We start from the raw sequence: 57,671 nt of genomic DNA, 5'->3' as shown, positions 1-57,671 counted from the left end.
GAGGCGTTCGACGCGGTGTGCGCGCACGTGGGCGCGGAGCTGAAGGATGTTGTCTTCGGTGAGGACGTGGAGCGTCTGGGGCGTACGGAGTGGACGCAGCCGGCGCTGTTCGCGGTCGAGGTGGCGCTGTTCCGGCTGCTGGAGTCGTGGGGTGTTCACCCGGACTTCGTCGGTGGGCATTCGGTCGGGGAGATCGCGGCCGCGCATGTGGCCGGAGTGCTGTCCCTGGAGGACGCCTGCACGCTGGTGACCGCGCGGGGCCGTCTGATGCAGGCCCTCCCGGACGGCGGGGCGATGGTCGCGGTGGAGGCCGCTGAGGACGAGATCCTGCCCCTGCTCGACGGCCGCGCCCAGGAGGTGTCGATAGCCGCGGTCAACGGCCCGAAGGCCGTCGTCCTCGCCGGCACCGAAACGGCCGTAACCGAGATCGCCGAGGAACTGGCCGCGCAAGGCCGCCGCACCTCCCGCCTCCGCGTCTCCCACGCCTTCCACTCCCCGCTGATGGAGCCGATGCTGGCGGACTTCCGTCAGGTCGCCGAAGGCCTGACCTACGCCGCCCCCGTCATCCCGCTCGTCTCCAACGTCACCGGACGCCTCGCCGCCGACGGCGAGCTGACCACCCCCGATTACTGGGTCCGCCACGTCCGCGAGGCCGTCCGCTTCGCCGACGGAGTGACCGCCCTCGCGGCGGAAGGCGTCACCCGGTTCGTCGAACTCGGCCCCGACACCACCCTCACCGCCCTCGCCCAGAACTGCCTTCCCGACGCGAACGGTTCACTGTTCGTCTCCACCCTCCGCAAGGACAAGCCGGAGCACTTCGCCGTCCTGCGAGCGGCGGCCCGCCTTCACGTCGACGGCTGTGAGGTCGACTGGACCGCCGTACTGGGCGGGGGCGACGGGACGCCCGCAGTGGATCTGCCCACCTACCCCTTCCAGCGCAGCCGTTACTGGCTGGGGCCGAACGAATCGGCCGAACACACCCCGACCGGTCCCACTCGCGTCTCCACCGTCGTCGACGACGCGTTCTGGTCCGCCGTCGAACGGCAGGACGTCACGCGCCTCGCCGCCGACCTCGACCTCCCCCCGGACGCCCTCGGCACGGTGGTGCCCGCACTGTCCGACTGGTACCGCCGCCGACAGGAGCAGGCGGAACTGGAGGCCCTCTGCCACGAGGTCACCTGGCGTCCCTTGACGGGCGACGACCTGCTGCCGCCCTCGGCCGGGACCTCACCGGCGGACCACTGGACGGTCCTCGTCCCCGAGGACCCGGACGCCACGGTGCAGGCGCTGGCCGACGACCTCGCGGACGGACTGCGCGCCCAGGGACTCACGGTGCGGCTTTGCCACGTCGACGCCGCCGATCCCGCTGCCTGCGCGGCAGCCGTCCGTACCGCCGGTGAGGCAGCCGGGGCCCCGCACGGCGTCCTGTCCCTGCTGGGCTTCTCCACGCGGACCGACGCCGTCGTCGCGACGCTCACCGCCGTGCAGGCGCTGGCCCGGGAGGTTCCCGGAGCGAGGCTGTGGGCGATCACCCAGGGCGCTGTCGCGGTCGGTGCCCCGGACCGCATCACCCGCGTCTCGCACAGTGCCGTCTGGGGACTCGGCCGGGTCGCCGCCCTCGAACACCCGGACATGTGGGGCGGTTTGATCGACCTCCCCGCGCAGACGGATCACCGTGTCTGGACGCGTCTGGTCCCGGCGCTGACGCGCCTGAAGCAGGGCGAGGACCAGATCGCCCTGCGTCCCCACGGCATCTTCGGACGCCGTCTGAAGCCGGCCGCGCCGCTTGCCCCACGCACCGCCGCCCCGGCGACCGTACCGAGCGACTGGACCCCGGGCGACGGCGCCGTACTCGTCACCGGCGGCACGGGCGCCCTGGGCGCTCACGTGGCACGCTGGGCCGTCCGGCGGGGCGCCCGCCACCTTCTCCTCGTCAGCCGCCGGGGCGAACAATCCCCCGGTGCCGCGGAACTCCGTACCGAACTCGAGCAGTCGGGCGCGCGAGTGACGATGGCGGCCCTGGACGTCTCCGTCCGCGAGGACCTGGCCGCGCTCCTCGCCGAACACCCCGTGGACGCGGTGTTCCACGCGGCCGGAGTGCTGGACGACGGGACCCTCCTCACCACCGATTCCGACCGGGTGCGGCGCGTGATGGGCCCCAAGGCCGAGGCGGCGCTGCTGCTGGACGAACTGACCAGGGACGCCGATCTCAGCGCGTTCGTCCTGTTCTCTTCCCTGGCCGGAGCTGTCGGCAGCCCGGGGCAGGGCGTGTACGCGGCCGCCAACGCCGTACTGGACGCGCTGGCCGAGCGACGGCGGGCCGAGGGCCTGCCCGCCACATCCATCGCCTGGGGCCCCTGGGCGGGTGCCGGCATGGCCGCGGCCGCCGGTGACCGACGTCGCGGACAGGGAGCGGTGACCCCGCTCGCTCCCGAGACCGCGCTGTCGGCGCTGGGAGCGCTGCTCGACGCGGGCACCGTCACCCGGCTGGTCGTCGTGGCCGACTGGAGCCGCTTCGTGCCCGCGTTCACGGCAGCCCGCCCGAGCGCACTCCTCACACCGCTGTGCCCGGCCCCGACCGCTCCGAACCCGGCAGCCTCCACCCGCGAGGCCGACACGGCCACGGGCGGCCTGCGCGTCCGCGTCGCCTCCCTGCCCCGTGAGGCCGGACTGCGCCTGGTCCTCGACGAGGTGCGCTCCCGCGCCGCCGCCGTACTCGGTCACGCCGGACCCGAGCAGGTGGGCCCGGAACGGGCATTCCGTGACCTCGGTGTCGACTCGCTGATCGCGGTGGAACTGCGCAACGTCCTGGCGGCGGGCTGCGGCGTCCCCCTGCCGGCCACGGCCGTCTTCGACCACCCGACACCGCAGGCCCTCGCCACGCACATCTACGGCACACTGCGCGAGGGAACCAGGTCCGAGGACGCCCAGTCCGGGGAGGCGGCCGTCGCCCCGGTCACGGCGGCGGCGGACGAGCCGGTGGCGATCGTCGGGATGGCCTGCCGATTCCCCGGCGGCGTCGACTCCCCGGAGAGCCTGTGGGCCCTGCTGGAGGAAGGCCGCGACGGCATCACCGACTTCCCCGCCGACCGCGGCTGGACCGGCCTGGACCCTCTCTACGAGCGCTACGTCCGCACGGAGGATGGTACGGCGGCTCTCGACCACGTGCGTGTCGGCGGCTTCCTGGACGATGTCGCGGGTTTTGACGCGGAGTTCTTCGGGGTGTCGCCGCGTGAGGCGTTGGCGATGGATCCGCAGCAAAGGCTTCTGCTGGAGTCGTCGTGGGAGGCGGTGGAGCGGGCGGGGATCGATCCGCGGTCGCTGCGTGGCGCGCGGGTGGGTGTGTTCGCGGGTACCAACGGGCAGGATTATCCGGCGCTGTTGGGCATGTCGGAGGGTGACTTCGGCGGCTACGTGGGCACGGGCAGCGCGGCGAGCGTGCTGTCGGGTCGGCTGGCGTATGTCCTGGGGCTGGAGGGTCCGGCGGTCACGGTGGACACCGCCTGCTCGTCGTCCCTGGTCGCGCTGCACCTCGCCGTGCAGTCCCTGAGGTCGGGAGAGTGTGACCTGGCGCTGGCCGGTGGTGTGACGGTGATGTCGACGCCGGGCGCGTTCGTGGAGTTCAGCCGTCAGGGAGGTCTGGCGGGGGACGGCCGGTGCAAGGCGTTCGCGGAGGACGCGGACGGTACCGGCTGGGGCGAGGGTGTCGGGGTGCTCCTGGTGGAGCGGCTTTCGGACGCTCGGGCGCGGGGCCACCGGGTGCTGGCGGTGGTGAAGGGCAGCGCGGTCAACCAGGACGGCGCGTCCAACGGACTGACGGCGCCCAACGGCCCGTCGCAGCAGCGGGTGATCCGCGCGGCTCTGGCGGACGCCGGGCTTGCCGCATCCGACGTGGACGCCGTGGAGGCGCACGGGACGGGCACACGTTTGGGTGACCCGATCGAGGCGCAGGCGCTGCTGGCCACCTACGGCCAGGACCGGCCCGACGAGCGGCCCCTGTACCTGGGTTCGGTGAAGTCGAACTTCGGTCACACGCAGGCGGCCGCTGGTGTGGCCGGTGTGATCAAGATGGTGGAGGCGTTGCGGCACGGGGTCGTGCCGGCGACGTTGCATGTGGACGAGCCGTCCTCCCGAGTGGACTGGTCGACGGGCGCAGTACGGCTGGCGACGGAACGTCAGTCGTGGCCGTCGGTCGACCGACCCCGCCGTGCAGGCATCTCCTCCTTCGGACTCAGCGGCACCAACGCCCACCTCATCCTCGAACAAGCCCCACAGCAAGAGACCGAGTACACGCGCGATGACGACGGTGTGATGGTGCCGTGGCTCGTGAGCGGCCGTAGTGAGATGGCTCTGCGTGCCCAGGCCGGTCGTCTCCTCGCGACTCTGGACGAGCTGCCCGAGCGAGGCGTCGTGGACGTCGCCGGCGCCCTCGCGAACTCCCGCTCGTCGTTCGAGCACCGTGCTGTGGTGATCGCCGCTCACCGGGACGAGTTCGTCGAAGACCTGCGCGCCCTGTCCCAGGGCGAACCCGGCCCGCACACAGTCACCGGCGTCACACACCACGGCCGTACGGCCTTCCTCTTCTCCGGCCAGGGCGCGCAGCGTCCAGGCATGGGGCGTGAGCTGTACGAGGCCTTCCCGGTGTTCGCGGAAGCCTTCGACGCGGTGTGCGCACACGTGGGCGCGGAGCTCAAGGACGTCGTCTTCGGTGAGGACGCGGAGCGGCTGAGCCGTACGGAGTGGACGCAGCCGGCGCTGTTCGCGGTCGAGGTGGCGTTGTTCCGGCTGCTGGAGTCGTGGGGCGTGCGCCCCGACTTCGTGGGCGGGCACTCGATCGGCGAGATCACTGCCGCGCACATAGCTGGCGTGCTGTCCCTGGAGGACGCCTGCACCCTCGTGACCGCGCGGGGGCGCCTCATGCAGGCCCTCCCGGACGGCGGGGCGATGATTGCGGTCGAAGCGGCCGAGGACGAAGTCCTGCCGCTCCTCGACGGCCGCGAGTCCGAGGTGTCGCTCGCGGCGGTCAACGGCCCGAAGGCCGTCGTCCTCGCCGGCACCGAGGCGGCCGTGACCGAGATCGCCGAGGCTCTGGCGGCGCAGGGCAGCCGCACCTCCCGCCTCCGCGTCTCCCACGCCTTCCACTCACCCCTGATGGAGCCGATGCTGGCGGACTTCCGCCAGATCGCCGACACCCTCGCCTACAACGCCCCCGCCCTCCCCATCCTCTCCAACGTCACCGGACGCCTCGCCGCCGACGGCGAGCTGACCACCCCCGACTACTGGGTCCGCCACGTCCGCGACGCAGTCCGTTTCGCCGACGGAGTGACCGCCCTCGCGGCGGAAGGCGTCACCCGCTTCGTCGAACTCGGCCCCGACGCCACCCTCACCCCCCTCACCCGCGCCACCCTCGACGACACCACCCCCGACACCCCCCTCTGCGTGCCGTTGCTCCGCCGCGACACCGGCGAGAACCTGGCCCTTCTGCGCGGACTGGCCGCCTTCCACGTGAGCGGCGGAACCGTCGACTGGACGGCGCTGCCAGCCCTCGGTACGTACGCCCAGGTGGACCTGCCCACGTACGCCTTCCAGCGCACCCGCTACTGGCCCGCCGTCGACCCCCAGGCCGCCGCAACCGCCGCCTCGGCGTCCCGCACGTCCTCCGCGGACGACGCCTTCTGGTCGATCGTCGAGAAGGAGAGCCCTCAGGAGCTGGCCGGCCGCCTCGGGGTGCCGGAAGAGGCCCTCGACGCGGTCCTCCCCGCGCTGACGACGCTGCGCCATGAGCACGCCGAACGGGAAGAGGTCGACGCCTGGCGGTACCGCGTCGACTGGCAGCCGGTCGACGTCGAAGCCGTCGGACAGCCGCTGCCGGGCCGCTGGCTTCTGCTGCAGACGCCCGGCGACGTGGCCCTCGAAGGGCTGGAGGAGTTCGTTCCGGGCCTGGAACGCGTGGACTGCGACGTACGAGACCGCAAGGGGTTGACCCTCCTGCTCGAAACGGCCGTGGGGAACGAGACGCCGGCCGGCGTGCTCTCCTGCCTGTCGCACACCACGCCCGGTCCCGACGACGCCACCCCTGCCGTAGTCACCTCGGTCGCCGACACCCTGGCCCTGGTGCAAGCCCTCGGTGACGCCTCCGTGAACGCGCCGCTGTGGGTGATCACGCACGCCGGTCACACGCCGGACGGTGCACCCGCCGATCCCGCACAGGCCGCGGTCTGGGGCCTGGGACGGGTGGCGGCCCTGGAGCACCCCGACCGATGGGGCGGGCTGATCGACGTGCCGCACCGGGCGACCCGGCCGCAGCTCGGTCTCCTCGCCTCGCTGCTGACACGCGCGGACGAGGACCAGGTGTCCCTGCACGGCACGGCGGCCTACGCGCGACGGCTGCACCCGGCCCCGCCGGCAGCCGGTGCCGTGCCGACGCACGGCGCCTGGACGTCTCCTGCCCGCATGCTGGTCACCGGCGGCACCGGCGCGCTCGGCGCACGGGTGGCCCACTGGCTGGTCGAACACGGCGCCAGGGAACTCGTTTTGACGAGCCGGGGCGGGCCGTCCGCAGCGGGCGCCGCCGACCTGACGGCGAGCCTGCGCGCGGCCGGAGCGGAGCGCGTCGAGGTCGTGGCGTGCGACGTGGCGGAACGCGACGAGGTGGCCGCCCTGCTCGCCGCCCACCGGGTCGACGGCATCGTCCACGCTGCCGGTGTCCTGGACGACGACCTCATCGACTCGATGACTCCCGAACGCCTGGAACGCACCCTGCGGGCCAAAGCCCTGGGCGCCGTACATCTCGACGCACTGACGCGCGCATGGGCTCTGGAAGCCTTCGTCGTCTTCTCGTCGATCGCGGGTGTGTGGGGGAGCGGAGGCCAGGGCGTGTACGCGGCGGCCAACGCCTGCGCCGACGCAGTGACGCAGGCCCGTCGCGGCCGCGGCGAGCCGGGGTTGTCGGTCGCGTGGGGCCCGTGGTCGGGTGGAGGCATGGTGTCGGACGCGGGCGCCACGGAGCTGGAGCGTCGCGGCCTGCGCATCATGGAGCCGGGCCGTGCCCTCCTGGGGCTGGAGCGCGCGCTGGAGGCCGGGGACGGCGCCGTGGTGGTCGCGGACGTGGAGTGGGACCGGTTCGTTCCCGCGTTCACCAGCCGCAGGACCAGCCCCCTGCTCACCACCCTCCCGCAGGCAGCCGCGCTGACCGGCCGTCAGGTTCCCGTCGAACCGCACGGCCCGGGCGCGGCGCGCCCGGCTCTGGTCGAACGGCTGACGGCCCTGCCGGCCGCGGACCGGGCGGCCGCCCTCCAGCAGCACGTGCGGCAGGCCGCGGCCACGGTGCTCGGCCACGCCGACCCGGCCGCCGTTCCCGCGGAACGGGCCTTCCGCGACCTGGGGTTCGACTCCCTCACCGCCGTCGAACTGCGCGACCGGCTCACGAAGGACACGGGACTGCGCCTGCCGACGACGCTCGTCTTCGACCACCCGACACCGGAGGCCCTCGCCCGGCACCTGGACGCCGAACTGACCGGTGAGGGCGGGACGGTGGCGGGCATGCTCGCCGAACTCGAAACCGGCATCGCACGCATCATGCGGGCGGAGCCGGACCGGGACGCGCGGAGCCTGCTCGGCACACGGCTCAGGGCGTTGCTGGCCGAGGTCGAGGGCGGCACGGCCGAAGACACCGGCCCGGGCGCGGGACTGGACGACGCGTCGCTCGGCGACCGCCTGGAGGACGCGAGCGACGACGAACTGTTCGACCTCATCAGCCGCACTCTCGAGCAGTAGGGGGACGGGGCCCGCGGCGGCGGACGACCGCCGCGGGCACACGAGCAGGCGGCCGTACCAATAGGGGTGGTACGGCCGCCATGTGCCGGGCGAGAGCCGGAGTCCGGCAGAACCGGTGCCGGTCCGCGGTGTCGCACGACACCATCGGACCCGGTCGGAACTACCCGACGGACAAACTCACTTGATGAACTCGGGCAGGACGCGAGGCGGCCACTGGCCGACCGTCAGCATGCCCATGGAGTGGGCGCGCGCCACCAGCGCGGCCCGGTTGGGAGCCTTGAGCTTGCGCAGCATGAGACCGACGTGGTACTCGACCCCCTGCCGGCTGAGGTACAGCCGGGCGGCGAGCTGCACGGTCGACGCGCCCGCGGCGATCCCTTCCAGGACCTGCGCGTCCAGCTTGCTGAGCAGCCGCTCCCGCGGCGGGCCGATCACGTCCTTGCCCTCCGCGGCGTCCGCCTCCGTGTCCGGTCGTACCTGCACGACGATGCCGGCCAGGCGCCCGGTGGTGTTCTGCACGGCGATGCCGGTCAGTTCGCCGGAGAAGACCCGGCCGGCGTTCCCCAGACCGACCATGCGCTCGGCGAAGCGGGCGGAGCGGCCCTCGGAGAGCCGGGTGAAGTGTCGGTTCAGCACCGAGGGAGCGGAAGGGTGGAGCAACTCGTACAGACTGCGGCCACAGGTGTCGGCCGAGGTGCGGCCGAACTGGCGGGAGAAGTCGGGTTCCGCGGCCACGATCTGTATGTCGGGGTCTATGTGGGCCGTGTAAAGGCGGCGATTGCCCGGCGCGGGAGTTCGCGACTCCGGGGCATTCCGGTGAGCGGCGGCGTGAAGCGATGGGGAAACCCTGTCCCTGTTGTGCGGAGCACCTGTCACGTGCGTGGTCACTGCGACGCACCGTCTTTCTGCGTTCAGATGTGGGGGATTGCGCACACCACCTGACAACGCATTTGATCACAGGTGGTGCGAGCCCGACGGGGTCCCGGTCGTGGATCCCGCCGAACGGATCTCTGATCAACTGCGGCTGAGCCTAGGAATCCACCTACAGAACGGTCAAGCTTGCCTTTGGCCGGGCGCAAAACACTGTGGTTCGGTGGTTCGGTGGTTCGGTCCCGCAACGCCCTGCGAAGCGCACGGGGGAGTGAGTCACCCTGCCTGAGCAGCCCGAGCGTCGTCGGCAGCGCGGCCCCCCGCCGCGGTCCGAGGCTGTTCGGACGGTGTTCGCGCCCGGCCCGCCGACGGGCGCCGTCGAGGGATCGGTCGGCCCCGATGACCGTTTGCTGCCCGGCAGTTGCCCGTTTGCTGCCCGAACTCGGCCCGCACCCGGCCCGCACTCGCCCAGGGTGGCAAGGCGGTCGTGGACCGGTGAACGTCAGGCGTCCGGCGTTTCGTCCGGCGCCTCCAGGGCCCGGGCCAGGTCCGGGCGCCCCGAAATACCGAGTTTGCGGTACGAATTGGTCAAATGCTTTTCCACCATGCGCGACGACGTGCCCAGTTTGGCCGCTATCTCGGCATTGCTGAGACCGGTGGCCGCCAGGCGCGCCACTTTCTGTTCGGACGGCGTCAGCCGGCCGTTCGGAGTGGAAGTCGCACGAGTTCCCTCGGATTTCTTCCGCGCGATTTTCTCCGCGAAAGAAGAGGCTCCTTGGCCGACGGCCATCATATATGCCCGTTCGAGTACGGCGGCGCGCCGTCTGGGGTCCGTTTCACCGTGGGTGCCGAGGGCGTACAGCGCCTGGCACAACTCGTGCTCGTTGGGCCCCTTCTCCAGCACCTCGACGGCTTCCTCGAGGACGGCCACGCCCTCCCGCCCCCCGGAGACCTTGCCCAGGGCCACCAGGGCGTTTCCCAGCCGGACGGGAGCGCCCCAGGCGCGGGAGCGCTCCACCTCCGACAGCGCCGCGGCCACCGCTTCCTCGTGCTCGCCGAGACGGTGGTGCATGAGGGCGGCACTGGACGACCAGGGGACCGTCACCGGGTTGTGCCAGCCGATGCGCTCCGCGCGCCGGCCCGCCGTCTGGAAGTGGACGAGCGCCGTGCGGGTCTCGCCGCGCCTGGCCGCGAGCATCCCGCGGGCCAGGTGCAGCAGCGCCGCCAGGTGCTCGTTCTCGGCGTGCAGCCGGTGCTGGACGAGGATCTGCTCAGCGAGGTGGGGCTCCTCGGTGTGGAGGGCGACGATCGCCAGGACGGCGGCGCAGATGGTCGGCAGGCCCCCGGTGTCGGGCCCGGCCAGGGCGTCGGCCTGGACCACCTTCTGCCGGGCGTAGGCCAGTTGCCCGTCGGCGAGGGCGACCAGCGCCTGCTCCGCGCGGATCACGGCCTGTTCCACGTCACCGCCCCGGCGCTGGGCGAGCAGGTGCGCCTCGCGCAGCCAGCCGCCGGCGCCCTCCGTCCGGCCGGCGCCGGCGAGGATGTTGACGACCAGCGGCGCCGTGCTGTGGACGTGCTCGGGGGCGGGCGTCTCCTGCTCGAGGAGCCGGGTGGACAGCAGCGTCAGCTCCTCGGCGGAGGCGGCGTTGGCGACGAACGCGATGTGCATCAGGGACGTCACCAGCTCGCGTTCCCCGGTGGTGCGCAGGGAGGGCGAGGGGCCCAGCGCCCGGAACCGCCGCAGCGCCCGTCGCGCGTGCGCGGGGTCCTGCGCCGCCAGCACGTTCTCCCGGGCCTCCAGACGCAGGGCGAGTTCCCGCTCGATGTAGTCGTGGGGCGCGGCGCGCCCCAGCTCCTCGGCCACGGCACGCCGTACGGAGTCGATGCGGAACGCGGCCGGGTCCATCAGCAGCGGACCCAGGCGGGTCACGGCGTCGGCCCGCTCCCGTACCGACTCCAACAGCGGTACGGCCTCCGCGACATGGCGCAGCGAGGCGGCCGACGCGAAGCTGCGCTCGGCCATCGCCAGGTCGATCAGCAGCCGGGCCCGGTCACGGCCCGTGGCGGAGGTGTCGAGCAGCGCGCGCCGCAGATAGCGGGCGGCGTCCCGCGGCGAACCGCGGCGCAGGGCGCTGTCCGCGGCGGTCCGCAGGATCTCCACTGCGCCGGAGCCGCACAGGACGGCCACCGACATGAGCTGTTCGGCGGCCAGTTCGGCCGGATGGCCGGTCCGGTGCAGCAGCTCGGCCGCCACCCCGCGCATGGCGGTGAGCTCGGCCGCCGGCATGCTCTCCTCCAGCAGGTCCCGCAGCAGCGTTCCCGGGATGAGGGAGTCCGAGTGCTCCGCCACCAGCCCGGTGAGGCGCAGGACGTCCATCGCCTCGGTCCGCCGCTGTTCGTCGATCTCGGCCAGATGCGTCACCAGCTGCCGGTCGGCGGCATCGCCGAGCACCGCCAACGCGTAGGCGACGCGCCGGACATGGTCCGGCTGCGCGCGCAGGAAGACGGCCAGGCGCTGGCGGGCCCGCTCCGGCCGCAGCCCGGCCGCCGCCGCGCAGTTGGCCTCGACGGGTGCGAGCGCCTGGTAGCGGACCTCGTCCACCAGCGCCTTCACCAGCAGGGGATTGCCGCCGGAGCGCTGGCGCAGGACGTCGACGAACGCGCCGTGGACCGGTGCGCCGCAGGCCTCCTCCAGCAGCAGACGCACACTGTCGCGGCCCAGCGTGGACAGCTCCACCGTGTGGTCGGCGGCATCCAGCAGCTGTCTGACGTACTCCCTGGCGCCGCGCACGTCGCCCGGCAGGACGGACAGGACGAACAGGACCCGGTTCCGTCTTCGCCCGGCGAGACAGGGCAGCAGCGCCAGCAGGGACTCGCCGTCCGACCACTGGACGTCGTCCACCATCACCACGATCGGCCGGTCCGACGCCACCGCCTTGAGAAGGGAGTTCAGCCGGCGCGGCGCCTGCTGGGAGATGAGCCCGGACCACGGGGGGAGCGGACCGACGGCGGACGGCACCCCCGTGTCCGCCGCGTCCTGAGGCGTGCCTCCCGCCGTGTACTCCGCGTGCGGCCCGCGCCCGTCCTCGTCGGCCGGTGCGGTCGCGGGCGCCGAGTCCGTCAGCTGCCGCACCACACCGAGCGTGAAGTTCTCCTCGGCGGCGGCAGCCTGCGCCCGGAGCGCCAGGAACCCCTCGCCGTGCGCGATCCCCGCCACCGCTTCGAGGAAGGTGGACCTGCCGACTCCCAGCGGACCCCGGACGACCAGGAGGCCGCCCTCTCCCCCCGCGGCGCGGCGCAACGCCGACGCCGCCCGCGCCAGTTCGGACTCGCGCTCCAGCATCAAGGTGATGGCCCTCCCTCGGTGGCACGGGCCGCCGGCCACCGCCCGGGGTGGCCGGACGGGACTCCGTGAGCGTCACGCGGCGGGCGGGCGGTGGCGCGACCGGCCACGACGGGTAAGCCGGTGCCGTGCGCGCGCGAGAGCCCGAGCGGCTCCACCCTGGTGCTCGTCCATTGCCGCTTGAAAGCTTAGGGGGGAGCAGATCACAGCGAGGCGTCGGTCATCAAGAGTTCATGGAGAGGAAAGGCCCGGCAACCGCCGTGCGGAAAGCGGATGTTCGCCGCATGCGGACTGCCGTACGCGTAAGCGGAACGCTCGGTGGAGGCGGTGTCCGGCCGCAGGACGAGGAGGCCGGGATGATCGATGGGAGTTCGACAAGCACCGTCCTGACGTGGGGTTTCCTCCTTCCCTGACACCCGAGTGGGCGCCGCCGGGTGAGCGTGAGGGCGGAGCGTCGTCGACGGAAGCGGAAGGCCCGGCCGGGGGAGTGGAGGAGAGGTGGGATATACCCGGGAGTAATAAGGGGAAAGCGGTTCCAGCATCCGATGGATGTATAGGACCGGCGGTTCCCTTTACACCATGATTTCGTTCTCTACGCGCGTCCCTCGGGCATCGACAGCAGAATGACAGGAACTTCCCCGCCCCCGACAGGTGTTCACCGCGCGTGCCCGGAGACCGCGTGCGGGTGCAGCTTCTCCTGCCAGCGGGGAGTACGGGCCAGATCCGCGTGCGACTCGGACAGACACAGGTACACGTCCCGGCCCCCGTCCTCCTCGGGCGTCGGCGCGATGTGCACCGTGGGCGCCGGCAGATCGGGGAACTCGTACCAGAACGGGCGTCCGGCGCCGAGGTCGATCCGGTACAGCGGGAAGCGCGACCAGTTGTTGACCGACAGGGACGCCTCGGACGCGTCGAGGCCCCGCGCCGACATCACATGACGGTGCACGCCGCGCCGGCGGTGGGAGCCGAGAAAGGCGATCTCGTCGCGGATCTTGTCCTCGGTGTTGCTCCGCAGACTCCGCCGCACCTCGTCCGCCACCGCTCCCAGGGACCGGCCGCGCAACTCCCCGGCGGGCAGCGACGTCCAGCTCTTGGTGACGCAGTTCCCCCAGTACGACGACGGCAGCGCGTCGCCCAGCCCGGACCGTGCCCCGGCGACCAGGCCCAGCCACTCCTCCGCCTCGTCCGCCTGACCGCGCAACTCGCCCATCACGCGCCACAGATGGGCCGTCAGCACGTCGTTGGTGGACACCCAGGCGCCCGGCTCCGTCAAAGCGCCCAGCGCCTCGTTCTTCATCGCCGCCAGCTCGTCCGCCTCGAACCGGGTGGTGACGGTGGCGCGTCTGCGCAGCCCGGGGCGCAGGCTGGTCGCCAGATGCCGCATCCGGCCCACGCCGGCGAACACCCGGCCGTCCCGCGTCGCCGGGTCCTGCGACAGCCGGCCCAGCGCCTCCAGCGCCCCCCGGTCGTGACTGGGCGCCTCCCAGGGCAGCCCCAGGTGCTCCCGCGACCAGCTCTCCAGGAGGGCGAGCGCGCTGCCGCCGTCCGCCAGCGTGTGGTTGATCAGCACGCCGAGCACCGAACCGCCCCCGCGCATCTGCGTGAGCCGGATCTTCAGCAGCGGAGTGTCCCGGGACACCACGCCGAACGGGCTCACCTCACGCACCACGTCCCCGATGACCGGCTGCGCGCGCAGCCGGTGACCGTACTCGCGCATCGGGTCGGGACTGGACGCCTCGGTGAAGCGCACGCCCGCGTCGTTGCACAGCACGCTCAGCCCGCCGTCGGCGTCCCGCTCCAGCCGCCCCGCCAGCGGCGGGTAACGCAGCAGCGTACGGGCCAGCGAGTCGCGCAGCGCCGCCCCGTCCAGGGTCCCGCGGTAGAAGAAGGTCAGCGGCACGTACCAGGGACCGATCAGCAGGTCGTACGCGGTGAGCCGGACCCGGCCGCCGTCGGCCGTCCCCGCCCGGACCGTGTGCACGGTCTGCGTCCGGCTGTCGACGACCGTACGGAACGGCGGGGTCTGTCCCTTCGCCACGGCCGCCTCAGTCCCAGCCCACGAGCAGCCGGTCCACGCCGTAGTGCACGGCACGGTCCCGCAGCGGCACCTCCTCGGCCGGCTCGGCCAGCCGCAGCGTCGGGAACCGCTCGAACAGCTTGCTCAGCCCGATCCGCATGCTCGCGCGGGCCACGTGCTGGCCCAGGCACTGGTGCGCACCGAAGCCGAGCGCCAGGTGCTTGCGCGGCACCCGGGTGACGTCGAGCCGGTCGGGATCCTCGAACACCTCGGGGTCGCGGTTGGCGGCCGGCAGCGCCAGCACCACCGTCTGGCCCGCCTTGATCGTGGTCCCGCCGATCTCCACGTCCTCCAGCGCGCACCGGCTGGACCCCATGTGCGAGATCGTCAGGTAGCGCAGCAGCTCGTCCACCGCCCCCTGCGCGTACAGCTCGGGCCGGCTGCGCAGCAGCGCCAGCTGATCGGGGTGCTCCAGCAGGGCGAACGTGGCCAGCGCCAGCATGTTGGGGGTGGTGTCCAGCGAACCGGCCAGGGTGAGCACGGCCATGTTGACCAGCTCCTCCTCGGTCAGCTCGCCGGTCGCCGCCAGCCTGCCGAAGAAGTCCTCCCCGCACTCGGCCATCCGCTCGCGGATCATCGGACGGATGAGGGCGTCCATCGCCTCCACGTGGTGGATGAACTCCTCCAGCGTGTAGGTGAGCGCCATCAGCACCGAGAAGTGCTCCTGGATGCCGTTCATCAGCTCCGCCGGCACGTCCATCAGCGAACACGTCGAGCGCAGTGCGACCTTGTCCGCGAAGCCGGTCACCAGATCCGCCGGAGAGCCCTCGGCCGCCAGCTCCTCCAGCGCCTCGTCGACGATGCGGTGCAGCTCCGGCTCGTGCCGCTGCACGTTGCGCAGCGTGAAGTGGCCCGCCATCAGCCGCCGGTACTTGGTGTGCTCGGGCGCGTCCGTCTTGGCGAAGGAGCCGGGCGGCGAGGGCTGCGGCGCGTACTCGGTCATCGGGAACGGCGGGGCGACGACGTGCGCGAGAAGTTCGTTGCGGTGGCTGAAACGCTCGTCGGCGAGGATGGCGCGGACCAGGTCGTGCCGCGTCACCAGCCAGCCGGAGGGGTCCTTCGGCGCCACCTGGAAGGTGATCGGGCTGACCGGTTCCTCGGCGCGCAGCCGGGCGTACTCGGCGGGCGGGTCGAAGGGGCACTTACCGCGGTCCGAGGGGATGACCGGAGGGCCGGGGCGGGTCTTCATGGGATCTCACTCCGTCGTGGGGCGGGGATGGCGTGCGGGCCGGGGCGGGTGACGTGCAGGCCGGGCGGGTGGCGTGCGCGCCGGGCTGAAGGTGCGCGGGCCGGGGCTGGTGGCGTGCGGGCCTGGGCCAGAGGCACGCGGGCCGGGACGAGAGGCCCGCGCGCCGGGGCGGAAGGCGCACGGGACGCGTCAGGCGCGCTCCACGCACAGCGGCAGATGCCGGGCGCCGAACACGTTGGTGCCGTGCCAGGAGAGCCGGACCGAGGGATCGACACGCACCGAGGTGTAGCGGTCCAGCAGGGCGTTCAGGGCGATCCGGCCCTCCAGGCGTGCCAGCGGGGCCCCGATGCAGTAGTGGATGCCGTGGCCGAACGCCGCCTGCCGGGAGTTGGCGCGGTCCGGGCGGAACGCGTCCGGGTCCTCGAAGACCCGCTCGTCACGGTTGGCGGACAGCAGCCACAGGTGCACCAGCGTGTTCGGCGCCACCTCCATGCCCGCGACGGTCGTGGCGGTGGTGGTGACCCGCTCGATCCGGGTGAACGGAGGCCGCAGCCGCAGCGTCTCCTCGATGACCGCCGGGATCAGCGAACGGTCCGCGCGCACCTTGGCCAGCAGCTCCGGGTCGGCGTCCAGACAGATCAGCGCGTTGCCGACGAGCACGGACGTGGTGATGTGCCCGGCGAGCAGCAGCAGGGTGGCGAAGCTGGCGATGTCCTCGTCCTCCAGGCGCTCCCCGTCGAGCTCGGCGCTCACCAGGGTCCCCAGCAGGTCCCCCTGCGGAGTCTTGCGCCGGTCCTCGATGAAACCCTGGAGGTAGGCGGTGATGGTGACCGCGGTCTCCTCCATGCTGCGCACGCTCTCCGGGTCGTCCGGATCGGTGGACAGCAGCTGATCGGCCCAGCCCTGGAACAGGTCGCGGTCCTCCGTCGGCACGCCCAGCATGCGGGCGATGACCGTCACCGGCAGCGGGTTGGCCAGCGCGTCCACCAGGTCGAAGCGGTCCCCGGTGACGGCGTCCAGGAGTTCGCCGGTCAGCTCGGTGATCCACGGCTCGAGACCGGCGATCAGGTTCGGGGTGAACGCCTTGCTCACCAGCCGGCGCATCTTGCCGTGCAGCGGCGGGTCCAGCAGCAGAAGGGTGCCGCGCGGCGCCTGCCTCTTGCCGCCCGAGAGCCGGCCCACCGTGTCCGAGGAGAACGTGGCGGGATCGGACAGCACCTGCTGCACGTCGGCGTGACGGAAGACGTGCACATTGCCCGTCCCGTCCCGCCAGGCGGGCTGGTCCTGCCGCATCCGCGCCGCCCACTCCAGCAGGGTGACGCCGCCGTCCGGCTCCACGGTCGGCGCACGGCCGGTCCGGGAGGCCGCCTCCGGCGTAGGGTCGAGCACGTCCGAAGTGCCTTGCTGCGCCACCCGGGTTCCCCTTTCACGAAAGTCGTCGTACGGCCGCCCGCCCTCCCGGGCCCCGCGCGGCCGCCGCCGGGCCGGCCGCGGATCGGGCGTGCCGCGACGGCCGGCCCGAAGGCGGGCACGGCCGACGTCAGGCCGGATCCGCGGGCTGCCGTTGCCGCCGGTCACTCCAGCACGGCCGGCGCCGGCCGGGCCAGCGGCTGCGGCGCGGTCTAGGGATTTTCCGAGTACCGGCCGCGCCCGCCCCGCCCGCCGACCGCACGCGCCGCGCGAAATGTCTGGGCGAAACCCCAGACAGCGCCGCGTCACGGCCGCGACCCCGCCCGTGCGCCCCCAAGATGAGCAGGACCCGGCACGCGTAGGAGTCCCGGACCCGGACCGGCGAACAGGAAACGGCATGGACATCACCATCGACCACGACCGGTGCATCGGCGCCGGCCAGTGCGCGCTCGTCGCGCCCGGCGTCTTCGACCAGCGGGACGAGGACGGACTGGCCGTCCTCCTGGTCGACCGGCCCGCCGGCGAACAGCGCGCCGCGGCGCGCGAGGCCGCCGAGTCCTGCCCGCTCAGTGCCATATCCGTACGGGAGGACCGGCAGCCGGCGGCCTGACGCCCGCCACGCACCGCCCCTGAGGCCCCCGCGGCCCCGACGAGGAGAGAAACCCATGCGCGTCCTGTTCGCCGGCCTGCCGGAGAAGTCGCACGTCTACACGATGGTGCCGCTGGCCTGGGCCCTCATGGCCGCCGGGCACGAGGTGCTGATGGCCAACGCCCCCTCCCTGACCCGGGAGATCACCGGCGCCGGTCTGATCGCCGCGCCCGTGGGCAGCGACCACGACCTCCACAGCGAGATGGTCATCGCGCGCGACTCCCAGGACGCGGACGTCGCCAACTGGAGCCGCCTGGGCTACGGCGACGTCGACCACGCCGCCCTGGTCGCCCGGTACGAGATCAGCGTCCCCTACGGCTTCGCCCGCTACAACGACCCCGTCCTCGACGACCTCGTCGCCCTCGCCCGCCACTGGAAGCCCGACCTCGTCGTACGCGACCCCATCGCCTACGCGGGCGCCGTCGCGGCCCGCGCCTGCGGCGCCGCCCACGCCCGCCTGCTGTGGTGCGCCGACGTCTACGGCCGCGCCCGCGCCACCTTCGTCGAACTCGCCCAGGACATGCCCGAGGAGGAGCGCACGGACCCCCTCGCCGACTGGATCGACGAACGGGGCCGCCCCTACGGCGTGCGCTGCGACGAGGAACTCCTCAACGGGCAGTTCACCATCGACACCCTGCCGCCCAGCCTGCGCCCGTCCGGCGACCTGCACACCGTCTCCATGCGCTACGTCCCCTACAACGGGCGCGCCGTACAGGAGAACTGGCTGCGCGAGGAGCCGAAGCGCCCCCGCATCTGCGTCACCCTGGGACGCACCAACACCGAGGCGTACGGCGGCGACTACGTGGACGTGGCCGGCATCCTGCGGTCCCTGTCCCGGCTCGACGCGGAGATCGTCGCCGCGCTGCTGCCCGAACAGACCGAAGGCCTCGGCGAACTGCCCGACAACGTACGGGCCGTCAGCGGCGTCGCCCTCAACACGCTGCTGCCCGGCTGCTCGGCCATCGTCCACCACGGCGGCTGGGGCACCTTCTCCACCGCCCTGGTGAACGCCGTGCCGCAACTGGCGGTCTCCACCCTCGTCGCCGACCAGGAGCTGCGCGGCCGCTCCCTGGAGGAGGCCGGCGCCGGGTTCTTCCTGCACCACTCCGAGGGCGACCCCGACCGGGTGGCGGACCTCACCCGCCGCCTCCTGGAGGACCCCTCCCACGCCGCCGCCGCACGCCGGCTGCGCGACGAGTCCACCGCCATGCCCAGCCCTCACGACATCGTGCCGGAACTGGCCGCCCTGGCCACGCGCGGCTGACACCCCGCGCCGGATCCGCCTCCCGCCGGCCGCCCACCACCGCACCACTCGAACAGGAAGGAGGACGGCGCACCCTCGGCACGCCCCGTGACGCGCCGCATCCCCATGAGTCACACGCGCATCCTGGTGACCGGCGGCGCCGGCTTCATCGGTTCCCACTACGTCCGCACCCTGCTCGGACCCGACGGCCCCGACGACGTCACCGTCACCGTCCTCGACTCCTTCACCTACGCCGCCAACCCCGCCAACCTCGACCCCGTCTGCGACTCGCCCCGCTACCGCCTCCACGCCGGCGACATCTGCGACCCCGCCGTGGTCGACGGCCTGATGGCCGAACACGACCAGGTGGTGCACTTCGCCGCCGAGTCCCACGTCGACCGGTCCCTGCACAGCGCCACCGAGTTCGTCCGCACCAACGTGCTGGGCACCCAGGTCCTGCTGGACTCCGCGCTGCGCCACGGCGTCGACCGGTTCGTGCACATCTCCACCGACGAGGTGTACGGCTCGGTCCCCGAGGGCTCCACCTCCGAGGAGCACCCGCTGCACCCCAACTCCCCGTACGCCGCGTCCAAGGCGGCCTCGGACCTGGTGGCCCTCTCCTACCACCGCTCGCACGGACTCGACGTGCGCGTCACCCGCTGCTCCAACAACTACGGGCACCACCAGTTCCCCGAGAAGATCATCCCGCTGTTCGTCACCCGCCTGCTGACCGGCGCCAAGGTGCCGCTCTACGGCGACGGGCTGAACGTGCGCGACTGGCTGCACATCGACGACCACGTCCGCGCCGTCGAACTCGTGCGCACCCGCGGCCGGGCCGGCGAGGTCTACAACATCGGCGGCGGCACCGAGCTCGACAACCGCGGGCTCACCGAACTGCTCCTCCAGGCGTGTGGCGCCGGCTGGGACAGCGTCGAGTACGTCGCCGACCGCAAGGGCCACGACCGCCGCTACTCCGTGGACTGGACCAAGGCGCACGTCGAACTCGGCTACAAGCCGCAGAAGGACTTCACCGAGGGCCTCGCCGAGACCGTCGCCTGGTACCGCGACCACCCCGAGGTGTGGAAGGAGGCCGCCCGCCGCGCCGTCCTCCCCGGAGGGCGCCAGTGAGCCGCGCCGTGCTGAGGTGGGGTGCCCTCGGCCCGCTGCGGGCCGTCCGCGACGGCCGGGACACCACCCCGACGGCGCCGAAGGTCCGCCAGGTCCTGGCCCTCCTGCTGGCCCGCCGCAACACCGTCGTACCCCTGACCGTCATCACCGAGGAACTGTGGTCAGGGCGGGCGCCGCGCAGCGCGCTCACCACCGTGCAGACGTACGCCTACCAGCTGCGCAGAGCGCTCCAGGGCGGTGAGGAACCGGCGGGCCCCGCCGACGGCCCGCTGGTCACCCACCCGCACGGCTACCTGCTGCGGGTGGAGCCAGACGAGTACGACGCGGAGGAGTTCACCACGCTGACCGGCGCCGCACGCACCGCGCTGGCCTGCGACGACCTCACCGCCGCCGAGACGTTGACCGGTCGTGCGCTGGACCTGTGGGAGGGACCGCTCTTCGCGGACGTGGCGCACGGCCCCCTGCTGCGCGGATACGCCCTGCGCATGGGGGAACTGCACCTCCAGGCACAGGAGATGCGCATCACCGCGGGCCTGCGGCTGGGCCGGCACCGCGAACTCGTGGGCGACCTCAAGGAACTGGCGTGCGCGCACCCGCTGCACGAGTGGTTCCAGGGCACCCTCATCATCGCCCTCCAGCGGTGCGGCCGGCGCAGCGAGGCTCTGGAGGTCTACCAGCGACTGCGTGTCGCCCTGCGCGACGAGCTCGGCCTGGACCCCTCACCCGGACTCCAGCGGCTGCGCCAGCACGTCCTCACCGACAACGTCAGCACCGCGGACCTCGACCTGCTCCCGGGCTGACGCCCGCCCGCCCGCCGCCGCCGCCCGGAGCCCGCCCGCCTGCCCGGTCACTCCCGGCCCGCCGCGGCCCGCCACAGGTCACCCACCATGTCCCGGGGCGTGCGCACCGGCTCCCAGCCGAGCACCGCGCGCGCCGCCGACACGTCCACCCCCGTCCAGTCGTTGTCCCCGGCCGGACGCAGCCCCGCCGCGCCCCGCTCCACCAGCGTGGCGGGCCGGCCGCTGATCGCCAGCAGCAGATCGACCATGTCCCGGACGTGCTGCGAGACGCCGCTGGCGATGTTCAGCACCCGCCCGGAGGCGCCGGGGACCCGCAGTGCCGCGACCACCGCACGGGAGACGTCCCGCGCGTCGACGAAGTCACGGCTGCTGCGCAGCGGCGCGACCCGTACCTGCGCCGGCGCCCCGTCCCCGCCCCCGGCGAGCAGCTGCGCGGCCACCTGGCCCAGCAGGCTGGCCGTGGGCGTGCCGGCGCCGATGACGTTCGACAACCGCAGCACCACCGCGTCCGCCTCCCCGGCCCGCACGGCGCGCAGGACCGCCCGGCTGCCCCGGAGCTTGGTCCGGCCGTAGTCGGAGACCGGCTCCTCCGGCGAGGACTCCGTCAGCAGCACCCCCCGCGGCTGCGGCGCGTACTCGTGCACCGACCCGAGCTGGATCAGCCGCGGCCGTGCCCCGGACGCGGCGACCGCGGCAAGCAGCCGGTCCACCAGCAGCTCGTTGTTGCGGCGCATCCCCTCCGCGTCGGGAGACCACACCTCGCCGGCGGCGTTCACGATCGCCACCGGCCGTTCCGTCTCGATCAGCGAGGTCAGGGCCTCCGGACCGCCGTGCACCAGATCCATCGGCCGGAACCGCCAGGACGCCGGAGTCTTGAGCGGGCGGCGCGCGACGGCCAGGACCTCGTACCCGGCCGCCTCCAGTGCCGCTCCCACGTGCCCGCCGACGAAACCGGTCGCTCCCAGGACGACGACACGGCCGGACCCCGTGTCCGGCCCGTCCGGTCGCCCCGGCACACCGACCTGCGTCATGCGGCTCTCCTCCCGGGCTCGCCGACGCGTGCCCGTTCGCCTCCTGCCGGCCCTCGCGAGCGGACGCGCGGGGCACTCGCCAGACACCTTGGCACCCGCCGGTCCAGAATCCCTCCGGGCCTCCTCCAGGATCGTTCGAGGCTCCGTCCACCCGATCCGTCCCCGACCGGTCCTGGACCGGTCCTGGACGGCTCCTCCAACGGCGTTACCTACCGTGGTGCCACCATGAAGGTTCGAGAGATGGCCGTGCCGGACGCGTTCCACATCACCCCGCGCCACCTGCGCGACGCGCGCGGCACCTTCTACGAGTCGTTCCGGCACGACCGGCTGGCCGAGGAGATCGGCCGTCCCGTGACCGTCGCGCAGGTGAACTACTCGGTCTCGCGCCGCCACACCCTGCGCGGACTGCACGGGACGCTGCTCCCGCCGGGCCAGGCCAAGGTCGTGTGCGTGGTGCGGGGCGCGGTCCTCGACATCGTCGTCGACCTGCGGGTCGGCTCGCCCACCTGGGGCGTGCACGAGGTGAACGAACTGTCCGCCGACTCCGGCGAGACCCTGTTCGTCGCCGAGGGCCTGGTCCACGGCTTCCTCGCACTCACCGACGACACCTGCGTGTCGTACCTGTGCTCCACCGAGTTCGTGCCCGGCACCCAGGTCGACATCGACCCCTTCGACCCCGAACTCGCCCTGCCCTGGGGCCTGTCGGAGGCGCCGCTGATGTCGGCCAAGGACTCCTCGGCCATCTCCGTCGCCCAGGCCCGGGACAGCGGGATCCTCGCCGGGTACCAGGAGTGCCTGGCGCACTACGCGGCGCTCCGCGAGACCGCCCGCTGACGTTCCACCGCCGGCCGGCGCCGCCGCCCGGCCGACCCCCAGGAGAGCCGATGCCGTCCGGCACCCCCGCGCCCGCCCTGCACTACGCCCTGCTGCTCTTCGCCGACTTCGGCCACATCGCCCCCACGCTCGGCGTGACCCGCGAACTGCTCAGGCGCGGACACCGCGTCACCTACGTCGTCGACGAGCGGTTCGCCGCCGTCGTCGAGGAGACCGGGGCCCGCGCCGTCACCTACACGTCCGCCCGCGGCGACTTCTACCGCTCCGCCGACCCCACCGCGGACCAGCTCGCCGAGGACGGCTACCGCCTCCTCGTCGACACGGTGCACACCGTCTTCCCCACGGCCATGGAGGCGTTCGCCGCCGACCGCCCCGACGTCGTCCTGTACGACTTCGAGACGGTCGCCGCGGGCCGGGTGGCCGCCCGGCTGCTGGACGCGGTACCGGTGCAGGTGTGCCCGAGCCACGCCGCCAACGAGTCGTTCTCGATGCGGGCCCAGATGTGGGACGCCGACCACCCGGTGATGGCCGAGGGCGCCAAGGTGATGATCGGCTTCATGGGCGAGCACGGCATCGGCCTCGAGGAGATGGCCCGCTACGGCGCCGAGTGGGACCGGCACAACCTGGTGTTCCTGCCCCGCGCCTTCCAGATCGAGGGCGACAGCTTCGACGACCGGTTCGCCTTCGTCGGCCCCACCTTCTCCGAGCCGCCGGCGGACTCCGTCCGCTGGACGCCGCCCGGCGACGGCCGGCGGGTGGCGCTGGTGTCCCTGGGAACCGAGGCGGGGGACCGGGCCGGCTTCTTCCGGCTGTGCGCGCAGGCCTTCGATCCGGCAGGGTGGCACGTCGTGATGACCCTCGGACGCGACAGCGACCCGGCGCACCTCGGGCCGCTGCCCGAGCACGTCGAGGCCCACTCCTGGCTGCCGCACCCGCTGGTCCTGCCGCACGCCGACGTCTTCGTCTGCCACGCCGGCATGGGCAGCCTCATGGAGGCCCTCCACTACGGCACACCCGTGGTGGCGCTGCCCCGCGCCCACGAACTCGCCCTCAGCGCGCAGCAGCTGGAGCGGTGCGGGGTGGGCAGGGCCCTGGCCAAGACCGGGCTGACCGCGCCCGCCCTCGCGGCGACGGTGGCCGGCCTGCTCGCCGACCCCGGAACGCCCGCGGCGCTCGCCCGCATGCGGGAGGCGGTCCGCACGGCCGGCGGCGCCGCCCGCGCCGCCGATCTGCTGGAGACCTGGGCGGCCGACCGCCACACGGTCCCGGCCGCGAACTGACCCGCCGCGCACACGCGGTGGTCCCCGGCACCCTCGTCGGTGCCGGGGACCACCGCGTACGCGCGGGCCCTACAGCGTCAGTGCGGCAGCGTCACGTACTCGCTCACCGTGGCGATGCTGTGGTCGAGCATCTCGTCGGTCAGCCCCGGATACACCCCGATCCAGAACGTCCGCTCGGTGGTGATGTCACTGTTCGTCAGGGGCCCGCTGACCCGGAACTCCCGTCCCTCGTACGCGGGATGACGGGTGAGGTTGCCCGCGAAGAAGCGCCGGGTGGCGACCTTGCTCGACTCCAGGTGGTCGATCAGCGCGCCCGGCGCGAACGGCGCGTCGGGGTGCACGGTGATGGCGAACCCGAACCAGCTCGGGTCGCTGCCCTTCGTCGCCTCCGGCAGGACCAGGTGCGGCAGCCCGTCGAGCCCCTCGCGCAGCCTGGCCCAGTTGCGCCGGCGCGCGGCGCCGAACTCGTCGATCCGGCCCAGCTGCTGAAGACCGAGGGCGGCCGCCACATCGGTCGACTTCAGGTTGTAACCGACGTGGGAGAAGATGTACTTGTGGTCGTACCCCTCGGGCAGCGACCCCATCCGGTGCTCGAACCGCTTGAAGCACCGGTTGTCCTCACCCGGTTCGCACCAGCAGTCCCGGCCCCAGTCGCGCATCGACTCCACGATCCGGGCCAGCACCAGGTTGTCGGTCAGCACACAGCCGCCCTCGCCCATCGTGATGTGGTGCGCCGGGTAGAAGCTCTCCGTCGCCAGGTCACCGAAGGTGCCGGTGAGCTGCCCTTCGTAGGTGCTGCCCAGGGCGTCGCAGTTGTCCTCGATGAGGAACAGACCGCGCTCCTCCGCCAGCTGGGCGATCTCCCGCACCTGGAACGGGTTGCCCAGCGCGTGCGCCATCATGATGGCCTTCGTCCGCGGGCCGATCGCCTGCTCCACCCGTTCCGGCGAGGCGTTGTACGTGCCCAGCTCGATGTCGGTGAAGACCGGCACCAGCCCGTTCTGCAGGATCGGATTGACCGTCGTGGGAAAACCGGCGGCCACCGTGACCACCTCGTCGCCGGGCCGCAGGCGGTGCTCCTCCAGCTGCGGCGAGGTCAGCGCGCTGAGTGCCAGCAGGTTCGCCGAGGAACCCGAGTTGGTCAGATGCGCCTTGCGCAGGCCGAAGTACTTCGCCAGCGACCGCTCCAGCCGGCGGGAACTGACGCCCGCGGCGATCCGCATGTCGAGCGCCGCCTCCACCAGGGCGACCCGGTCGTCCTCGGTGAGCACGGCGCCGGAGGCCTGCACCGGGGTGACACCCGGCACGAACCCCGACGAGACGGCGGAGCGGTGGTATTCGCGTACCAGATCGAGGATTTCGGTCTTGTCGTGCCCCATCGGCTGCTGGCCTCCTGTGTGTGCCGGTGGGGACGAGACGTACGGCGGCGCGCGGTCGAAGCGGGTCCCCACGCCCGTGTCGATCGGGCACTCCAGACCAGCACGCGGGCACACCCGGGGGCCAGCGCCGCCGCGCAACTCTAGGGATAGACCAAAACCACGGCCCGCCGTCGCCGGGCGGCGGGGACGGCGAAACGGCGCGACGCGTAACGGCGTGACGGCGTGACGACCACAGGCTCTAGGGATTTCCTCGCCCCGCACAGGTCACCCTGGAGCGTCCGGTCATCGAACTCTTCACCCCGACCACCCTGGAGACGTTCATGAAAAGCGGGTCCGCGGCAGGCGACGCCGGCCGTACCGTGCTCGTGCGCAGCGGAGAGGCGAGCGGCGAACGCGTCCGGCTGAGCGTCTACGACCTGGTGAACGGCACCTTCGGCAGCTCCCGCACCTTCTACTACCGGCAGCGCCTGGACACCGAGGCGCTGCGGGAGTCCCTGCGCCGGACCCTCGTCCACTACCCGCTGCTCGCCGGACGTCTCGTACGGGACCCGGACCGCGGCCTGAGCGTCGTCTGCAACGACGCCGGCGCCGTGTTCGCCGAGACCTTCTCCGACCGGCCCATGCCCGACTACGGCCCCGACCTCCGCGCCGGGGACGACCTGCGCCGCTACATCCACCCCGTCAACGCCTTCCGGGTCGTCGGACACGACACCCCGCTGCTGACGGTCAAGGTCACGCACATGCGTGGCGGCGGCTCCGTCCTCGGCGTCTCGGTCAACCACAGCGTGGTGGACGGCAGCGGCTGCCTCGACTTCCTCCTGCACTGGTCGCGCACCCACCGAGGACTCGAGCACCGGGCGCCGTCCCACGACCGGGCCCTCCTGGACGGTCTCGCCGCCGGCGTCCCGCCCGCGCCGGACGACTCGCAGTACGCGGTGGTCACCGGCCGGGCCAAGTTCGGCTTCATCTGGCGGGTCAACGCGCGCGCCCGCCGGGTGAAGACCTTCACGGTCCGGTTCCCCTCGGCGGAGGTCCTCGCGTTGCGCGAGACCGCACGCGCCGGCGGCGACGGCGCACGGGCGACCAGCGGCGACGCCCTGAGCGCCCATGTGTGGCGGGTGCTGAGCGCGCTCCGTGACCGGGACCCGGCGGCCACGGAACGGCTGGGCATCGTCGTCGGCCTGCGCGCCCCGCTCGCGGAGCACCTGCCGCACGGCTACGGGGGCAACGCCGTCTCCAACACCACGGCCGCACTGCCGGCCCGCGCGCTGCGGGAGGAGCCCCTGGCCCACACCGCGTCGGCGGTCCGCGAGGCCCTCGACCGGGTCACCCCGCAGCGCATCCGCGAGGAGGCCGCGTTCCTGGAGGCGCAGCGTCGCGCGGGCCGGGTCAACCGGGTGCTCAGCCGCATGGCCCTGGACTCCTTCGTCGACACCGTCTCCCTGAACAACGTCAGCCGGCTGCCGGTCTACGCCATCGAGTTCGGCGCCGGCCGGCCGTTCTGGTTCGAGTACCCCGCGACCCCCGTGCCGTGGACCGTCCTCATCACCCCGACCCCGGACGACGACCACAGCCGCGACGTCCACCTCAGCGTGCCCCGCGAGGCGGCCGAGGCGCTGCGCACCCCCGAGTGGTCCCGGCGTCTGCATCTGCGGGAGAGCACACCGGACCGTTCCTGAGCGAGGCGGACGATCCGGCTCCGTGAACGGAGCCGGCGTGAAGGCGGACGCGACCCGCCGTGCACGCATCGAGGAGCGATGGTGCACATCCATGCAGCAGACACACTGACGATGGCATAGTTGAATCGTGTTCATGGTCGATCACATCGGCGCCGTCTTCTTCTCCCTGGACTGCGTCCTGATGCAGGGAAGGAACCTTTCCCGTCACGTCGAGGAGCGCCTCGGCCTGCGCGCGGACGACGCGGACCCGGCCCCCTGGGCCGGCGTGTCCGAGAAGGCGCTGCGCGCCGAGCTGGAGGACCTCGCGCTGCTCCCGGGCGTGCAGGAGACCACCGACTGGTGCTGGAGCAGCGGACTGGTGCCGGTCGCCTCCTCCCTCGGCTGGGCGCCGATAGCGGCCCACCTGGCCGAACGATTCGGCTTCCACTCGTACGCGGGCCGGCCCCTGGAGACACGTGCCGGCCGTTTCACCGGCCGCGCCGGCGCTCCGGCGAAGGACCTGGACCAACGGGCGTTCGCCGCCCGGCGCGCCGACGAACTCGGCCTCCCCCTCACCGCCTGCGCCGCCGTCGGAGCGTGCCCGGCCGACGGCCCGCTCCTCGACGCGGTGGGCGTCGGCATCGCCTTCAACGCCCCGGACGACGTCCGCGCCCTGGCGAGCACGGCGGTGGAGGGCGACGACCTCCGCACGGTCATCCCCGCCCTGGAGGGACTGACCGCCAGGGCGAAATAGCCGGGCGCCCCCGCCCGTCATCACCCGACGGCGTCTCCGCCGAAGGGGGCGACACGTCACGGCGCGCGCCCTGTCCGCAGGGTCATCGACCTGGGCCCGGGCGCCGGCCCGGACGGCGGCCTGGTCGTGGCAACCGGCAACCCTGACCAGGTCGCGGAGGCCCGCACCCCGACCGCGGGCCATGTCCGCCGGTACACGGCGGGCCTGCCGGTCCGCGCCGCCCGAGAAGGCCGGCGCGGTCTCCGTGATCTGCTCGTATTTACCGGCGCTATACCAGCCAATCGGTTCTCCACGCCGTACCAATGCTCCTGCTTGCCGCAGATTGACGCACTCCGCTTGTGACAGGAGACTCGGCGAACATCTCACATCCATAAGCCTCCTTGAAGAATGCAGCTTCATCGGACCGAACACGTTTCGACGCCCCTGTAATTGACGTAGGCTCCGATCTGCCGATGTCGGGCCAGTCGGCGAAGAGACATGTTCGAGTTGTGCCCATCTCCCGTACGCAGCAAGGAGTACGTCAATGTCTGAACTGAACCGCCGGAGATTACTCACGCGCGCCGGACTCGTCGGGGCCGGCCTGGTCTCGGCGGACTTCTTGGCCGGCGGCGGCACTGCGGCCGCGGCCGGAAAGAGCGCCGGTAAGAGCGCGGGAAAGTGCGCCCCGGCCTTCGACACCGTCACCGTGCAGCCCGGGGACCCCCGGTACGACAGCTTCATCCGCGCGCACAACACCCGCTTCAGCAACCGGCCGGATCAGGTCACCATCGCGACCTCCTCGGACCAGGTCGCCGAGGCACTCGGCCGCGCCGTCGCGGCCGGCCAGGAGGTCGCCGTCCGGTCCGGCGGTCACTGCCTCGAGAACTTCACGACGTACTCAGGGGTCAAGCACCTCATCGACCTCTCGCAGATGCAGGACGTCTACTACGACGAACGCCGCGGAGCCTTCGCCGTGGGCCCCGGCGCGATCGTCGCCCCCACGCAGAACACGCTCTTCAAGGGCTGGGGCGTGACGATACCCTCGGCGGGCTGCTCGGAAGTGGGCCTCGGCGGGCACATACTCGGCGGCGGCTACAACTTCTACTCCCGCATCCACGGCATGGCCGTCGACCACCTCGACGCCGTCGAGGTGGTCGTGGTCGGCGCCGACGGGCAGCCCCGCACCGTCGTGGCGACCCGTCGCAGGGACGACCCCAACCGCGACCTGTGGTGGGCGCACACGGGTGGCGGCGGCGGCAACTTCGGCATTGTCACGCGGTACTGGATGCGTACGCCCGGAGTGAACTCCAGCGACCCCGCCAAGCTGCTGCCCCACGGCGCGAACCAGCGGGTCCGCAACGTGCAGTGGTCGTGGAACGACCTGTCGCCGCGGGCGTTCAGGACGCTCGTGGGCAACTTCTCCCGGTGGTACGAGCACAACAGCGCCCCCGGGGCCAAGGAGGTCCAGGTGTGGGCCTCGTTCTCCGCCTCCCACCAGGCCGCCGGCGTGATCGGCCTGATGGCCGGCGTCTCCAAGGACGTCCCGGGCGGCGAGGCCCTGCTGGACGGGCTCTTCGAGGCGACCACCGCCGGAGCCGGCGTCACCCCCGTCTCCGACTCGCGGTACGAACTGCCGTGGCTCGACCGCGACAACTGGTACTGGGGTCCCCCCGGACGCCAGAAGGACAAGACGGCGGACCTCAAGAAGAGCTACACCGACGAGCAGCTGGACACGATCTACGCCTACCTGACCGACGACCACGGCGATCCCGGCGCACAGGTGCACCTGGCCGCCCTCGGCGGCAGGATCAACTCGGTACGCTCCGACGCGACCGCCTACGTCCACCGGGACTCGATCCTGCGCGTCTACTTCACGCCCGGCGTGTGGCGCGCGGAGGCCCAGGACGCCGCATACGTCGCGTGGGTGCGGAAGCTCTACCGCGACGTCTACCGCGACACCGGCGGCGTCCCGGTGCCCGACGCCGCCAACTCCGGGGCGTACATCAACTACCCGGACGTCGACCTCGCCGACCCCGAGTGGAACACCTCCGGCACCCCGTGGCACGGCCTGTACTACGGAGCGAACTACGCGCGGCTCCAGCGGGTCAAGGCGGCCTACGACCCGCGTGACGTGTTCCACCACGCGCTGTCGATCCGGCCCGCCTGATCCGGCATGGGTACGGTGTGCCCGCCGGACGGCACGCGGCCGGCCGACGGGCACACCGCACCTCTCTCGGCCTCGTTCCGTCAGCCGGAACCAATACGTACGCCGGAAGGGAATGGGCGACTTCTCCGGTCGGCCACGAGTCCACGCGGAAGAAATCGTCCGGACAGCGTGGACACGCCGCACCGGCCGGCGCGTTCACGCGTCATGGAAAGCCGACGGATATCCCTGCAAGCTCCCCGTCCCGTTCTCCCGCAGAAACACGACAACCGCGACGGCGATCCGACCGACCGAGTGCCCGGGGCCAAGGAAAAGCAGACACGACAGGGAGACAGATACGGCCCCCGAAATATCCGGCGTCGGCAATGTCGCGAGTTTCCACAAAAGCCTCGGCCAGGTTCTCAATATCGCCTGGGACGAAAACCCGCTGCTCGACCCCGCGCCCCGAGCCCCAGGACCGAACGGGCCGGCACTGACCGCAGTCAGCGCCCGCCCGAGAAAGGCGGGGTCACCGATACCCGGACGGGTCGGCAGGCTTCCCCGCCTCCTGCACCTCCACCAGATAACGCCAGCAGTCGGGGCGCGAGCCGTCGAGGTCGGTGAAGCCGTACTCCTGGGCGAGCTGCCCGCTGGAGACCGACCGGCCGTTCCAGCGCGCGACATTCGCGTCACCCGCCAGCGCCGCGACCGCGCGCCCCACGTACGCGGGGCTCTCCGAGATGCAGAAGTGCGGCACCTCGGTCAGCGCGTCACGCCAGTTCTCCTCGGTGACACCGAGCGTCTCGAGCATCATCTCCGAACGCATCCAGCCCGGCGTGAGCGTCACCGCCGTCCCGCCGTACGACTCCAGCTCGTGGGCCAGCACGTACCCCATGCGCAGCACGCTGTTCTTGACCAGGTCGTAGAAGTACGAGTTGCGGTAGTGACTGCCGTTGTACGCGGCCGTACCGTCGGTCATCTCCACCACCAGCCCGCCGGGCCGACGCACCAGCAGAGGCAGCAGGAAGTGGCTGGAGATCGCGTGGGTGTCCACACCCAGCCGCATCAGCCGCAGCCCCGCGTCGAGATCGTGCTCCCACACCTTCTTGTCGAACTCGAACAGCCGCTCACCGCCCCAGACGTCGTTGACCAGTAAGTCGAGCCGCCCCTGCTCGGTGTCGACGCGGTCGGCGAGCGCGCGGACCTGCTCGGGCACCAGGTGGTCGGTCGGCACCGCGATCCCGGTCCCGCCCGCCTCCGTGACCAGCTCCGCGGTCTCCTCGATCGTCTCGGCCCGGTTGTACTCCGAGCGGCGTTCCCGAGTCGTACGGCCGGTGACGTAGACCGTCGCACCCGCCGCGCCCAGTTGGACGGCGATGGCTCGTCCGGCTCCCCGCGTGGCACCCGCGACCAGCGCGATCTTCCCCCGGAGGTCCGGAGCCGGCGTGTCGGGCGTGCGTTCCATGAAAGTCCCTCATCTGTTCGTGCGTAACTGACCCGCGTCCGTCGTCGACACAGGCCCTTCCACACCATGATCACGTCTTAACCCGACATCCTCCGTCCTGATTTCCGGCGCTCTCCGAACGGGACCCGAACCTATGACGAGGCGGCCCAGCGCGAACTGTGGGACCTCTCCGAGGAACTGACCGGGGTCCGCTACCCCCCCCCGCAGGCCGTGCAGGCCGTGCACCGACGGAGCGTCCCGGTCTCGAGAGGCCGTGAAGCTGCCAAGAGGCGCGCCCAGTGCACCTGGGCGCGACCCCCCGCTCCGGGTGTCCTACGCGGCACCGTCGAGGACTTGGCGCATACGGAGCGCGAACTCGTCCGGCTTCCCCGGTTGTCCGAACTCCCCGCCGCAGAAGCCGCCGTGATGGCTCGGGAACACGACCACCTTCTGCCCGAGGAGTTCGGCTGCCGCGGCAGAGGTGCGTGCCGTCAGCAGGTTCTCGGACTCCTCACCCACCGCGATCACCACGCGGGTCGGCGCGGCGGCTATCGCCTCGGCGTCCGGCCGGTAGCCGCTGACCGCCCACGAGCGGTCGGACAGCAGCGGATCGTCCCGCGAGCCGTCGTCCTCGGTGGGCATCCCGAACGCGGCGGGGTCGGGTGCGGGCTGTGCGAAGTACGCGTCGGTGAACTCGCCCACCCACGAGGTCATGGCCACGAACGCGGCCATCCCGGCCCCCCACCCCCGCTCCTCGTACGTGTCCCGAACCGCGGCCCGCGCCCGCACGGCCGCGGGGCCGTCCGGTGTCAGGGTGATGAGCGGCGGCTCGTGCGCCACCAGCGTGGTCACGTCCGAGGGGTACTTCTCGACCACCGCGAGCGCGGTGACCGCTCCGCCGCTGCTGGCGAACATCTCGACGGGGCCGGCCCCGAGCGCCTCGACGACGGCGTGCACGTCGTCGGCCTGGGTCCGCGGTGCGTGATCGGTTCGTCCGTCCTTGCGGACACTGCGGCCGAGGCCGCGCGGGTCGTAGGTGACCACGGTCCGCTCGGGGAAGCGCGCGGCGAGCGTGGCGAAGCCGTAAGCGTCCATGGGCTGCCCGATCATCAGCAAGGGCGGTCGTCCGTCACTGGTCGGCAGCGGCCCTCGCACGTCGTAGACGAGGTCCGCGCCGGCTGTCTCAAGAGTGTGAGTCTTCATGCCCTTTCAGACCGACCCCGCCGCGAAAACTCATCGGTGCGGCGTGCACCGGTGCGGCTCGCGTCGGGCGGCGCCACCGTCAAGGCGTCCGGCTCCTCCGGGCCGTCGCCGTCCGGCACGGACCCGGGTGCTTCCTCGCGCTCGCCCTGCGGGGCACCACGGACGGCCCTGACGAGTGACGATCGGGCCGGCGAGACGGAACCGGCCCGCGGAACCGGCCCGCGCCGCGAACAGGGGGCGCTCGATCAGGCCGTCCCCGTCGGGGTCGCCCAGTACGGAGAGCGCTTCGGCGAACTCGGCGACCGTGGGGCCGAAAGCTCGCGGTCCAGCACGAAGGGACGGACCTCGTCCACGGAGATGACACCGTCGCCGTTGGCGTTCAGGTCCGCGGCCAGCGTCGTCCGAAGCGGCCGCCGCTTCCAGAACGCGGCCCGTCATCAGGTCGAAGTCGCTGGAGTCGAGGACTCCGTTGCTGTTGGCGTCGAAGAGGGAGAAGACCAGCTCGGCCCGCTTGGCAGCCTCATCACGCATGTACGTCACCTCTCTGCCGCGACCCGACGATTCCGGGCCTGCATCACTGCTCCATGGAACCGCCGCAAGGAGCCGCAGGATCTCGATCTTCGGTTTGAATGAGCAGGTGTGACACGTTCGCCGCCTCACCTGTGAAGGCCAGGGTGTTCCAACCGATCCCGTTGATCGGCTTGTACGACGTGACGCTACGGCGGTCCGAATGCCGTGGGGACGGCGCCGTGGGGACGGCGCCGTCGCAGGGACGGCTCCTGCTCCCCGTGCTGTTGCCACGTCGGACCCGAAACAGCACGTGCGCGGCGTTCACCCGGATGGCCCGCTGTGATGGCGGCCCTTGCACCGTCCGGCGACGGTGGGTGGGGCTCCGCCGTTCACGTAGGCAGAGCCCTTCCGGCCGATCCCGAGGGAGCTTTGCCATGTCTGACCGCAACACCGTCGTCCGCAGCCTGCACGATGTCGGTCTGGCCGCCTGGTTCGGGGGCTCGCTGATGGGAGCGGTGGGTCTCAACGGCGCGGCTCAGGACGAAGGAAGCACGCAGACGAGCCGAGACCGGATCTCCTCCTCGGGCTGGGCCAAGTGGACGCCGGTCAACGCCGCCGCGATCGGAGCCCACCTGTTCGGCGGTGGCGGGCTGCTCGCCGTCAACGCGCACCGTGTGGCCACCCAGCAGGGCGTGGGCGCCTCCACCGCGGCCAAGACCGTCGTCACCGCCGCGGCCCTGGCGGCCACCGCTTACGCCCGTGTCCTGGGCAAGAAGGTCGAGCTGGCCTCCTCCACCGACCCCACTGACGCCGAACAGGCCGAGAAGCACCCGGTCGACCTCGACAAGGCACGGCAGCAGCTGACGGCCGTCCAGTGGGCGGTGCCGGCCCTGACCGGATGCCTGGTCGTGCTCAACGCCCTGCACGGCGAACAGCAGCGCCCCGCGGAGCAGATCCCCGGCATGTGGGAACGGGCCCGTTCCATGACCCACCTGATGCAGTAGCGCACGCAGGAGGGGCCGACAGGCACGCAGCGGCGGGACCGGACCACCTGGTCGATCGGCAGCCCTTGCGTCTCCGCACCCTCACCGGCAGCGACGCGCGCGAGGACTCCGCCGAGGACGTCCTGGTGCTGGAGGGCCACACCGGCGCAACAGCCACCGCCGCAGGAGTCCGGGCCTGGGCAGGGCGCGCCCAGGAAGCCTTCTACGCCGACCTGGACCTGCTCGCCGTCGTCAACGGCGCCGTGAGGAAAGGCACCGCGGTGGACCTGACCTCCTGGACCCTCGGGACGCACGGAACTCCTTCGCCGGGGCCAAGGTGGTCGCGGCCATCGGCACCTCGGCCGACCCGGCAGGCTACGGACGAACCGTCGCCGGACGACTCCTCCCCGATGTCCTGCCGTACGTGATCGGGACCCCTGCGTCCTTCGGCTTCGCCACGCGCAACGGCCGCACCCGCGCGGACAACGCACCCGAGGCGATGATGTCCCTGGTCGCCAACATGGCCGTACCCATGGGCCTCATCCCTGCGACCACCGAGGGGCAGCGGACCGACCAGCTCCCCTGCGTCGTACCGGAGTGAGCACACGGGGAACGGACTGCCGTTCCCCGTTCGCCCGCCCTCTCGCATCCACGCACGTGACCTATTGACGTATCGACCGGCGGACCGAAGAATTCAGGCCACTGCCTGACAACGTTGTCCGACCGAGAGGTGCCGCACGTGCTGCCGAGATCCCCCGTGGACCGTCGCCGCTTCATCCAACTCCTCGGCGCCACGAGCGCGCTGGCCTCCCTGCCTCTCACCCTTGGCAGCGGCACGGCTCAGGCCCACGGACAACACCGGAACCACACGGCATCCGACCCGGTGGCGGACATCTATCACCGCGTCCTGCTGAACCACACCCGTTGGACGGAAACCCAGTGGGACGCGGCCCGCGGCTACTACACGGACAAGGATTTCGGCTTCGCCGTCGTGCTCGGCCATGCGGTCCTGCTCACCCGCGGCAGCTACGACGAGGCCCGAGCGGGGACGGAGAAGCAGGTCCTCAAGGCTCGGACGATAGCGACCATCAAGCACTTCGCCGCGTCCAACAGACTGACGGGCGGCACCCAATGGGGCCGGAGACTGTTCTTCGACACCACGTTCCAGCTGTACTTCGTCCTCGCCGCGCGGCTGCTGTGGGACGACCTCGACGAGACCACTCGCTCCCGTGTCGACACCATCGCCCGTGAGCAGGCCGCGTACACCGCCGCGCTGGGCACGGGAGACGACCCGGCCTCGGGCAGCTGGACCCCTCGGGGCCTGCTCGGCGGCCACGAAGGAGACACCAAGCTCGAGGAGATGGGTGTCTACGCGCAGTCCCTGGCCCCGGGGCTGGCCTGGGCCGTGGACGACCCACGCCACGGTGACTGGGCCGCGGCCTTCGGCGCGTGGTCGCGCAACGAGGCCGGACTGCCCCAGGCGGACCTGGCGAACCCGGCGCGCGTGGACGGGGCCCCCGTCTCGGACAACACCGCCCGCAACCTCTACGACACCTTCATCGTCGAGAACCACGGCTCGTTCGGCCCTCACTACCAGGAGGAACTGTGGCGCACGTCGGGCCGTAACGCCGCCCACTTCATCGCGGCGGGCCGGCCGCTGCCCCAGGTGCTCACCAACCAGCCGAACGCCGATCAGCTGTGGAGCACCCTCCTCGGCGTGATGAGCGACGCCGGTGAGCCGCTGATGCCGATGGTCAACGACCGGGAGCACCTCTACGGCCGTGACGTCATCCCGCTCGCGTTCCTCGCCCAGGTGGTGGGGGACAGGGCCGCCGCCCGCGCGGAAGTCGCCCTGGCGGAGCGACTGGAGGCGTACCAGAGTTACCCGCCGGAATTCCGGATCGCGAAGTTCTCGGGCGAACCGAAGTACGAGCCGGAGGCACGCGCGGAAGTCGCCATCAGCTACCTCCTGCACCTGTGGGCGAACGAACAGGGCCGTACGGTCCGCCCCCTCTCCGCGGACGAACTGTTCGAACTCGCCGCGGGCGTCACCGACTTCGGCCCCGGGCCCGGCCTGGTGTCGCACCAGACGCCCGGGGCATGGGCGGGGGCGGTGACCAAGCCCGGCTTCGTGAAGTTCGCCTGGCAACCTGGCCACGACGACTGGCTGTTCAAACTCAGCGGGTCCACGCCGATGTTCCTCCCGACGACATCCCTCAAGGCGACGCGGCGTCGGGTGCGGACCTACCGCAGGAGTCGGGACGGCTTCGACGGCAGCGCCACGATGCTTCAGGTGGGGGCCGGGTACGCCGGATTCACCACTCTCCCCACCGGTGCCGTCGTGTACGCGACGTCGGGCGTCGCCGCGGGGGAGGGACACCTGGAGATCCACAATCTGACGATGCCGGGCGTGCCCGGCCTGACCGGGGCACGGACCTACCGCTTCGCCGAGGGAAGCGCCACCGTGGCCTCGGCCGACTCCCGGCCGGCCACGCCGGCCGCGCGCGTCGACGAGGTGACGTTCGCGCGCACCGAGGTACGGCATCTGCGCATGCTCGGTGTGCGACCCGACCCGGCCTACGGATACTCGCTCTTCGCGTTCGAAGCGCGCGACGGCGCGGACGGCGCCGATCTGGCCCGGACCGGTACGGCCACCGCCTCCTCCCACGACACCGGCAAGGAGCCGGCACTGGCGGTGGACGGCAGCACGACCACCCGGTGGGCGGTGTCCCGGGGCGACCGCCCCCGGGCGGACAGCTGGCTGGCTGTCGACCTCGGGGCTCCGCACGCGGTGGACCGGGTCACCCTGCGCTGGGAGGCCGCCGCGGGGCGCGCCTACACGGTGCAGGGGTCGGCGGACGGCCTGCAGTGGGAGGACCTCGCCTCCTGGCCGGTGCCCGACGTCACCAGCCGGGGCGGATGGCTGGACGTCGACGGCCGCGCGGGCCTGGTGGTCCACGGCGCCGCCTCCGGCCTGACGGTCCACCAGGACGAGATCATCCTGGCCGACGGCCCGGCCGCACCCCTCCTGGTCGAAGGACTCCCCGGCGCCTCGCCCCGCACCCTGCGCGAGCGGGCCGCGGCACCCGCGCCACGAACGGACGCCGAAGCGGTACGCGCCGCCCTCACCGACGATCACCTCAGCCTGTTCAACCTGTCGGACGGGCCCGTCACGACGCGGGTCGACGTACCGCAGACCGGGTCCGCGAGGCTGCTGTTCGAGGGACTCCAGACCCTCACCGACAGCGGCACCGCCTACGACGCCGAACTCGACGCGGCGGAAGCCCGGCTCCTGCCGCCACGGCTGACCGTACGCCCGCTCGACAGCCGTCCTCTGCCGGCGGGTCTGCGGGCACGCGTGGTCGACGGCACGACGGTCGAACTCACGGGCCCCGCCTGCCGCGTGAAGGTGACCGCTCAAGGGCGCGGTGAGATGGCGGTGGTCAGAGCGGGCCGCACCACGACGGTCACCGTGAAGCGGGCCACCGCCTACCCTCTGCGCGATCTGGCACTGGGCTGCACGGTGTTCCCGACCAGCCCCTTGCCACCGGGCATGTCGGACCCGTCCGCCGCTGTCGACGGCGATCCGGCGACGGCATGGACGCCCGGCCCGAACGGCCGCCTGGTCGTCGACCTCGGCGCCCCACTCCGTGTCCGCGACATCCGCACGGAATGGACGAACGGCCACGTACCGAAACTACGCGTCGAGTTCAGCGGTGACGGCCTCACCTACACCCCGGCCGGTCAGCTCACGGGCCATGGCCGCGACCGGCACCTCAGCACGGACATCACCGCCCGCTACGTGGCCCTGGCCACCGACGCGGGACACGAGGGCGGCGGCCGCCTGATCCACCTGTCCCTGCAGTGACGCCAGGCCCGCTCCAGACCGATGGTTCACCCACGAGGCCGTGCAGCCGTCCCTCCCGGCCGACACCTCTGCTGACGGCGGGAGGGCCGTCGTGCGGGTGGGTCCGCCGACCGACCGTCACTACAGTCGCTCAAGGGGATTTGGCTGGCGGGGTGAGCGCTGAGCGGCTGAGACGCCGCACGTCCGCGGGCCGGCGTGACCGGCACACCGGCCCGCACCGAGGGAACGCCCGCGGTTAGAGTGCCCTCATGAACCGGCGGTCCCCGACGCTCGAGGACGTCGCGCGCGAGGCGGGGGTGTCCCGCGCCACCGTGTCGCGGGTCGTGAACGGCGTGCGCAACGTCGATCCCGGCATCCAGAAACTGGTCCGCAACGCGATCGAACGGACCGGCTACACGCCGAACCGCGCGGCGCGGGCGCTGGTCACCCGGCATCCCACCGGAAGCGTGGCTCTCGTCGTCTCCGGCGCGGGCGACGCCTTCGCCGGCCGGGTGTTCGCCGACCCGTTCTTCGGGCGCGTCGTCAACGGCGTCGTGGGGTACCTCCGGGCACGCGCCATGCAGCCGGTGCTGCTGTTCGCCGAGTCCCCGGTGGCCAGGGAGCAGGTGGTCGGCTACCTGCGGCAGGGCAGCGCGGACGGCGCCCTGGTGGTCTCCGTCCAGCCGGACGACCCGCTGCCGGACCTGCTCCTGGCCGCCCGGGTGCCGACGGTGCTGTTCGCGCGTCCCGCCCGCGACACACCGGTCAGTTGCGTCGATCTCGACCACTACGCGGGAGGGCGGCTCGCCGGGGAGCATCTGCTGGCCCGCGGCTGCGGACGGATGGCGACGATCTGCTCGCCGCCGGAGGTCAGGGCCGGGCGGGCACGCCTCGCCGGATTCCGCGACGCCCTGGCCCGGGCGGGCCACGGCAGCGTGCCCGCGGCCGAGGGGTCCTTCAGCCTGGACAGCGGGGCTACGGCGATGGCCTCGCTGTTGCGGGACCACCCCGAGGTGGACGGCGTGTTCGCGGCCAACGACCTGATGGCTCAGGGCGCGTGCCACGTACTGCGGGAGGCGGGGCGGCGCATACCGGAGGACGTCGCCGTCGTCGGGTTCGACGATTCGAGCGTCGCCGTGACCTGCCGGCCGCCGCTGACCACCGTGCGGCAGCCCGTGGAGGACATGGCGGCGGCCATGGCCGGGATGCTGGAGGAGCAGCTCCGGGGCGTCGGCACCGCACCTCGCACCCTGGTCTTCTCACCGCAGTTGGTCGTACGCGAGTCCGCCTGACCGCCGCGCCCGCTCGTCCGCTCCGTCGCACGAACCACGCACGGGCCGGACGGCACCCCTGTCCCGCGGGTGCCGTCCGGCCCTCGGGCCTCCGGCCGGGTCAGGGCAGCCGGTGGTCGGCGTTCAGGACCGCTCCGCGCTCGGGGTGGTTCTGGTCGTAGCCGCGGGTGTCGCACTGGAGGCCGCCGACGATGCAGTGGTCGACCAGCGCCTTCAGGGTCCGCTCCTCCCAGGCGTTGAAGAAGTCGTAGTGGAAGGAGTACCCGCGGCCGCTGGCCAGGCGGACCTGGCTCATGTCACCGTTCACCGGGAACGCCATCTTGAACTCGATCATCGGCAGGGCGACCGGGTGGGAGGCCGGGCACATGTTGTCGTTCGTGCCGGGTTTCACGACCGGGTAGGCCATGTGGCTCCTGTGGTCGGGGGTGTCGAGGTACTTGCCGTCCCAGCAACTGGGCGCCTGGAAACGGATGTTGAGCTGCACGTCGGGACGGCTCGGGCAGGTGGCGGGGAAGTCGACGTTGAAGAAGCTGTCCCCGCACTCCCAGCCCTCGACGAAGCCCTTGTGGGCGCGGAACTGCTGGGCGCTCTGCAGGGGGTCACCGACGACGTACCGCAGCCCTCTGGGGAACGGCCGCACGCTGGTGTAGTCGGTGATGCCCGACTTGTAGTAGATGACTTGCGGGCCCACGGGGAGGATCTTCTTGTCCCCGTTGTACAGCGAGGGCATCCAGTACGCGGAGGCGTCGGCCGGTGCTTTGCAGGTGGTGTTGCCGCCGTAGAGGCTCGACGTGGTGCTGCCGGCGTTCGTCGTGGTGTTGCCCATGAAGGTGTGGTCGTGGGACTTGCCGGGCTGTCCCGGGTAGATGATCGGATCGTCCGGCGCGGTGTGGGTGACGGAGCAGTTGGCCTGGAACTCCTTGTGGTAGCGCGGCGGCGGGGTCGCGGTGGACGGGGTCACGCCGGTGACCTGGGGCACGGCCGGTATGTAACCGTCGCCGTCGGGGTCGTCGGCGGACGCCCGGGTCGACACTGCCGTCGTGTGCCCGCTGTGCCCGCTGTGCCCGCTGTGCCCGCTGTGCCCGGCGGCCGAGGCGGCCGGGGCCGCGGCGGGACCGGCCGCCGTGGCGACGGTGCCGACGCCGAGGACGCTGGCGAGCAGTGCGGTGCCGAGCAGCAGTGCGGGGAGTTTCGAGCGTGGTCTCATGGGGCCTCCTTGCCCGCTGAGGTGCCGGTGTGGGGACAGCCGCGACGGTGCGAAGGGCGACGCCGGGCGCCCTTCGCCGTTGTCAGCCGTAGATGCCGAACTCGTGCAGCGAGTAGCCCCAGCCGGTGCCACGCGCCGTCAGGTGCAGTCGTACGTGCCGGGCGGTGGCCGCCACGTCGATGGTGTCGATGTCGCCGTTGCCGGTGGTCGTGGAATGGACGGTGCGCCAGGCGGTGCCGTTGTCGGAGATCTGGACCTCGTAGGACTTGGCGTAGGCGGGGTCCCAGACGAGCTGGAGCTTGCGGACGGGCGTGGCGGTGCCGAGGTCGACCTGGATCCACTGCGGGTCGCTCCAGTCGCTGGCCCAGCGCGTGTCGGCCCTGCCGTCCGTCGCCTTGGCGGGCTCGCACGGGCAGTCGCCGTAGGAGGGCTGGAAGGAGGAGGCGGTGGTGGGCTTGTTCAGCGCCACGTTCGTGCCCGTGACGGGCGGGGCGACAACCTTGACCGACTTCGTCTCGATGCCGGCGTTGCCGCGGCCGTCCTCGGCCTGGAGGTACACCTTCCACACCCCGAGCTTCTCGGGGGCCCTCACGGCGAAGGTGCCGTTGCCGGTGGACCGCCAGGAGGCCTCGACGAGGCGCTTGTCACCGTTGGCGTAGTTGCCGCTGAGAAAGATCTTGTAAGTGATCGGGTCGCCGTCGGGGTCGCGCACGTCCGCGCGGACGGTGAACTCGCCGCCCGCAGGAGCGGACGAGGCCGGGCTGACGGCCAGGGCGGAGACGACGGGCGGGGTGTTGTCGTTGCCGGCCGTTCCGGTGTAGGCCCGCTTCACGGCGTAGTAGGAGAGCCGCTTGAGCCCGTCGGGCAGGAGGTTGAACCAGATGCCGCCGAAGTCGTGTTCGATGCCGTAGTGGAAGAGCGTGGCGCCGAGGGCGACGCCCCGGTGTCCGGTGACGCAGTTCCAGGCCTTGGTGTAGCCCTCGGCCTTCTGCACGTCGGTCGGCTCGTCGGGGACGCCGTTGGCGTCGTCGGGCACCTCCCATTCTCCCGCCGGTCCGCCTTCGGTGATGAGGTACGGCTTGGTGTAGCCGCCTTGTTCCCAGTCCTCCCGGACGCCGCAGATGTCGCCGTAGGAGTTCATCGAGTACAGGTCGAGGTCGGGCGCGTTGCGCTGGTAGTACGGCCAGGCACCCGTCCAGGCGTCGGTGGAGGTGACGGGGTGGTCGGGGTCGATGCTGTGGATCTTCTTCGCGACGTCGTTGACGAAGCCGGTGTAGGCGTTGCGCTGTGCCTCCAGCTCCGCTCCGCTGTAGCAGTTCTGCAGGCCGAGGACCGACTCGTTGCCGACGTTCCACATGAGCGTCGCGGGGTGGTTCCTGTACGCCTCGACCCACTTGGTGAACTCGGTGAGCATGGTGTTCTTGTAGGTGGCGTCGGTGACGTAGTTCACGCAGCCGCCGGAGCCGGGGCCGCCGCCGGGCTGCAGCCAGAAGCCGTTGACGACCTTGAGGCCGTTCGCGGCGGCGCTGTCCAGCAGCGGCTTGGTGCCGCCGTCGGTGCCCCATGTCCGGATGGTGTTGACGCCCATGGACTTCACGTCGGGCAGGTACTTCGGGGCGTCGGCGATGGCGGGGCCCCAGGTCAGGCCTTTGACGGTGTACGGCTGCCCGCCGACGGTCAGCTGCCAGTTGCCCTGGGAGCCGGTGACCTCGACCGCCCCCGTGGCGGGCGGCGTGCCGTCCGTGGAGCCGTACACCTGGAACTCCCAGAGGGAGTAGCCGTAGCCGCCGGAGCGTTCGGTGCCCAGCATGCGGACGTAACGGCCGGAGCCGGTGACGGCGAGTTCGTCCGTGCCGCCGTCGCCGCCGGTCACGGTCTTCAGCGTCCGCCAGTCCGTGCCGTCGTCGGACGCCTGGATCTGGTAGCTCCTGCCGTACGCGCCCTCCCAGGTCAGTACGACACGGCTGAGGTCGGACCGCTGCCCGAGGTCGACCTGGAACCACTGGGGGTCGCTCCACCGGCTGGCCCAGCGGGTGCCGGTGAGGTTGCCGTCGACGGCCGCCGACGGGGCGTATCCGTCGCCTTCCTGGGAGGAGGCGGTGGCGGGTCTGCCTTGGGAGAGCAGGGTGTCCGCGGCCTGGGCGGGCGGGGCGGCGAGAGCGAGCGACGACGCCACGAGCGCGCCCAGGGCGAGCAGGGGGACGGTGCGCCGGACGGCTGGTCCGTGGTACGGGGGTGAGGGGGACACGTCTGCTCCTGGCGGGGTGGGGAGAGCCAACGGGTCGGCGCTGTGGCAGCACCGGTGAGGGCCCCTCCGGGCCGGGGCGCGGGGATGTCGTCCGGCCGGAGGGGACGCGTGGCCGGCGGGCGGCCCGATCAGGGGTGGGACGTCAGGGGAAGGACACCACGGTGGACGGGACGGTCGAGGTGCCGGCCGGGACCGTGGAGGGGCCGGTGTCGTTGATGACGTGGTTGTAGTGGCCCATGCCGCCGAGGGAGACCACCAGGAGGCTGTGGAACGTCACGCCCGGTTTGACGGGGGCCTTGAAGCCGTGGTCCTGGCGGATGTTCGGGTCGACGTTGTAGTTGCAGTAGCTGCCCAGGCCCCATGCCTCGTGGGTGTCGACCGAGTCGTCGACCCGGTAGGCGGCGTACCCCTTCGTGGTGCCGTTCTGGATGGCGGCCTGGTTCGGAGCGTCGTACGCCTTCTCGTTCTGGTAGAAGATCGTCCGGCCGCGTTCGCCGTACCACTCGACGTCGTACTTGTTGAAGTGCTCGACGAACAGGCCGGTCGCCAGCACGTCGTCGCCGTTGACGCGGACGCCGTAGTCGGCCCGGTTGGTCTCCCAGCCGACGCCTTCGCCGTGGTCGGCCCGCCACACCCAGGTGTGGTCGATGATGGTGTCGTGGCTGTTGACGACCATGCTGGTGGTCGCCTTGCCCGCGCCGGCGCCGCCGATGCGGATGTACACGTCTTGCACGGTGGTGGGATTGGCCGCGTGGTCGGTGGACGCGCCCTGCGGGCCGATCTCCAGCAGGGTCGGGGAGTTGACCGGTCCGGCGTCGATGAGGAAGCCGGCGAGCCGCACTCCGTCGACGTCGGCGACCTTCATGGCGGTCACGCCGTTGTCCGGGATGATCGTGGCGAGGCCGAGGCCCAGCACGATGGTGTTCGCCCGCTCGACGGTGATGGTCCGGTCGACGTGGTAGACGCCAGGCGTGAACAGCAGGTGCAGGCCCTGGGCGAGCGCGGCGTTGATGGTGGCCGCCGTGGCGCCGGGCTTGACGACGTAGAACTTGCTGAGCGGGATCGACTCGCCCTGCGGGGTGCCGCTCGCCCAGGTCGTGCCGCGCGCGTCGGTCCGCTTGGCGGGCGCGAAGACCTTGAACTCGCCGCCGTCCAGGTAGAGGAAGGGCTTCTCACGGGAGATCGGTGTCGTGCCGAGCGTGGTGTAGCGGGGCTCGGGGAAGCTGGTGACGGGAGCACCCTCCACGCCGGAGAAGACCTGGTTCCAGACGCTGTTGGACCAGCCGCCGATGGAGCTGTCGCGGGTGTACCACTGCTGCTGCGAGTAGTTGCCGACCTGGCCGTCGATCCTGCTGTCGGCGATGTAGCCGCCGCTGGCCCAGCCGTAGCCGTTGGGTGCGAGGTTGAGGCCGCCCTTGACGTGCATCCGGCGGAACGAGGCGGCCTGGGAGACGGCCCAGCGGTTGGTGCCGTTGACCGGCTTCACGGCGAGGTTCTCCGCACCGCGCCAGAAGTTCTGCGTGGCGTTGCCGTTGAACCAGCCCGCGTCGACCGTGATGTCACCGTTGATCGTGGTGTCGTCGGGGCTGAGGCCGAGGCCGGCGATCTGGGTGTAGAAGCCGATCTGGGCGTTGAGGTTGTCGTACGTGCCCGGCTTGAAGAGGAAGGCGTGCCGGCCGGAGCCGAACTGGGCCGACTCCTGCTCCTCGAAGACCTGGTCCAGCTTGGCCTGGATGCCCGGGGTCGAGGGGTCGAAGACGTGCACGTTCGGGCCGAGGTCGCCGCCCGGCGTGACCGGGCCGGGGTCGTCGCCGGTGGTGCCGTACACCTTGAACTCCCAGAGGGAGTAGCCGTAGGGCGTGGCGCGGACGGTGCCGAGCATGCGGACGTAGCGGGCGGTGCCGGAGAGGTTCACGGTCTCCGTGCCGCCGGCGCCGGTGGTGGTGGAGTGGGCCGTCGTCCAGTCCGTACCGTTCGGGGACGTCTCGATGCGGTAGGACTTCGCGTAGGCGGCCTCCCAGCGCAGTTCGACCCGGCTGAGGGAGGCGGGGGCGCCGAGGTCGACGCGGATCCACTGCGGATCGGACGCGGCGCTCGACCAGCGGGTGCCGTCGTCGCCGTCGACCGCTGCCGTGGCCGGGGTGCCGTAGTGCTCCTGGCTGGAGGCGGTGACCGGCTTGCCCTGGGAGAGCAGGACGGGTGCGGCCTGGGCCTGCGTGGCCGGGACGACGGCGAGCAGGGCGGCGGCCAGGGCGGTGGCCAGGACGCCGACGAGGCCGCGGCGGCCGGGTCTGTGCGACGGCGGCGAAGCTGGGCGTATGCCGACAGCGGGCATGGGGAGACTCCTCGACACGGGGTGAGTGGGAGAGCGCTCTCCCGACCATGCCCGCCGTGCCTGACACGGTCAAGGTTCCGCGCAGGCTTTTCTTTTGACTTGCATTAAGTGTCGAGGGTTATGTGCGACGGCGTCCGCCCGAGACGTCCGCCGCGCGGAGTCGCCCCTCTGGCCGACGTGCGGCGAGAGCACGGTCGGCACGGCGGGCGCCTTTCGCTCAGGGCTGTCGGCGGCCTGGTCGGCGGCCGCGTCTTCCGTCGTGGCGTGAGCCGTGCTCAGCCGCCCGCCGCTGCTCTCCGGGTGGGCGCGGACGAACCACTGGAGCATGGAGCAGTTCCAGGCCGCAGTTGCTCGATGAGGATGTCCTGCGTGACAAGGTCGGAGGCCTCGGTCGCCGCCATCGCCTAGCGGTGGTCCTCGACGAGCCCCGTGTGGTCCACGTCGAGTGCGCCCCCAGATGCTCGATGGCCGCCGCCCGTCCGATGGAAGGCCACTGCCGTACCGTTCTCCTGCCGGCGGAAGACGTCCTTGAGGCCCAGACAGCCACCGCCCTGGCTCGCCCGCCCCCTCCAGGACAGCCGTACGGATTCCGCCGGGTGACGCTGCCGTGAACTTGGTTGGCGGCCGGCGTGGGGCGCAGCGTTGCCTTCACCGCGGGCAGGTGGCCGAGACGACGTGGTCGACGACGTCGTCCGTGCTGCGGCGCCCCCGGTGGGCCGCGTGCTGGTGGTCGGCGCCGTTTCCCTCGGCCCGCGGGCGCCGCCACCGCTCACGTACGAGATCGAGGTCGTCGTGCCGGCGAAGCGCCGGGGCGACGGCGCTCAGCAGCCGTTCGACCAGGGAGGCCTGAGGCGTCAAGCGTCCGGTGACCGGATCGATGCCCTGGCCTGACAGCCCGTCGCGGGCCGCGCGCCAGCTCGACCAGATACGGCCGGGGGAGTGGGGACAGCGCCAGATGGCTGTTCACCGGAGACCTCGACCACCCGCGCACCTCGTTTTGTCAGAGCCGGGACTCAGAGCTGGAATTCGGCCGGGGACAGCCCCAGCGTCACGCAGGCCTCGCGCAGGACCGTCGCCTCCGCCTGGGAGAAGTGGCCGTCCGCACCGGCGATGACCATGCCGGTCTGGATCACGGCCCGGGCCTCGGTGGGCTTCTTGGCGGCCTTGGCGATCTCCTGCATGGCCCCGGCCTTGCCGTGCTGGAAGTTCATAGTGAGCTGGTCGACATGCTTGTTGAAACGCTGCCGCAGCTGCTCCGGCGGGAAGTTCTGGAGCACATCGTTACTGAGGATCATCGACTCGACCTGCTGCCGCTCGGCCGGATCCACCTGCCCGTCGGCCGCCGCGACCAGCGCGCACACCGCCATGCTCGCGTCCCGGTAGGCACCGCTCTTCAACTCGGTCTTCAGCGAGCCGAGCTGCGTCTTCAGCACACCGATCAGCTGGGCCTTGCTGCCACCGCCGGACCTCGTCCCCCCGCTCTGCCCACCGGTGGCGCCACGCCCGCCCTGGTTCTGCTGGAGAGCCTTGGCCTGGTCCTTGAGCTTGTCCCAGACTGCCATTGAGTCACCTCGGTAATCGTCGGAAGTCATCTCGCGAACCCGCTCCCGCGCGCTCACTGGCCCAACGCCCGACCCCGGGCAAAGGTTCCGTAAAACGCGCGCCCTCTTAGCGCCTCCTTCTCCGGCGCCTGTGACCGGTCACGGGTTGACGCTCACCGCGTTGGTTCCCAGGCTGGTGGGAGGGCCGGCGGAATGGAGCCTGGTTCTGAGTGGTGGGCAGAGTGAACTTCCCCGGCTGCTGACGGCAGCGGAGACGGCCGCGCCGGTTGAGGCCGTGGAGGACGCCAGGGTGCGCATGCTGCCCGGCTACGGCGACCTCGACGCCGGCTGTGGCTGCGACGCCCTCGACCACCCCTGCGGCCACGCCACCGCCCTCGCCGACCAGCTTTCCTGGCTGCTGGACACCGACCCCTGGCTGCTGCTCCTGATCCGCGGCCGCGACGCCCTGGAGGGATTCCGCGCGGGCAGCAGACCGCGCGCGCCCGCACCGCGCTGGCCGCGGCCTGGGAGGCGGAGGAAGTCCGCCAACACCGGGCCGAGAACCCGATCCGCACCCCCGAAAAGCGATCGCAGCGCTGTTCGAGCTGACTCCGCCGCTTGACTCTGATGCGGACGAGGGCATGGCGGACTCAGCTGGGGCCTGGATTGCGACTCGGCCTGCCTACGGACGTCTGGCGGGTGAGGCGGGCCCGCTGGGCCGGGCCGAACCCGCCGACCGGCAGGAACGGTCCGAAGAACTCCCGATCCCTGTCAGTGAGTTGCGCACACGTCACGCCACAGTCCTACCAGCACCCATCCCCAGGCTTGACCACAACTGGAGACAGTCCCTAGTACGACCCGCAGGGCGAGACTTGCGGACGAGGCGGTGTGGGCCGCCTCGACGGCAGCAGCCCGAGCTCGCAGACACGAATGCCAAGTGCGAAGCGCCCGTTCGCACCCGTTCGTTCCATCGCGCGCTGAACGCGGCGTTGCACGGTCCGATGGCCGAGCGAGAGCTTGTTTCCGATGGCGGAATCGGGAAGGCCTCTCTCCATGAGTTCAAGAATTCGGAAGTCGAGATGGTCGAAGCAGCGGACGGGATCCGGAAGGTCATCCGATGTGTATCGATCCGGCACTTTCTCGCCCTTCCTGGCCCCGTCCGCGGTCGAAACTCCTCCGCACGCAGGGCAACCAATCACTCGCTCGAGCACGACCAAGCGTGGGGACAACCGCACAGGAGGCTCAGGACTCAGAATGATGTGCCGCCAGCCCTGTTGGGACGGCATGGCGCCTGGGCGCCTCCCCGTAGCTCGTGTCGGCCGGTAGATGGACCGTCACATGGCTGCATCGTCCGAAACGACGCCAGCAACGAGAAAGACATGCCACGGTCGGTAACCGAGAGGCAAGGCAAGGTTCACCTGGCGGCGTCAATGCGCCATGTTCCAGTGCAATGTGGCCGACACCGGAACCGCGGCCTCAACCCGGGGTCAGGCGAGGCCGACCGATCACGACATCGACGCCTTCCGAGGGGGAAGGGGAAGACACTACGAGTCGCGCAACACGACAGACCTGGGGACTGCTTACAGCCCTTTACCTTGATCTGAGCGGACGCTCATACAGTCCATCGGAATCCGGCGGAATCCTCCGGTGACCCCATGGCGCGATCGCATACGTCTCCTCAGGCAACGGCACCAGGCCGGACAAGGCTGTCGGCGACACTGAAGAGCACTTCTTCGCGATTCGGGGGGCAGATGAGTTGAAGGCCCACTGGCAGCCGCCCCAGATGGCCGGCGGGGACGCTGAGTGCCGGAAAGCCTGTGAGGTTCCACGGACTTGTCAGAGCCAAGAGCGTACTGCGCACGGGGTGGGACGCGCCGTTGACGGTGACCTCACGATCGCCGATCAGGGGCGCTGTGGTACCGACTGTCGGCGAGGCCAGAAGATCGAAGCGTTCGAACAGGCTGTTCATGTGCTCTCGGGCCGCTTCCCGGGCCTGGCGGGCCCGGACGAGGCGCCACCCCGGGGTCTCGGATGCGCTCCTCAGCCGCTCGAGGACTTCGGCGTCGAAGAGGTCCGGCCGGTCATGGACCCGGTCGGCGTGGATGGCGAACGCCTCGCTGTCCTGGATGGCGCGGAAAGCCTCCCGCATGCCGGTGAGAGCGTCGCACGGAACCTGCGTCACGTCGTGCTCCGCGAGAGCGCGCCGCGTCAGGTCCGCTATCGCTGATTCCACCGGAGCGTCGGGTGTTTCCGCCAGCCAGCCGACTCGTGCCACGGTTCCTGCGGCACAGTGCCGTCCGGAGTGCTGAGGGGTCAGGGATTCGACGACGAGTCTGCAGTCCCTGGCGGTTGCTCCCAGCACACCGACGTGATCGAGGCTGGGCGAGAGCGGGAACACCCCGACGGTCGACACTCGTCCGAACGCCGGCTTGTAGCCGGCGATGCCGCACAAAGCAGCAGGGATACGTGCGGAGCCTCCCGTGTCCGTGCCCAGGGCCGCGGGCACCATCCCCGCGGCTACAGCCGCCGCGCTGCCGCCGCTGGAACCACCGGCCATGCGGACCGGCTCGTGCGGGTTCCTGGCCGGGCCGTGCCAACTTCGGTCACCGGTCGGGCCGTAACCGAATTCGTGCGTCACCGTAGTGCCGATGATCACCGCTCCGGCCATCCGCAGTCGTCGTACGCACTCCGCGTCCATGACGGCCCGGTGGCCGGCGAAGTGGGCCGACCCCCTGGTGGCCGGCAGACCTGCGACATCGACGAGATCCTTCACGCCTATCGGAATGCCGTGCAGCGGCCCGCGGTCGATCCCGTCGGCGAGCTCGTGGTCCGCACGGAGCGCCGCCCTCAGTGCCCCGTCCGCGTCGACGACGGCGAAGGCACCGACCTCGCTGTTGCGATCCGCTATACGCGCCAGGGAGCGCCGGGCCAGAGCCTGGGCCGTCGTTTCGCCCTCGCGCAGTGCCGCAGCCAGCACTTCGATCTCACTCATGTCATGGTCTCCGGTAGAGGAACCCGTGATGGGATACCAGGTGGCTGCGTCGACTGCCGCAGCGTGCGAGGTGACACGCACGCCGACGACAGCCACGCAGTACGGTGTCCGTGATCAGCCGCGGCGGCCCCAGTCCAGACGCTCGGCCAGTCCGGCGGCGGTGAAGGCGGCCTGCAGTGAGTCGCGGCCCTCCGTGTAGTGGGCCCAGCTGTCGTAGTGCACGGGCACCACGCGGCGGGCGCCGAGCACTTCTGCGGCTTGGGCGGCCTGGGTGCTGTCCAGGGCGAGGCACTGGTCGTCGAAGAGGGCGGCGAACCGGGGTGCTCCGGCGAAGATGAGGGCGGTGTCGACCGGGGCGAATCGATCGGCGATCTCCCTGACCGCGTGCAGTGAGGCGTTGTCACCGCTGACGTAGACAGTGGGCAGGCCTTCACCCGTCAGAACGAAGCCGACGACCTGGCCGGTGAAGGGTTCGACCTTCTCACGCGGACCAGGACCGTGGACGGACGGCACCCCCGTCACGGTGACGGTGCCGCCGTCCGGACGCTGCAGCTCGATGGTTTCCCAGTCGGCGAGGCCCTTGGTCTTCCCGCCGAGACGTCGGCTGGCGTCGGGGGTGGTGAGGGTGAGGGGAACGCCGGAGAGCAGAGCACGGCCCGCACGGTCAAGGTTGTCGGGGTGCTGGTCGTGGGAAAGCAGCACCACATCGATGTGACCGAGGTCCGCGGGATCGCCGTCGGGCGGCGAGACCTTGGAGAGAACCAGGCCGCCGGGCACCGGGTAGTCGCCTGGGACGTCGAACGTGGGATCGGTCAGGAAGTGCAGACCGCCGTACTCGAATCGGGCCGTGGGGCCGCCGAAGACGCGGACGGGGAACTGCCCGCTCTCTGCGCAGGAAGGAGTCATTGTGTGGCACCTCATGGATGACGTGGTGTGGGCTGTGAGGCGGCGAGCGCCGAACTCACCGAGGAAGCGGAGAAACGTCAGCTCGCAGGCGTGGGCCGGACGGGGCTGCGCAGGGGCAGTGCGGCATCGGCCTGCGCCGAGAGTGCCGCGTCGGAGCATCTGACGAACCGCACGTCGCCTCGGTTCTGAGCGTGCTCGATGAGCTTGCGCAGGGCGACCGCCCGCGAGGGCCGGCCACTCAGGAAGGGGTGGTTGGTGAGATTGAACAGGCATCCGTACTGCCTCATGGCGTCCAGCTCGTCCGTCCACATCTCCAGCACCTTGCGCGGGGACTCGATCACGGAGCCGACGTGCGGGGCCGGCAGGAAGGCGTACTGCTCCCAGTCGTCAAGGGACCAGTGCACGGGGAGCTCCACAATGGTCCCGGCATCGGTCTGCAGAGAGTAGGGGCGATCATCCCCCATGAGCGAGGAGTCGTAGAGCAGGTCGTACTCGGCGACCAGCGCCGGCGTCAGCCACGTCGCCGACCAGTTCGCCGCGCGGTGCCCGGCGATCGGAATACCCTGAGCGGCGAACACTTCCATGGCCCGCTCGAAGTCCTCACGTTCCTCGGCGGCCGTCATCTCCGTGGGCGGACGGTGGTTGTAGGAGTGATGAGCGACCTCGTGACCGCGGTCGATGATGGAGGCGGCGAGCCCCGGACGTTGTTCGGCCACCCAGCCCGGCACGAAGAAGGTCGCGGGCACGCCCGTCTCATCGAGCATGTCCAGGATTCTGGGTACGCCGACATCCGGTCCGTAGGACTGATGGGACATCGTGGACGCGTGGGAGGCGTAGTGCGCTCCGTGAGCGAGGATCGGCGTCTCGGCGTCCACGTCGAAGGTCAGCGTTGCGACGGCGGCGGCTCCGCCGCGCCAGGAAGTGTCCATGCTTCGGCTCCTCTGTCCCGGCCGGCACGAAACGTGCCGGCCGGTGGAGTGGGGATGGGTCTTACTCAGGCACGCGCGTTACGGCGCCACTGCTCGGCATTGTCCAGCGAGGCCCGCGGCTGGAGCATTTCGTGGTCGAACGCCTCCAGCTCCTGTCCGCCGGCGACCTTGTTCGGGAGATCCGGGTTGGCCAGTGCGCCGCGTCCCAGGGAGAGCACGTCGGCGTGACCGCCCTCGAGGAGCTGGGCGGCCTGGTCCAGGTCGTGCATGCCGCCGTTGGCGATCACCGGGAGTCCGGTCACCTTCTTCGCCAGAGCGGTGATGGTGTCTCCGTCGTCCAGCCGCGCGGTCTCGATCCAGTCCCGGCCCTCGCTCGCGATGTGCAGATAGCCCGCGCCGGCCTCGGCCAGCGCCGTGAACACCGTACGGGCGTCCGCCGAACCGGCCCACCGGTAGTGGAAGTCGTTGACCTTGGTCTGGGAGAGCCGCACACCGAGCCAGAAGTTCTCGTCGGGAATCCGGGCACGGATACACTCGACGACCTGCGCCGTCAGCCTGATGCGGTGCGACACCGGACCTCCGTAGGAGTCGGTGCGCAGGTTCGTGTAGTCGGTCAGGAACTGGTCGAGCAGGTATCCGTTGGCCGCGTGCACCTCGACGCCGTCGAATCCGGCCCGCTGCGCGTTCACGGCGGCGTCGACGAATCCCTGGACGGCCGTCTCGATGTCCTCGTCGGACAGGGCACGGGGTGTGGGCCAGGGGCCGGAACCGCCGTACTCGGGCATCATCTCCCCCTTCGGGGGGACGGCGGACGGTCCTGCCGTGTCCGTCCGGTACGCGTTGCCCTGGGAGAGCGCGCCCGCGTGCATCAGCTGCATCACCGCACGGGAGCCGCCGGCGTGGATCGACTCGACGACCGGCCGCCACCCCTCGACGTGGGCCTCGGACACGATCCCCGGCTGGAAGAAGTAGCCCTGGCTGTACTCGGTGTCGGTGTAGGTGCCCTCGGTGATGACCAGGCCGAAGCCGCCCTGGGCGAAGGCGGAGTAGTAGCGGGCCATCGCCTCGGTGGGCGCGCCGTCCTCACTGGCTGAGACGCGGGTCATCGGAGCGACGGCGAGCCGGTTCGCCAGCTTGGTGCCGGCCAGGGCCACAGGCTCCAGCGCGGGGTGTGCGGAAGGGGTGGTCATGCGCTTTCTCCGTTCGCTATCAGCAGTCTGAGAGGCGTGGGTGCCCCGGCGTTGATGCCTACGAGGTCCTGCGGACACGCGGACACCACGAACACGCAGTCGATCTCCGCCTGGAAGGTGATGCTGTCACCCGGACGGGACGTCGCGGTCTCCCACGTGAGGGTGCCGTCCCGGCCCACGGGGATGTCCATGAAGACGTTGATCGGCTGCGGCACGAGATCGGCGGACAGCCCCAGCCTTGCGAGGGCGTCCTGCATGTTCTGGGCGCAGGAGGCGTGGTGGGCGGGAGCTGCGAGAGCCGCGTAACGAGCCGGGTCACAGGCAGCGATGAGCATGTCGTGGCGCCGTGGCGACGAGTCCTCGACAAGGGTGAGCATGGGGCGCCGCAGGCTGGTGACGAACTGCTCTCCGACTGCGGGGAAGAGGCGGTTGACGTGTGCCCGGGTGTGTGAAGCGGAGTGGTATTCCCGGACGTCGTCGCGTGCGAAGGCGAAGACGTCGCCGACCTGCTGGCCCTCGACGTCGATGATTTTGACTCGTTGCCCAGCGTCGACGAAGACTGCTCTGCCCTCGCCCGCGGGGATGTCAATGCTTTCGCATACGGGTGTTACTGGCGTCATGGAGATAAGTAAGCAGCATCCGAGGGGCGAGTGCGAGGTGGAAATCACCACCGTTGGCGCCTGATGGGTGTAGAAAGCTCCACTCCATGGCGGGCTTCGAGGACGCCTGGCCGGCGTACTCGACCAGCTGCCCGGTGCCCGTGGGATGCGCTTTGACACATCGGTGCGTGCGCTGCGCTCGGCGGCCCGAGCGCACGAACGAACCACTGCCGTGGCCTGGGGCGTCTTCCGTTCCTTTCCGTTGGCCTGCGGAGCGGTCGGGCGCATGCGGCCGCCGACCGGAAGTGTTGCGCAGTCGCACGCCCGTCCGAGGCGGGCGTGCGACTGCGCATTCGCCCCCACCCGGCGCAGGTGGGCGGCGACTGACCTCGACCTCAATATGTGACGTGTATCACATACTGTCACGGTGACCGACGGAGCGGTGTCTTGAGGTCGAGCCCGCGGTGCAGGGCTCGCCGCAGGTGGCGAATCGACCACCGATCGCCGTGAGAAGGCATCGCTTCACCACTGCGAACGCGGAGGGCGAGGTGGTGGACTTGTTCTGCTCCTGATCCCAGGATCTGCACCTCCTTCGAAGGCGGATTGGGGCCATGTGCGGAAGGGAAACGTCGATGGAATTATGCGCTTCGCTGCTCGATGACCCGATGGCTGTGCGCACTGCGCGCCGGTTCACAGTCAACGCCATGAGTAAGCTCAAACCGTCCGCTGCGGACGATCGGGCCGGCCGTGAGGCAGCTGTACTGGTGGCCTCGGAGCTCCTGATGAACGCTTGCAAACACACCCCGGTGTCGTGAGCCCGCGTCTGAGCTGGGACGGCAGCGCAATGACGATCGAGGTCGACGACAAGGACGGCAGCGTCTGTCCGCCCGCGATCGTCCCCACGGCCAAAAGCGGGGGACAGGGCGAGACCGGGCTGTCCCTTGTGGACCGGCTGTCCGAGCTGTGGGGCACCTCTTCCCGCCCGTCGGGCAAGACGGTCTATGCCCGGGTGCGGCTCGTGACTGGTGCGGCCCTCTTCCGCGCAGCTGTGACCTGAGGGAAGTGAGGGCGTGGGGTCCGCATCCGTGCGGCGAAGGGGCAGCCAGCATTATTGGAGATTCCGGGTGAAAGACATATCGGAGACGTCAACCTCATATCCGCACCCGTGTACGGACGACCTGGACGTCCGCATACTCGGACTCATGGGTGCCGGAATGCACGACGCGGCGATCGGCAGAAGGCTGGACGTGGGCCTGCGAACGGTCCAGCGTCGTGTCGGAAGAATGATGGAAAGGACGGGGAGCCCGAGCCGGTTCGCCTTCGGGGTCACTCTCTACCGCACAGGCGTGATGCGTGTGTCACGGTTCGATTCGTCCACTCGATATCTCACCCCGGACGGTGGAGGCGCACATCGACCACATACTCAACAAGCTGGGCTTCGCCCCTCGGGCCCAGATCGCGGCTTGGGCGGCCGCCCACAGCAGCAGGGCACTGTGACATAGGCGGTGAAGTGTCCGGCAGTCCTCCAGGCCCTCGATGCCGTCGGGCGAGGGCCGGTGAGCCCGCTCACAGCGCATGGCCGCATGTCACAGCCGCGCAGGGTGTTTCGTCTCAGGGAGCATGACGAGCACGAAGAAGACCTCGGTGCTGGTCACCGGCGGCAACACAGGACTCGGTCTCGAGACGGCCAGGCGGCTCGGTGAGCTCGGCTGAACCATCTTCCTCGGCTCGCGCGACGAAGGCCGTGGCCGCGCCGCGGCGGAGAAGCTGGGTGCCGACGGCGTGCACGTGGTGACGGTCCCGCTCGACGTCACGTCGAACGCGTCGGTCGCAGCCGCGGTCGAGCTGGTCCGCGGGCACACGGACCCGGCAACTTGCCGTACGGGCCAGGCGACACATGGTGGAGGGGCGGCCCCGCTTCGACGCGGACCAGCGCGAACGCGACAGGCTGGCCGGGCGATTCTTCGATGCGCTTCGTGAAGGTGACGTCGACGGCCTGCGTGACCTGCTCGCCGCGGATGTGTCCATGGTCGGTGACAGCGGTGGTAAGAGCCCTCAGCTGGCCAGGAGCGTCATGGGCGCCGACAACGTGGCCCGGCTGTTCGCCGCCTACTTCCCCCGGCTCGTGCGCATCGACGTGACGTGGAAGCCGCACGAGGTGAACGGCCAGCCGGGCGCGATCTTCCTGGACCGGGACGGCAAGGTTCTCACCGCCATGGCCCTCGACATCTGTGAAGGGCAGATCCAGACGATCTGCTCGGTGACCAACCCCGACAGACTCAAGCACATCGGCCCAGTGGCGGACGCCTGGGCGATCAGCCGCGAGGCCAGCCGGGCAGCCCGCCAGGCGCGGCGGGAGCCGGGCAGCTAGCCACAGCCCAGTGCCGAGGAGATCGGCATGAAAAGAGAGCGGCCGGCAGCCGCACGGCCGCAGGACGCTCGCTGCCTGGGCGGGCGGCGCCCTCACCGAGGCGTCACGAGACAACGCAGTCCTCTTCGGCGGCTGATTGGCCGCCGTGCTCACGATACTCAACTCACATTGCGCGACCGGGAGTCAACTCACGAACGGGCGCTCTTTGGATTGCCGCCGGATTGCTGTCCGCGGTCGCCCTGGCCGGCGGCATCAGCAAGACCTTCATTCCCAAGGGGAAACTGGCCGCGCAACACGGCGGGGAATGGACGGAAGGCGCAGGCGTCGGCTTCGTCAAGAGCCTCGGAAGCCTCGAACTCCTCGCGGCGGTCGGCCTGGTTCTGCCCGCCGTGCTCGACACCGCGCCGGTCATGGTGCCGGTGACGGCCGCTTGCTGGATCGCTCTCATGGCCGGTGCCATGATCACCCACGGCCGTCTCGGTCAGTTCAAGCTGGTGCTGGTCAACGCGGTCTACCTCGCGCTCGCCGTCTTCATCGCCTGGGGCCGCTTCGGCTCCTGGTCATTCGGTAGCTGACAACGTACGGGTCTGCCCACCCGGTGGTTCGAGCCGTCACCTCGGGCGCAGGCGCAGACACGCGTTCTGCGGCCGAGGTGGCGTCAACGTCCGGGACACCGTGGACCGTGCCGGAAGCCTCGGTGCCTTCCGTGATCCGGGAGGCCCTGTCGGCGGACGGAGCGGTGCACGGGCTGCCAGGGCGAACGGAACGGTGACTCAGTTTGACCGCCCGGCCGGGAAGCCATGGGCGCGGGCGCCGACGACGACGATCAGAGTCGGCGCGAGAAGGACCAGGACGCTCCAGGGGAAGGATGCGGCGCCGAGCAGGTCGAGCAGCACGCCTCCGACGACACCGCCGGCAGCCATGGCCACGTTCCACAGAGTCACGAGCATCGCCTGCGCCGCGTCGGCCTGGTCACGGCCGGCGTGCCCGGCAGCCGTCTGCAGGAGCGTCGGTATGCCGCCCCACCCGAGGCCCCACAGCAGTGCGGCGAGGTAGACCAGTGCAGGGCTGTCGGCCACCACCGCGAGGAGGATGGCGGCTGCACCGACCAGAAGTGTGCCGGCGACGGTCAGGCCGCGCAGCCGGCGGTCGACGAGGGCACCGGTGATCCAGATGCTCAGCAGTGAGGAACCGCCGAAGACCAGCAGCACCAGGTCGGTGCTGTCGGCCATACGGACGTGTGCGAGAAAGGGCGCGATGTAGGCGTACAGGATGGTGTGGGCCAGGACGAAGACCAGGGTCACGAAGAGAACCGGAACGACACCGGGGACGCGCAGCGCGTGACGCATCGGAGCGTGAGCTTCCTGGCGGCGCCCGGGGTAGTCCGGAACAGCAACCATGATCCATACGATCAGGGCGACAGCGAGAGCGCTCATGACAAGGAAGACAACCTGCCAGTTCACCGCCTGCCCCATGAAGGTGCCTGCCGGGACGCCCAGGGAAAGGGCGACCGGGATGCCGGCCATGGCAACGGCGATGGCCTTGCCCTCGAGGCCGGCTGGGGCCATGCGGCGGGCGTAGCCGGCCAGCAGGGCCCAGGCCAGGCCCGCGGCCACGCCGGCCACGAACCGGGCGGTCATCGTCAGGGGATAGTAGGTCGACAGAGCCGTGACGGTGTTGGCGACGGCGAATCCCGCGATGGCGGTCAGCAGCAGGCGCTTACGGCGCCACCCGGCGGTCGCCGCGGTGAGCGGAATGGCTGTGAGCGCGGTGCCGAGCGCGTAGATCGTGACTGTCTGCCCTGTCGCGGACTCGCCGACGTGCAGGTCGGCGCTCATCTCGGGCAGAAGCCCGGCGGGCAGCGTCTCCGTGAGGCTGGTGATGAACACCGCCATGGCCAACGCGAGGAGAGCCCCGACGGGCAGTTTCTGCTTCTGGATCTGCGCGCCGGAACCGACGGGCACCTGCTGAGTCGTCATGCGGATATGCTCGAACCTTCACATTGATGTGAGGGTCAAGCGGACTTGCTATGAGGTAGCACACATGCGGATCGGCGAGCTGTCACAACGGACGAACACCAGCCGGCGGCTGCTGCGTTACTACGAGGAGCAGGGGCTCATCGTCGCGGAGCGTTCCCCGAACAGCTACCGCGAGTACGACGAGCGATTCGTGGATCGCGTACTGCAGATCAGAGGGCTGCTCGACGCCGGGCTGCCCACCCGGATCATCAAGCAGATCCTGCCCTGCCTGGACAAGCCACGAGTGATCTACTTCCCCGACGCCACCCCAGAGATGATCGCAACCCTGGAAGCCGAACTGGAACAGATGAACCAGCGCATCGAGTGCCTGGTTCGCAACCGGGACGCGGTGGCCGAGTACTTGGAGTCGGTGCGGGTGCACCGCGGCAGGCGTGAATACGACGCCGAGCCCATCGGCCAGGACGGTCCGACCGTGTAGCAGGCAGACTTCTGGCCTTGTGAGGCTGGTGGATTCTCCACCGGAGGCGGGGGGAGTGTGGTGGAGTGGCCATG

General features: G+C 71.2%; 40 protein-coding genes and 3 pseudogenes (1 of these 43 running past the window's edge). 23 read left to right on the top strand and 20 right to left on the bottom strand.

The features are described from left to right. A protein-coding gene (locus ACFOSY_RS28510) for a type I polyketide synthase (RefSeq protein WP_394312206.1) crosses the window boundary here: on the top strand, positions 1 to 7,776 show its 3' portion. It extends 1,758 nt beyond the left edge of the window; 7,776 of the gene's 9,534 nt are visible here — the last part of the coding sequence; the start codon falls outside the window, past its left edge; the stop codon is at positions 7,774 to 7,776. A gap of 177 nt (positions 7,777 to 7,953) precedes the next feature. Here ACFOSY_RS28510 and ACFOSY_RS28505 read toward each other — a convergent pair whose 3' ends face one another. The 5 genes from ACFOSY_RS28505 to ACFOSY_RS28485 form a co-directional block, all read right to left on the bottom strand. Beyond that, positions 7,954 to 8,532 carry a helix-turn-helix transcriptional regulator gene (locus ACFOSY_RS28505; protein ID WP_394312228.1) on the bottom strand — a complete coding sequence of 193 codons (579 nt, stop codon included), beginning with the start codon at positions 8,530 to 8,532 and terminating at the stop codon, positions 7,954 to 7,956. Between the two features lie 616 nt (positions 8,533 to 9,148). Continuing rightward, on the bottom strand, positions 9,149 to 11,989 hold the full coding sequence (locus ACFOSY_RS28500) for a helix-turn-helix transcriptional regulator (protein ID WP_394312200.1): 2,841 nt from the start codon (positions 11,987 to 11,989) through the stop codon (positions 9,149 to 9,151). 655 nt (positions 11,990 to 12,644) lie between these two features. Beyond that, complete coding sequence (locus tag ACFOSY_RS28495) at positions 12,645 to 14,027, bottom strand: acyltransferase (RefSeq protein ID WP_394312198.1); 1,383 nt, start codon at positions 14,025 to 14,027, stop codon at positions 12,645 to 12,647. Positions 14,028 to 14,034: 7 nt separating this feature from the next. Then, the gene (locus ACFOSY_RS28490; RefSeq protein WP_394312196.1) at positions 14,035 to 15,255 is read right to left on the bottom strand and encodes a cytochrome P450; all 1,221 of its coding nucleotides are present in this window, start codon (positions 15,253 to 15,255) and stop codon (positions 14,035 to 14,037) included. 189 nt (positions 15,256 to 15,444) lie between these two features. Beyond that, entirely contained in the window at positions 15,445 to 16,644 is a 1,200-nt protein-coding gene (locus ACFOSY_RS28485; RefSeq protein ID WP_394312193.1) for a cytochrome P450, read from the bottom strand. Positions 16,645 to 17,062: 418 nt separating this feature from the next. Here ACFOSY_RS28485 and ACFOSY_RS28480 point away from each other — a divergent pair, with 418 nt between their 5' ends. From ACFOSY_RS28480 to ACFOSY_RS28465, 4 genes are all read left to right on the top strand, one after another. Continuing rightward, positions 17,063 to 17,275, top strand: a complete 213-nt coding sequence (locus ACFOSY_RS28480) for a ferredoxin (protein ID WP_394312188.1) — start codon at positions 17,063 to 17,065, stop codon at positions 17,273 to 17,275. A 55-nt stretch (positions 17,276 to 17,330) separates the two neighbouring features. Continuing rightward, entirely contained in the window at positions 17,331 to 18,578 is a 1,248-nt protein-coding gene (locus ACFOSY_RS28475) for an activator-dependent family glycosyltransferase (RefSeq protein ID WP_394312186.1), read from the top strand. Positions 18,579 to 18,683: 105 nt separating this feature from the next. Then, positions 18,684 to 19,685 (top strand): dTDP-glucose 4,6-dehydratase, encoded by a 1,002-nt coding sequence (gene rfbB, locus ACFOSY_RS28470; protein WP_394312184.1) that lies wholly within the window; start codon positions 18,684 to 18,686, stop codon positions 19,683 to 19,685. A gap of 8 nt (positions 19,686 to 19,693) precedes the next feature. Beyond that, positions 19,694 to 20,485: an AfsR/SARP family transcriptional regulator gene (locus ACFOSY_RS28465; RefSeq protein ID WP_394312182.1), complete on the top strand. Its 792-nt coding sequence runs from the start codon at positions 19,694 to 19,696 to the stop codon at positions 20,483 to 20,485. Between the two features lie 47 nt (positions 20,486 to 20,532). On the opposite strand, the gene ACFOSY_RS28460 is transcribed toward ACFOSY_RS28465, so the two are convergent. Continuing rightward, a complete protein-coding gene (locus ACFOSY_RS28460) occupies positions 20,533 to 21,516 on the bottom strand; it encodes an NAD-dependent epimerase/dehydratase family protein (protein ID WP_394312180.1) in 984 nt (327 codons plus the stop codon). Between the two features lie 225 nt (positions 21,517 to 21,741). On the opposite strand from ACFOSY_RS28460, the gene ACFOSY_RS28455 reads away from it, so the two are divergent. Both ACFOSY_RS28455 and ACFOSY_RS28450 read left to right on the top strand, forming a co-directional pair. Beyond that, positions 21,742 to 22,350: a dTDP-4-dehydrorhamnose 3,5-epimerase family protein gene (locus ACFOSY_RS28455; protein ID WP_394312177.1), complete on the top strand. Its 609-nt coding sequence runs from the start codon at positions 21,742 to 21,744 to the stop codon at positions 22,348 to 22,350. A gap of 50 nt (positions 22,351 to 22,400) precedes the next feature. Next, positions 22,401 to 23,630 carry a macrolide family glycosyltransferase gene (locus ACFOSY_RS28450; protein ID WP_394312173.1) on the top strand — a complete coding sequence of 410 codons (1,230 nt, stop codon included), beginning with the start codon at positions 22,401 to 22,403 and terminating at the stop codon, positions 23,628 to 23,630. 77 nt (positions 23,631 to 23,707) lie between these two features. Here ACFOSY_RS28450 and rfbH read toward each other — a convergent pair whose 3' ends face one another. Further along, positions 23,708 to 25,009 (bottom strand): lipopolysaccharide biosynthesis protein RfbH, encoded by a 1,302-nt coding sequence (rfbH, locus tag ACFOSY_RS28445; RefSeq protein WP_394312169.1) that lies wholly within the window; start codon positions 25,007 to 25,009, stop codon positions 23,708 to 23,710. A 320-nt stretch (positions 25,010 to 25,329) separates the two neighbouring features. On the opposite strand from rfbH, the gene ACFOSY_RS28440 reads away from it, so the two are divergent. From ACFOSY_RS28440 to ACFOSY_RS28430, 3 genes are all read left to right on the top strand, one after another. After that, entirely contained in the window at positions 25,330 to 26,688 is a 1,359-nt protein-coding gene (locus ACFOSY_RS28440) for an acyltransferase (RefSeq protein ID WP_394312167.1), read from the top strand. Between the two features lie 133 nt (positions 26,689 to 26,821). Then, on the top strand, positions 26,822 to 27,421 hold the full coding sequence (locus ACFOSY_RS28435; RefSeq protein WP_394312165.1) for a haloacid dehalogenase: 600 nt from the start codon (positions 26,822 to 26,824) through the stop codon (positions 27,419 to 27,421). A gap of 523 nt (positions 27,422 to 27,944) precedes the next feature. After that, on the top strand, positions 27,945 to 29,567 hold the full coding sequence (locus ACFOSY_RS28430; protein ID WP_394312163.1) for an FAD-binding oxidoreductase: 1,623 nt from the start codon (positions 27,945 to 27,947) through the stop codon (positions 29,565 to 29,567). Positions 29,568 to 30,072: 505 nt separating this feature from the next. On the opposite strand, the gene ACFOSY_RS28425 is transcribed toward ACFOSY_RS28430, so the two are convergent. The 3 genes and pseudogenes from ACFOSY_RS28425 to ACFOSY_RS28415 all read right to left on the bottom strand — a co-directional run. After that, positions 30,073 to 31,008, bottom strand: coding sequence for an SDR family oxidoreductase (locus ACFOSY_RS28425; RefSeq protein ID WP_394312161.1), 936 nt, complete (start codon positions 31,006 to 31,008; stop codon positions 30,073 to 30,075). A gap of 312 nt (positions 31,009 to 31,320) precedes the next feature. Continuing rightward, positions 31,321 to 32,190 carry an alpha/beta fold hydrolase gene (locus tag ACFOSY_RS28420; RefSeq protein WP_394312158.1) on the bottom strand — a complete coding sequence of 290 codons (870 nt, stop codon included), beginning with the start codon at positions 32,188 to 32,190 and terminating at the stop codon, positions 31,321 to 31,323. A 204-nt stretch (positions 32,191 to 32,394) separates the two neighbouring features. Next, positions 32,395 to 32,721, bottom strand: a pseudogene (locus ACFOSY_RS28415) (EF-hand domain-containing protein); the annotation flags it as partial. Between the two features lie 413 nt (positions 32,722 to 33,134). On the opposite strand from ACFOSY_RS28415, the gene ACFOSY_RS28410 reads away from it, so the two are divergent. The 5 genes from ACFOSY_RS28410 to ACFOSY_RS28390 all read left to right on the top strand — a co-directional run bounded on the left by ACFOSY_RS28410 (position 33,135) and on the right by ACFOSY_RS28390 (position 38,822). After that, complete coding sequence (locus ACFOSY_RS28410; protein ID WP_394312156.1) at positions 33,135 to 33,704, top strand: hypothetical protein; 570 nt, start codon at positions 33,135 to 33,137, stop codon at positions 33,702 to 33,704. 65 nt (positions 33,705 to 33,769) lie between these two features. After that, positions 33,770 to 34,111: a hypothetical protein gene (locus tag ACFOSY_RS28405; protein ID WP_394312154.1), complete on the top strand. Its 342-nt coding sequence runs from the start codon at positions 33,770 to 33,772 to the stop codon at positions 34,109 to 34,111. Continuing rightward, positions 34,108 to 34,284 (top strand): hypothetical protein, encoded by a 177-nt coding sequence (locus tag ACFOSY_RS28400; RefSeq protein WP_394312151.1) that lies wholly within the window; start codon positions 34,108 to 34,110, stop codon positions 34,282 to 34,284. Before ACFOSY_RS28405 ends, ACFOSY_RS28400 begins: the two co-directional genes overlap by 4 nt. A gap of 138 nt (positions 34,285 to 34,422) precedes the next feature. Continuing rightward, positions 34,423 to 37,551 (top strand): discoidin domain-containing protein, encoded by a 3,129-nt coding sequence (locus ACFOSY_RS28395; RefSeq protein ID WP_394312148.1) that lies wholly within the window; start codon positions 34,423 to 34,425, stop codon positions 37,549 to 37,551. Between the two features lie 248 nt (positions 37,552 to 37,799). Beyond that, positions 37,800 to 38,822 carry a LacI family DNA-binding transcriptional regulator gene (locus ACFOSY_RS28390; RefSeq protein ID WP_394312145.1) on the top strand — a complete coding sequence of 341 codons (1,023 nt, stop codon included), beginning with the start codon at positions 37,800 to 37,802 and terminating at the stop codon, positions 38,820 to 38,822. Between the two features lie 100 nt (positions 38,823 to 38,922). Here the strand turns inward: ACFOSY_RS28390 and ACFOSY_RS28385 are convergent, their stop codons facing one another. The 3 genes from ACFOSY_RS28385 to ACFOSY_RS28375 all read right to left on the bottom strand — a co-directional run bounded on the left by ACFOSY_RS28385 (position 38,923) and on the right by ACFOSY_RS28375 (position 44,612). Beyond that, a complete protein-coding gene (locus ACFOSY_RS28385) occupies positions 38,923 to 40,029 on the bottom strand; it encodes a DUF1996 domain-containing protein (RefSeq protein ID WP_394312143.1) in 1,107 nt (368 codons plus the stop codon). An 82-nt stretch (positions 40,030 to 40,111) separates the two neighbouring features. Next, on the bottom strand, positions 40,112 to 42,277 hold the full coding sequence (locus tag ACFOSY_RS28380; RefSeq protein ID WP_394312141.1) for a discoidin domain-containing protein: 2,166 nt from the start codon (positions 42,275 to 42,277) through the stop codon (positions 40,112 to 40,114). Between the two features lie 142 nt (positions 42,278 to 42,419). Next, entirely contained in the window at positions 42,420 to 44,612 is a 2,193-nt protein-coding gene (locus tag ACFOSY_RS28375; protein WP_394312138.1) for a discoidin domain-containing protein, read from the bottom strand. 675 nt (positions 44,613 to 45,287) lie between these two features. On the opposite strand from ACFOSY_RS28375, the gene ACFOSY_RS28370 reads away from it, so the two are divergent. Next, a complete protein-coding gene (locus tag ACFOSY_RS28370; protein ID WP_394312135.1) occupies positions 45,288 to 45,503 on the top strand; it encodes a hypothetical protein in 216 nt (71 codons plus the stop codon). A 122-nt stretch (positions 45,504 to 45,625) separates the two neighbouring features. Here ACFOSY_RS28370 and ACFOSY_RS28365 read toward each other — a convergent pair whose 3' ends face one another. Next, positions 45,626 to 46,174, bottom strand: coding sequence for a tellurite resistance TerB family protein (locus tag ACFOSY_RS28365; RefSeq protein WP_394312133.1), 549 nt, complete (start codon positions 46,172 to 46,174; stop codon positions 45,626 to 45,628). A gap of 274 nt (positions 46,175 to 46,448) precedes the next feature. Between ACFOSY_RS28365 and ACFOSY_RS28360 the strand changes: the two genes are divergently transcribed. Beyond that, positions 46,449 to 46,775: a hypothetical protein gene (locus ACFOSY_RS28360; protein WP_394312131.1), complete on the top strand. Its 327-nt coding sequence runs from the start codon at positions 46,449 to 46,451 to the stop codon at positions 46,773 to 46,775. A gap of 1,056 nt (positions 46,776 to 47,831) precedes the next feature. On the opposite strand, the gene ACFOSY_RS28355 is transcribed toward ACFOSY_RS28360, so the two are convergent. The 5 genes from ACFOSY_RS28355 to ACFOSY_RS28335 all read right to left on the bottom strand — a co-directional run bounded on the left by ACFOSY_RS28355 (position 47,832) and on the right by ACFOSY_RS28335 (position 52,790). Continuing rightward, a complete protein-coding gene (locus ACFOSY_RS28355) occupies positions 47,832 to 49,145 on the bottom strand; it encodes an amidase (protein WP_394312129.1) in 1,314 nt (437 codons plus the stop codon). Between the two features lie 114 nt (positions 49,146 to 49,259). Continuing rightward, the gene (locus ACFOSY_RS28350) at positions 49,260 to 50,051 is read right to left on the bottom strand and encodes an MBL fold metallo-hydrolase (RefSeq protein WP_394312126.1); all 792 of its coding nucleotides are present in this window, start codon (positions 50,049 to 50,051) and stop codon (positions 49,260 to 49,262) included. Positions 50,052 to 50,128: 77 nt separating this feature from the next. Next, on the bottom strand, positions 50,129 to 50,980 hold the full coding sequence (locus ACFOSY_RS28345) for a polysaccharide deacetylase family protein (RefSeq protein ID WP_394312124.1): 852 nt from the start codon (positions 50,978 to 50,980) through the stop codon (positions 50,129 to 50,131). Between the two features lie 65 nt (positions 50,981 to 51,045). Next, positions 51,046 to 52,170, bottom strand: coding sequence for an oxidoreductase (locus tag ACFOSY_RS28340; RefSeq protein WP_394312119.1), 1,125 nt, complete (start codon positions 52,168 to 52,170; stop codon positions 51,046 to 51,048). Then, entirely contained in the window at positions 52,167 to 52,790 is a 624-nt protein-coding gene (locus tag ACFOSY_RS28335; RefSeq protein ID WP_394312116.1) for a DUF1989 domain-containing protein, read from the bottom strand. The genes ACFOSY_RS28340 and ACFOSY_RS28335 overlap by 4 nt, the downstream gene beginning before the upstream one ends. Before the next feature lie 106 nt (positions 52,791 to 52,896). Here ACFOSY_RS28335 and ACFOSY_RS28330 point away from each other — a divergent pair. From ACFOSY_RS28330 to ACFOSY_RS28310, 5 genes and pseudogenes are all read left to right on the top strand, one after another. Further along, positions 52,897 to 53,043, top strand: a pseudogene (locus tag ACFOSY_RS28330) (methyltransferase type 11); the annotation flags it as partial. Between the two features lie 537 nt (positions 53,044 to 53,580). Further along, positions 53,581 to 53,826: a hypothetical protein gene (locus tag ACFOSY_RS28325; RefSeq protein ID WP_394312114.1), complete on the top strand. Its 246-nt coding sequence runs from the start codon at positions 53,581 to 53,583 to the stop codon at positions 53,824 to 53,826. A 296-nt stretch (positions 53,827 to 54,122) separates the two neighbouring features. After that, the gene (locus ACFOSY_RS28320; protein WP_394312112.1) at positions 54,123 to 54,266 is read left to right on the top strand and encodes a LuxR C-terminal-related transcriptional regulator; all 144 of its coding nucleotides are present in this window, start codon (positions 54,123 to 54,125) and stop codon (positions 54,264 to 54,266) included. Positions 54,267 to 54,636: 370 nt separating this feature from the next. Then, positions 54,637 to 55,140 (top strand): annotated as a pseudogene (locus tag ACFOSY_RS28315) (nuclear transport factor 2 family protein); the annotation flags it as partial. 221 nt (positions 55,141 to 55,361) lie between these two features. Then, the gene (locus ACFOSY_RS28310) at positions 55,362 to 55,715 is read left to right on the top strand and encodes a DoxX family protein (protein ID WP_394312109.1); all 354 of its coding nucleotides are present in this window, start codon (positions 55,362 to 55,364) and stop codon (positions 55,713 to 55,715) included. Positions 55,716 to 55,913: 198 nt separating this feature from the next. On the opposite strand, the gene ACFOSY_RS28305 is transcribed toward ACFOSY_RS28310, so the two are convergent. Then, positions 55,914 to 57,119 carry an MFS transporter gene (locus tag ACFOSY_RS28305; RefSeq protein WP_394312107.1) on the bottom strand — a complete coding sequence of 402 codons (1,206 nt, stop codon included), beginning with the start codon at positions 57,117 to 57,119 and terminating at the stop codon, positions 55,914 to 55,916. 64 nt (positions 57,120 to 57,183) lie between these two features. On the opposite strand from ACFOSY_RS28305, the gene ACFOSY_RS28300 reads away from it, so the two are divergent. Continuing rightward, a complete protein-coding gene (locus ACFOSY_RS28300) occupies positions 57,184 to 57,597 on the top strand; it encodes a MerR family transcriptional regulator (RefSeq protein WP_394312104.1) in 414 nt (137 codons plus the stop codon). Positions 57,598 to 57,671: the final 74 nt, after the last annotated feature.

The organism is Streptomyces lusitanus (assembly GCF_042647945.1).
In the GTDB taxonomy this organism is placed as follows: domain Bacteria; phylum Actinomycetota; class Actinomycetes; order Streptomycetales; family Streptomycetaceae; genus Streptomyces; species Streptomyces pseudogriseolus.
This window is presented reverse-complemented; position numbering and strand designations above follow the sequence as displayed.

Excerpts from the sequence above, each read along its gene's own strand:
- ACFOSY_RS28375 (WP_394312138.1), bottom strand. The coding sequence starts at position 44,612 with ATGCCCGCTGTCGGCATACGCCCAGCTTCGCCGCCGTCGCACAGACCC.
- ACFOSY_RS28480 (WP_394312188.1), top strand. The coding sequence starts at position 17,063 with ATGGACATCACCATCGACCACGACCGGTGCATCGGCGCCGGCCAGTGC.
- ACFOSY_RS28300 (WP_394312104.1), top strand. The coding sequence starts at position 57,184 with ATGCGGATCGGCGAGCTGTCACAACGGACGAACACCAGCCGGCGGCTG.
- ACFOSY_RS28305 (WP_394312107.1), bottom strand. The coding sequence starts at position 57,119 with ATGACGACTCAGCAGGTGCCCGTCGGTTCCGGCGCGCAGATCCAGAAG.
- ACFOSY_RS28420 (WP_394312158.1), bottom strand. The coding sequence starts at position 32,190 with ATGAAGACTCACACTCTTGAGACAGCCGGCGCGGACCTCGTCTACGAC.
- ACFOSY_RS28500 (WP_394312200.1), bottom strand. The coding sequence starts at position 11,989 with ATGCTGGAGCGCGAGTCCGAACTGGCGCGGGCGGCGTCGGCGTTGCGC.
- ACFOSY_RS28460 (WP_394312180.1), bottom strand. The coding sequence starts at position 21,516 with ATGACGCAGGTCGGTGTGCCGGGGCGACCGGACGGGCCGGACACGGGG.
- rfbH (WP_394312169.1), bottom strand. The coding sequence starts at position 25,009 with ATGGGGCACGACAAGACCGAAATCCTCGATCTGGTACGCGAATACCAC.
- ACFOSY_RS28390 (WP_394312145.1), top strand. The coding sequence starts at position 37,800 with ATGAACCGGCGGTCCCCGACGCTCGAGGACGTCGCGCGCGAGGCGGGG.
- ACFOSY_RS28430 (WP_394312163.1), top strand. The coding sequence starts at position 27,945 with ATGTCTGAACTGAACCGCCGGAGATTACTCACGCGCGCCGGACTCGTC.
- rfbB (WP_394312184.1), top strand. The coding sequence starts at position 18,684 with ATGAGTCACACGCGCATCCTGGTGACCGGCGGCGCCGGCTTCATCGGT.
- ACFOSY_RS28350 (WP_394312126.1), bottom strand. The coding sequence starts at position 50,051 with ATGACTCCTTCCTGCGCAGAGAGCGGGCAGTTCCCCGTCCGCGTCTTC.
- ACFOSY_RS28440 (WP_394312167.1), top strand. The coding sequence starts at position 25,330 with ATGAAAAGCGGGTCCGCGGCAGGCGACGCCGGCCGTACCGTGCTCGTG.
- ACFOSY_RS28355 (WP_394312129.1), bottom strand. The coding sequence starts at position 49,145 with ATGAGTGAGATCGAAGTGCTGGCTGCGGCACTGCGCGAGGGCGAAACG.
- ACFOSY_RS28455 (WP_394312177.1), top strand. The coding sequence starts at position 21,742 with ATGAAGGTTCGAGAGATGGCCGTGCCGGACGCGTTCCACATCACCCCG.
- ACFOSY_RS28365 (WP_394312133.1), bottom strand. The coding sequence starts at position 46,174 with ATGGCAGTCTGGGACAAGCTCAAGGACCAGGCCAAGGCTCTCCAGCAG.
- ACFOSY_RS28335 (WP_394312116.1), bottom strand. The coding sequence starts at position 52,790 with ATGACGCCAGTAACACCCGTATGCGAAAGCATTGACATCCCCGCGGGC.
- ACFOSY_RS28410 (WP_394312156.1), top strand. The coding sequence starts at position 33,135 with ATGTCTGACCGCAACACCGTCGTCCGCAGCCTGCACGATGTCGGTCTG.
- ACFOSY_RS28490 (WP_394312196.1), bottom strand. The coding sequence starts at position 15,255 with ATGAAGACCCGCCCCGGCCCTCCGGTCATCCCCTCGGACCGCGGTAAG.
- ACFOSY_RS28345 (WP_394312124.1), bottom strand. The coding sequence starts at position 50,980 with ATGGACACTTCCTGGCGCGGCGGAGCCGCCGCCGTCGCAACGCTGACC.
- ACFOSY_RS28450 (WP_394312173.1), top strand. The coding sequence starts at position 22,401 with ATGCCGTCCGGCACCCCCGCGCCCGCCCTGCACTACGCCCTGCTGCTC.
- ACFOSY_RS28435 (WP_394312165.1), top strand. The coding sequence starts at position 26,822 with ATGGTCGATCACATCGGCGCCGTCTTCTTCTCCCTGGACTGCGTCCTG.
- ACFOSY_RS28340 (WP_394312119.1), bottom strand. The coding sequence starts at position 52,170 with ATGACCACCCCTTCCGCACACCCCGCGCTGGAGCCTGTGGCCCTGGCC.
- ACFOSY_RS28425 (WP_394312161.1), bottom strand. The coding sequence starts at position 31,008 with ATGGAACGCACGCCCGACACGCCGGCTCCGGACCTCCGGGGGAAGATC.
- ACFOSY_RS28475 (WP_394312186.1), top strand. The coding sequence starts at position 17,331 with ATGCGCGTCCTGTTCGCCGGCCTGCCGGAGAAGTCGCACGTCTACACG.
- ACFOSY_RS28385 (WP_394312143.1), bottom strand. The coding sequence starts at position 40,029 with ATGAGACCACGCTCGAAACTCCCCGCACTGCTGCTCGGCACCGCACTG.